Source organism: Streptomyces flavochromogenes (assembly GCF_000717595.1).
GTDB classification, from domain to species: Bacteria; Actinomycetota; Actinomycetes; order Streptomycetales; family Streptomycetaceae; genus Streptomyces; species Streptomyces flavochromogenes.
Genome location: NZ_JNZO01000018.1, coordinates 395,576 through 444,888, shown reverse-complemented (window position 1 = coordinate 444,888; position 49,313 = coordinate 395,576). Strand labels below are relative to the sequence as shown.

The window sequence follows — 49,313 nt, the reverse complement described above, 5'->3', positions numbered from 1 at the left end:
CGCGGGGCTCCTTCCCCGCCCCGCCCCTACCCGAACCAGGGGCACCCCCCCGACCTCGTACAGCTCGCGGCCGTGCCCTCGCACGCCGGGCGGACCGAAGGTCCCGACCAGGGGGCGGAATGCCGGCCCCGCCGGCGTTCGAGGCGCGGGGGCCCTGGCGCGAGGCCCCGGTTCCGGGAAGGGGCGGGGTGGGGGAGGGCCGCGCGCAGCGGCCACGCCCACCCGGCGGCCCGGTCGTCAGACGCCCGCCCGTGCCTTCTCCTCGCCGTCCTCCGCCCGCTGATCCGGGAACCCGGCGGGAGCCGGCGCGTGGTCGTCCACCAGCGTCTTCTCGTCGAACGGCACGCGCCCGGCGAGCACCTCCGCCACCCGCTCCTTGTCGATCTCCTTCGTCCACGTGCCGACGAGCACCGTCGCGACCGCGTTGCCGGCGAAGTTGGTCAGCGCGCGCGCCTCGCTCATGAAGCGGTCGATGCCGACGATCAGGCCCACCCCGTCGACCAGCTCGGGCCGGTGCGACTGGAGGCCGCCCGCGAGGGTGGCGAGCCCGGCGCCGGTGACGCCCGCCGCACCCTTCGAGGCGATGATCATGAAGACGAGCAGGGAGATCTGCTCACCGACGGAGAGCGGGTCGCCCATCGCCTCGGCGACGAAGAGCGAGGCCATGGTGAGGTAGATCGCGGTGCCGTCGAGGTTGAAGGAGTAGCCGGTCGGCACGGTGATGCCGACGACGGGCTTGCTGACACCCAGGTGCTCCATCTTCGCGATGAGCCGCGGCAGCGCGGACTCGGACGAGGAGGTGGAGAGGATCAGCAGGAACTCGCGGCCCAGGTACCTGAGCAGGGTCCAGATGTTGAGCCCGGCGACCAGCCGGAGGAGCGTCCCGAGGACCACGAACACGAAGATCGCGCAGGTCAGATAGAAGCCGATCATGATGACGGCGAGGGACTTCAGCGCGTCGACACCGGTCGCGCCGACGACGGCGGCGATCGCGCCGAACGCGCCGACCGGGGCGGCCCACATGATCATGCCGAGGATGCGGAAGACGAGCCGCTGGATGTGGCCGATTCCACGCAGAACCGGTTCGCCCGCCGCGCCCATGGCCTGGAGCGCGAAGCCGGCGAGCAGCGCGACGAGGAGGGTCTGGAGGACCTCGCCCTCGGTGAAGGCGGAGACGATGGTCGTGGGGATGATCCCGAGGAGGAATTCCGGCGTGGACTCGCTCGCGCCCTCGGCCTGCTTGGCGCCGGCCTCGGCCAGCTCCTTGGTCAGATGCAGACCGGATCCGGGCTCCAGGATGTTGCCGACGACGAGGCCGATCGCGAGTGCGACGGTCGACATGACGAGGAAGTAGCCGAGGGCGAGGCCGCCGACGGCTCCGACCTTCGCGGCCTTCCGGACCGATCCGACGCCGAGCACGATCGTGCAGAAGATGATCGGCGAGATCATCATCTTGATCAGATTGACGAAGCCGGTCCCCAGCGGCTTCAGCTCGACGGCGACGCCGGGCGCCAGGAATCCGACCGCGATGCCGAGCACCACGGCTCCGATCACGGCCAGGTACAGATAGTGCGTACGGTCCCGTCTTGCGGCCACGGGGTCCTCCTCGTGCTGATGGGGGTGTCCACGTCCCGGTGGACTCCGAGAGCATCCATCAGCCTGTGACCGGGGTCACGGTTACGTACGTTTCGTTCACGACCGAACCGTGCGGCGGGAACGGAGGGGGAGGCCGGCGAGGGAACGATTCGGGAACGCAATGCGTCGGCGCACGGTCCCACGTGCACACTTACCCGCATGCGTTTCCCCCTCCCCCACCCCCGCAGCCTGGCCGGCCAGCTCTTCGCGATGCAGGTCGTGCTCGTGGCCGTCGTCGTGGCCGGGTGTGCGGTCTTCGCATACGTCACGGACCGGACGCAGGCCGAGGAGACCGCGCGACGCCAGGCCACGGCGACCGCCGCGGCCGTCGCCGACTCCCCGTCCGTGCTCGCCGCGGCGCGGTCCGCCGACCCGACGGCGGTGCTCCAGCCGTACGCCGAGGCGCTGCGCCGCCACGCGGGCGTGGCCTTCGTGGTGATCATGGCGCCGGACGGCACGCGCTGGACCCACCCCGAGCCGGAGCAGATCGGCCGGACGTACCTCGGACACATCGAGGAGGCGGCGGCGGGCCGGACGCACTCCGAGACCCACCTGGGGGTGCTCGGCCCTTCCGTACGGACGGTGGCGCCGGTCTTCGACCGCGGCGGCCGGGTCGTGGCGCTGGTCAGCGCGGGCATCACGATCGACAAGATCAGCGAGCAGGTACGGGAGCAGGTCACCGCGCTGCTCGGCATGGCGGGCGCGGCGCTCGCGCTCGGCGGGGCGGGGACGTACGTGATCAACGCGCGACTGCGGCGCCACACGCACGGCATGAACGCGACGGAGCTGAGCCGGATGCACGACTACCACGAGGCCGCACTGCACGCGGTCCGCGAGGGGCTCGTGATGCTCGACGGGCGGCGGCGGATCGCGCTCATCAACGACGGGGCGCGGGAGCTGCTGGGCCTGGACGAGGGGGTCGTCGGCCGTCCGGCGGCGGAACTCGGCCTTCCCGCGACGCTGACCGGCGCGCTGCTGTCCTCGGAGCCGCGGGTCGACGAGACGCATCTGACGGCGGACCGGGTACTGGTGGTCAACACCCGGCCGGTGGTGGGCGGGGAGCGGCGCGGCACGGTCGCCACGCTCCGGGACCGCACGGAACTCCAGGCGCTGTCGGGCGAGCTGGACTCGGAGCGGGGGTTCACGGAGGCGCTCCGCTCGCAGGCCCACGAGGCGGCGAACCGGCTGCACACGGTCGTGTCGCTCATCGAACTGGGCCGGGTGGCGGAGGCGGTGGAGTTCGCGACGGCGGAGCTGGAACTGGCCCAGGCGCTCACGGACCGTGTCGTGGACGCCGTCGGGGAGCCGGTGCTCGCGGCGCTGCTGCTCGGCAAGGCGGCGCAGGCGAACGAGCGGGGCGTGGAGCTGGTCCTCACGGAGGACAGCCGTATCGACGACGGTCTGGTGCCGGCGGCGCTGCCGTCCCGGGACCTGGTGACGATCCTCGGCAACCTCATCGACAACGCGGTGGAGGCGGCGGGCGGCACCCCGCACGCGCGTGTGACGGTCACGGTCGCGGCGCGCACGGGAGACGGCGAACTGCTCCTCCGGGTCGCCGACACCGGTCCCGGCGTCCGCCCGGCCGACCGCGACGCGGTCCTGGGCCGCGGCTGGACCACCCGGGGCCCGGGCCGGGGACTGGGCCTGGCACTGGTGGGCCAGGCGGTGTCCCGCGCGGCGGGCACGCTGGACGTGACGGACGCGGAGGGGGGCGGGGCTCGGTTCACGGTGCGCCTGCCGTTGCCGACGCCGGTGCCGCTGCCCCGGGCGGGCACGCCGGGCACGCCCCCCGACCCCGCCACCACCCCGGGACCGGACGCGGCCTCCGGGCCCGCCACCACCCCGGGGCCAGGCACAGCCGCCGGGTCCGGCGTTGCCTCGGGGCCCGACGCAGCCTCCGGGTCCGGCGCGGTCACCCGCCCCCGCGCCGCCCTCCAGTCCGGCCCCACCCCCACGCTGGGCCCCGCCTCACCCGGCGACCCGTCCCCCGGGTCCCGTGGGGGTACCCCGCCTCCCATCGGCTCTTCCGAGGTGGTCTCGTGAGCGCGCTTCCCCTGCGGGTGCTCGTCGTCGAGGACGATCCCGTCGCCGCCGACGCCCATGCCCTCTACGCCGGGCGCGTCGACGGGTTCACCGTCGTCGGCGTCGCACACTCCCGGGCCGCCGCCGTGCGCCTGCTCGAACGGACGCCCGTCGACCTGATCCTGCTCGACCTCTACCTGCCGGACGGCCACGGCCTCCAGCTGTTGCGCGCGCTGCGCGCCGCCGGGCACTCCGCCGACGTCATCGCCGTGACCTCCGCCCGCGACCTGGCCATCGTCCGCGAGGGCGTCTCGCTCGGCGTCGTCCAGTACGTCCTCAAGCCCTTCGCCTTCGCGACCCTGCGGGACCGGCTCGCCCGGTACGCCGAGTTCCGGGCGACCGCGGGCGAGGCCTCCGGGCAGGACGAGGTCGACCGGGCGCTCGCCACCCTCCGGGCCCCGCACCCCACCACCCTTCCCAAGGGCCTGAGCGCGCCCACCCTGGAGTCCGTCACCCGGACCCTCCGGTCCACCCCGGCCGGGCTCACCGCCGCCGAGGCCGGTGCGGCCGTCGGGATCTCACGGATCACCGCACGCCGCTATCTTGAACACCTGGTGACCGAGGGCCGGGCGGTGCGCGCCCCGCAGTACGGTCAGATCGGACGGCCGGAGCTCCAGTACCGCTGGCTCGACGGGCCCGCCCGCGGTCACTGATCGTCTTCTCCGCCGCCACCCGCGGTTACCGATCGGTTCCCACGTTCCTACGACTTCGCATGTTGGGGGAACGCACCGTAGCCAGCCGTCACCCTCCGCACCTACGGTGACCGGGTGCACCAACCCTCCCCACCCTTCAACGCCCTGGCCGCGCGGCGCTTCCGTGAGGGTCTCGGCATGACCCCCGGTCACGTCGCCTACGGCCTGCGCGCGCAGTACGGCCTCTTCGTCACGCCCGACGCCGTCGTCGCATGGGAACGCGGCCGGGCCCTCCCGAGCGAGCAGGAACTCACCGCCCTCGCGGGCGTCCTGTGGTGTGCTCCCGCCGAGCTCATCGCCGCCGCCACCACGCTCCGCGAGCACCGGATGACGCGCGGCCTGGCCCCCGAGGAGCTGGCCCGGCGGGTCGGCGTCTCGGCCCACGCGTACCAGCGCATGGAGGACGAGGGCCGCTGGCGCGGCACCGAACGCCAGACGGCCGCACTCGCCGAGGTCCTCGGTCTCGGCCCGCGCGCCCTGATCACCGCCACCGGCGGCGACGAGTCCCTCGCGGAGCTGCTGCGGGACGCCGCCACCACCCACCGCTGGCAGGCCTACGTGAAGCCGGCCGTGAAGATGCTGCCGCTGCCCCGGCAGACCCTGGAGTACGCCCTCCAGCGGCTGCACACCGACTACCACGCCAAGATGGCGGCGACCAGCAGCTGGGGCGCCTCGGCCGGCACCGGCGACGAGGGCCGCGCCTATCTCGACGACATCACCGGGCACTTCTGGGCCGCCGTCGGCGCCTAGCGGGCGCCTGACCGGATCCCGGTCCGCTCCCGTCCCCCGGTCGACCCACGACTCCCGATCGGCTCCCGACGGGCTGCCGGAGCACCGAACTCCGCACTCCGGCCCTTACATTGGCGCCGTGAGACGACACATACCCTTCGAACGACTCCACAACTTCCGTGACCTGGGCGGCTACCGGACCGCCGACGGCGGGACCGTGCGGTGGGAGACCCTCTACCGCTCCGACTCCCTCGCCAAGCTCGCGGACGCCGACCCCACCGATCTGGAGCGCTTCCGCGCGCTCGACGTGACCACGGTGATCGACCTGCGCTACCCGTGGGAGATCGCCGCCAAGGGCCGCCTCCCGGAGACCGAGGACGTCTCCTGGCACAACCTCTCCATCGAGCACCGCCCCTACGACCAGGCGGAGATCGACCCGGACCTCGACCCCTGGCGCTACCTCGCCGACCGGTTCGCCGAGGTCGCAGAGGACGGCGCGGTGGAACTCCGTACGGCCCTGGAGGTCATCGCCTCCGCCGACGGCCCGCTCGTCTTCCACTGCGCGTCCGGGAAGGACCGTACGGGGCTGCTCGCCGCCGTCCTCCTCGCCCTCCTGGGCGTTCCGGACGAGGAGATCCTCGCGGACTTCGCCCTCACCGAGCTGGCCACGGAGCGGCTGATCGCCGACTGGCGGGCCTCCCACCCCGGCCGCGCACTGCGCTGGCCGGGCTACGGCCGGGCGCCCGCCGACATCATCCGGCTCTTCCTCGCGGACCTGCGCGCCCGGTACGGCTCCGTGGACGCGTACGTCACCGGCCACGTCGGGCTCGACCCGGCGGTGGTGACGGCGCTCAGGGCCCGTCTGGTCGAGACGCCCTGACGCGCGTCCTCCACCGGGCCCGTTCCCGTGCCGACGGCGTCCTTCCCCGGCCGCCGGGATCAGTAGGATCGCGGCGGACGGACGGCGCTGCGGCGCCATGGGGGCTTGTGCCGTGGGGGGCCTGTGATGAAACCGCTCGACGACTCCGAGCCGACCGAGGTCGGTCCGTACCGGCTGCTCGCCGAGCTCGGCCACGGCGGCATGGGCCGCGTGCTCCTGGGCGCGGCCCACGACGGCCGGCTCGCCGCCGTCAAGCAGGTGCATGCCCGGTTCGCGTCCGACGACGACTTCCGGGCCCGCTTCCGCCGCGAGGTGGCCGCCTCCCGCAGGGTCTCCGGCGCCTACACGGCGGCCGTGATGGACGCCGACGCGGACGCCGCCCTCCCCTGGCTCGCCTCGGTGTTCGTGACCGGGCCCTCGCTGGGGGCGGCGGTGCGGGAGGCCGGTCCACTGCCCGAGACCGCCGTACGCCGGCTCGCCCTGGGCCTGGCGACGGCACTGACCGAGATCCACCGGGTGGGGCTGATCCACCGCGACCTCAAGCCCGAGAACGTCCTGCTCGCGGAGGACGGGGTCCGGGTCATCGACTTCGGCATCGCGCGGGCGGCGGACCCGGGCGCCGCCGAGCCGACGCAGCTGACCCAGACCGGCTGGGTCATCGGCTCGCCCCCGTTCATGTCGCCCGAGCAGGCGGAGAGCCGGGAACTCACCCCCGCGAGCGATGTGTTCTCGCTCGGCGCCGTCCTCGTCCTCGCGCTGACGGGCGCCTCCCCGTTCGCCGGCACCTCGACCTTCCAGACGCTCGCCAACGTGGTGCAGGGCGTCCCCGACCTGAGCGGGGTGCCGGCGGGGCTGCGCGGGATCGTCGAGGAGTGCCTCGCCAAAGACCCGGCCGCCCGGCCCACGCCGGCCCGGCTGATCGGACTCCTCGGCCCGGTCCCGCCCGCCGCCCGGGTCTGGCCCCCCGCGGTGCACGCCCTGGTGGCCGACCAGCAGGCCCGTATCGGCGCGTTGCTGGGCGAGGGGCCGGCCCCGACCCCGACGGTCGTCGTCGGGCCCCGCCCGGACGTACCCGTGACGCCGGGTCCGCCGACGCCGTACCCGACGGCCCACACCGGCGCCCGGCCGACGGTCACGGCGCCCGCGCGGATCCCCGCGCCCGCCACCGCGCCCCCGCCCATTCCCCGTCCCAGTCCCGCTCCCGCTCCCGCTCCTCAGGAGCCGCCGCGGCGGCGGGGTCGCGGGCGAACCGTCGCGCTCCTCGCCGCGGGACTGCTCGTCGTGGCGGGGACGGGCGTCGGCGGGTACTTCCTGCTGAGGAAGGACCCGGGCACGGACAAGTACCGCACGCTGCCCGCCTGCCAGGACGTGAAGCTCGCCCTGCCCTCGTACGAGCGGAACCCCGAGCGGGACTTCTCCGTCGCCCACGCCGACGGCCCGGAGATCCGCTGCTCCTGGACCACCGGGGAGTCCGACGGGGCGAAGGCCGAGAGTGCCGAGGTCTGGTGGAACCTCAAGACCCCCACCGCCGAGCGGGGTGAGGCGACGGACCGTCAGAAGACGGAGCACGCCGCTCAGTCGGACGGCGGCACCATGAACGCGGACGTCGGCGACGAGGCGTACTGGGCGGTCCCCGCGCCGGGCGAGGGGGACTGCGTCCTGCGCCTGCGCGACAGCAATCTGACGCTGCGCGTCTCGGTCACGCTCAAGGCCGAGGGCGACCCCGGGACGAACTGCCGGCCGGAGGCCGTGAGCATCGCCAGACACGCTCTCGACGTCCCGGTCCTGAGCCCCTGAGGCCCTGGCTCCTTGCCCGCTCCCCACTCCCCCTTCCCGCTCAGTCCCGCCGGTCGAAGGAGAAGAGCTGACCGGCGGCGTCCGGAGTACAGGGCGCCTGGGCCAGCCGTGCCCAGGCTGCCTGGCGGTCGCCGACGACGGTGACACAGGTACCGGGCGTCGCGGAGCCGACCGGAACGATCCGGTAGCCGCGGACCGGACCCTCGGGAGTGCCGTACGGCTCCAGGGTGAAGGCCTCGACCCGGCTGGGGTCCCCGCACTCGGAGTCCTCGTACGCGGAGTCGGGTATCCGGCCGCCGGAGGGTATGCCGGAGCATCCGGGGCCGAAGTCCGGGTGGTCGGAGACGATCCTCCACCGGCCGGAGCCCACCGTGGCGAGGGAGTAGAGCGGGAAGTCCGACGCGGCGCACGGCACCTGATGGACCTGTCCGGTGCGGGTGCCGCGCCGCTCGGCGAGGCAGAAGTCGGTGCCGGCCAGGCGGATGCGTACGTCTCCCACGGCGGGGGCCACGGCGGCGGGGGTACGGGGCGGCTGACCCGCACGGGGATGCTGGCCCGCGGGGCCGGTGCCGCCGTCGCGGAGGAAGGCGACGACGCTGACCCCGGCGAGGACGAGCCCGGTCAGGGCGACGGTCGCGACGAGCGCGCGCCGTATGCGGGACGGGGTGCCGGGACGGGTTCCGGACGGGATGCCGGACGCGCCGCCCTGCGACGCGGCCGCGGTATCGGGCCCGGGCCAGGTGGGCGGCGGGCCGACCGTCCCGGGCGTATCGGGCGCCACCTGCCCCGCCGCTCCGGGATCGGCAGGCGCACCCGCGTCCGTGTCCGTGTCTGTAGCCGCGTCCGTGGCCGTACTCGCGTCAGCCTCTGCCTCGGCGGCCCCGTACGCCCCCCGGCCCGCCAGCTCCGCCCGTACCGTCCGCCAGTCCTCCAGTTCGGCCGACGTCGCTCCGCAGGCGCGGACGAAGGCGGTCAGCAGTTCCTCGCGGGGCAGGGTCGCGCGGGCCAGCATGTTCGCCACGGTGGACCGGGGCAGGACGTCCCCGCGTGCCTCCGCCCGGGCCGAGAGCTCGCGGTAGGTCAGGCCCGACCAGTCCTTGAGGGCCTGGAGGCGCGCGAGGAACTCGGCCGGGGTGCGTGCCTCCCGTGGGTCAGGGGTGTGCCGCCCCGGTGTCATCCGTGCCTCTTCCCTTCGACCGAACCCACCGAACTCCGCCGGACAGGGGTTGGGACATGTCCGGGACAGGCCCCAAGCCTTGTTGATCGCAGGCTCCGGCTCAAGAGTGGAACCCGGCATTTCCAGGGGTGATGCCGCGCACGGCGGAGTGGCCCCGACCGTCCACGGGGGGACGGTCGGGGCCACTCGGGTGCGTCCGGGTCCCGGCGGGAATCGGGACAGGTCGGGACGGAGGTCCCGACGACAGGGCCTTGGGGACAGAGCCGTCGGCAGAGCCGTGAGGACGGCCCGTGAGGGCGGCCCGCGAAGGCCGGGCACCGCTGACGGGCGGACGGGCGCCGGCCGAACCTGTCCTCGGAAGGCGCCCTAGAAGACGGACTCCGCCTCGCGGATGCGGTCCTCCGGGACCGTCTTGAGGCGGGTGACCGCCTCGGCCAGCGGCACCATCTCGACGCCCGTGCCCCGCAGCGCCGTCATCCTGCCGAACTCGCCGCGGTGCGCGGCCTCCACCGCGTGCCAGCCGAAGCGGGTCGCGAGCACCCGGTCGTACGCGGTCGGCGTGCCGCCGCGCTGGACGTGGCCGAGGATGACCGGGCGGGCCTCCTTGCCGAGGCGCCGCTCCAGCTCGACGGCGAGCTGGTTGCCGATGCCCTGGAAGCGCTCGTGGCCGAACTGGTCGATCTCGCCCTTCTTGTACTCCATCGAGCCCTCGACCGGGTGGGCGCCTTCGGCGACGCAGATGACGGCGAACTTCTTGCCGCGGGCGAAGCGCTCCTCGACCATCTTGACCAGGTCGTCGACCTCGAAGGGCCGCTCGGGGAGGCAGATGCCGTGGGCGCCGCCGGCCATGCCGGACTCCAGGGCGATCCAGCCGGCGTGGCGGCCCATCACCTCGACGACCATCACCCGCTGGTGGGACTCGGCGGTGGTCTTGAGGCGGTCCATGGCCTCGGTGGCGACGCCGACGGCGGTGTCGAAGCCGAAGGTGCGGTCCGTGGACGAGATGTCGTTGTCGATCGTCTTCGGGACGCCGACGACGGGCATGCCGGCGTCGGAGAGCATCCGGGCGGCGGTCAGGGTGCCTTCGCCGCCGATCGGGATGAGGACGTCGATGCCGTACTCGCGGGCCAGGTCGGGGGCGGATTCGGCGGCTTCGGCCAGCCGGTTCCGCTCCAGGCGGGCGGAGCCGAGGATCGTGCCGCCGCGGGCCAGGATGCCGCTGACGGCGTTGAGGTCGAGGGGTCGGTAGTGGCCGTCGAGGAGGCCCTTGAAGCCGTCCTCGAAGCCGATGACTTCGTCGTCGTGGCCGGTGAGCGCCCGGTGCACGACCGACCGGATCACTGCGTTCAGGCCGGGGCAGTCTCCGCCTGCGGTGAGGACTCCGATGCGCATCGTGCTGTGTCTCCTGCTCGGTCGCGTTCCTTGGTGAGCCAGAGCGATTCTGGCACGCCCGGCCTGAGGGGCGCGCTCGCGGCCGTTCCGCGCGTCCCTCCCGGGCCTCGCGGAGAGGCCTTTCGTCCCGGGGTTCAGGGCCCTTCGTCCGGCGGGCGACCTAACCATCGGCGGGGGTATTGTCAAGGGGGTAATGCCGCCCTATCGGGGCTTTCTGAGCACAGTCGGTTGACGCGAGGGACCACGGCGTCGGTCGGCGCACGGGCCGCGAGCGTGCCGCGAGGGCACCGCTCGCCCCGGCTCCGTGAGTCCCGTTTTCCGCAGGACTGGACAGGAGACCACGGCGTGACGCGCAGCGTGTACGTGACCGGGATCGACCGCGGTGACGGCCGCCAGGTCGTCGAGCTGGGAGTCATGGAGCTCCTCACCCGCCAGGTGGACCGGGTGGGGGTGTTCCGGCCGCTGGTGCACGACGGTCCCGACCGGCTCTTCGACCTGCTGCGCACCCGCTACCGGCTCTCGCAGGACGCCTCGACGGTCTACGGCATGGACTACCACGAGGCCTCCGCGCTGCAGGCCGAGCGCGGCACCGACGAGCTGGTGTCGCAGCTGGTCGACCGCTTCCACGCGGTCGCCCGCGACTACGAGGTCGTCCTGGTCCTCGGCACCGACTTCGCCGCCACCCAGCTCCCCGACGAGCTGGCGCTCAACGCGCGGCTCGCCAACGAGTTCGGCGCCTCCGTCATCCCGGTCGTCGGCGGCAAGGGCCAGTCGGCGGAGTCCGTGCGGTCCGAGGCGCGCAACGCCTTCCGGGCGTACGACGGACTCGGCTGCGACGTGCTCGCGATGATCGTCAACCGGGTGGCGGGCGAGGACCGGGAGGTCATCGCCGAGCGGCTCACGGCCCGGCTGCCCGTACCCTGCTACGTCCTGCCGGACGAGCCGGCGCTCGCCGCGCCCACCGTCGCCCAGATCAAGCACGCGCTCGGCGCCTCCGTGGTCCTCGGCGACGACGCGGGCCTCGCGCGCGACGCGCTGGACTTCGTCTTCGGCGGCGCGATGCTGCCGAACTTCCTCAACGCGCTGACCCCGGGCTGTCTCGTCGTCACCCCCGGGGACCGGGCCGACCTGGTCGTCGGGGCGCTGGCCGCGCACTCGGCCGGCACCCCGCCGATCGCCGGTGTGCTGCTCACCCTGAACGAGCGGCCCAGCGACGAGATCCTGACCCTGGCGGCCCGTCTCGCGCCGGGCACCCCGGTCATCTCCGTGGCGGGCAACAGCTTCCCGACCGCCACCGAACTCTTCGCGCTGGAGGGCAAGCTGAACGCGGCCACCCCGCGCAAGGCGGAGACGGCGCTCGGCCTGTTCGAACGGCACGTGGACACGGCCGACCTGCTCAAGCGGGTCTCGGTGGCCCGCAGCGGCCGGGTCACCCCGATGATGTTCGAGCACGAGCTCATCGAGCAGGCGCGCGCCGACCGGCGCCGGGTGGTGCTCCCGGAGGGCACCGAGGAGCGGGTGCTGCGCGCCGCCGACGTGCTGCTGCGCCGTGACGTGTGCGACCTGACGCTGCTCGGCGACGTCGAGGTCATCCGGAAGAAGGCCGCCGATCTGGGCATCGCGCTCGCCGACACACAGCTGATCGACCCGGCGACGTCGGAGCTGCGGGACGCGTTCGCCGAGAAGTACGCGGCGCTGCGGGCCCACAAGGGCGTCACCGTGGAACTGGCGTACGACGTGGTCTCGGACGTCAACTACTTCGGCACGCTGATGGTCCAGGAGGGTCTGGCCGACGGCATGGTCTCCGGCTCGGTGCACTCCACGGCTGCGACGATCCGCCCGGCCTTCGAGATCATCAAGACCAAGCCGGACGCCTCGATCGTCTCGTCGGTCTTCTTCATGTGCCTCGCCGACAAGGTCCTCGTGTACGGCGACTGCGCGGTCAATCCGGACCCGGACGCCGAGCAGCTCGCGGACATCGCCGTCCAGTCGGCGGCCACCGCGGCCCGCTTCGGCGTCGAGCCGCGGATAGCGATGCTCTCGTACTCGACCGGCACGTCGGGCTCCGGCGCCGACGTCGACAAGGTGCGGGAGGCGACGAAGCTGGTCCGCGAGGCGCACCCGGAGCTGCGGATCGAGGGGCCCATCCAGTACGACGCCGCCGTCGAGCCCTCGGTCGCGGCGACGAAGCTGCCGGGCTCGGAGGTGGCGGGGCAGGCGACCGTGCTGATCTTCCCGGACCTCAACACCGGCAACAACACCTACAAGGCCGTGCAGCGTTCGGCCGGCGCCGTGGCCGTCGGGCCGGTGCTCCAGGGTCTGCGCAAGCCGGTGAACGACCTCTCGCGCGGCGCGCTCGTCAGCGACATCGTCAACACGGTCGCCATCACGGCGATCCAGTCCCAGGTCCCCGCCCAGGGTCAGGAGTTCCCCGCATGACCGCCCCCACCCCCGTTCCCACCCGTGTGCTGGTCCTCAACTCCGGCTCGTCGTCGGTGAAGTACCAGCTGCTCGACATGCGCGACGACAGCCGGCTCGCCCAGGGGCTCGTGGAGCGGATCGGCGAGGAGACCTCGCGGCTCGTGCACACCCCGCTGCAGGGCGGTGGAGGCGAGAAGCGCGAGAAGAACGGCCCGATCGCCGACCACGCGGCCGCGCTGAAGGCGGTCGCCGAGGAGCTGGCGGCGGACGGCCTGGGGCTCGACTCCCCCGAGCTGGCGGCGATCGGCCACCGGGTGGTGCACGGCGGGCTGCGGTTCACCGAGCCGACGGTCATCGACGACGAGGTGCTGGCGGAGATCGAGCGGCTCGTGCCGGTGGCGCCGCTGCACAACCCGGCGAACCTGACGGGCATCCGTACGGCGACGGCGCTCCGCCCCGACCTGCCGCAGGTCGCGGTCTTCGACACGGCTTTCCACACGACGATGCCGGAGTCGGCGGCGCGGTACGCGATCGACGTGGAGACGGCCGACGCGTACCGGATCCGGCGGTACGGGTTCCACGGCACCTCGCACGCGTATGTGTCGCGGGAGACGGCGAAGCTGCTCGGCAAGGAGCCGGAGGAGGTGAACGTGATCGTGCTGCACCTGGGCAACGGCGCGTCCGCCTCCGCGGTGAGGGGCGGCCGGTGCGTGGACACCTCGATGGGCCTGACGCCGCTGGAGGGCCTGGTCATGGGTACCCGCTCGGGCGACATCGACCCGGCGGTCACCTTCCACCTCAAGCGGGTGGCGGGCATGTCGGCCGACGACATCGACGTCCTGCTGAACAAGAAGTCCGGCCTGGTGGGACTCTGCGGGGACAACGACATGCGGGAGATCCGCCGCCGGATCGACGAGGGCGACGAGCGTGCGGCGCTCGCCTTCGAGATCTACATCCACCGGCTGAAGAAGTACATCGGGGCGTACTACGCGGTGCTGGGCCGGGTGGACGCGGTGGCGTTCACGGCGGGGGTCGGGGAGAACGCGGCCCCCGTGCGGGAGGCCGCGATCACGGGACTGGAGGAGCTGGGGCTCGCGGTGGACGCGGACCTCAACGCGGTGCGGTCGGACGAGGCACGGCTGATCTCGCCGAACTACGCGCGGGTGGCGGTCGCCGTGGTGCCGACGGACGAGGAGCTGGAGATCGCGCGCCAGACCTTCGCTCTGGTGGGCGGGGAAGCACCCGCGGAAAGGCCCGGAGAAACCCTCGGAGAAACGCTCGGAGAAGTGAACGCCTGAGCGACCTCGCGCCCATTTGTACTTTCCGCCAGCCGGAATATTCCGCAGCGAAACAAACCGATAGGATCCGCCTCATGCGCCGTTCCAAAATCGTCTGCACGCTGGGCCCCGCCGTCGACTCGTATGAGCAGCTGAAGGCTCTCATCGAGGCCGGCATGAACGTGGCCCGATTCAACTTCAGCCACGGATCCCAGGCGGAACACCAGGAGCGGTACGACCGCGTCCGGCAGGTCTCCGCGGACACCGGTCGCGCCGTCGGCGTGCTCGCCGACCTCCAGGGCCCCAAGATCCGTCTCGAGACCTTCGCCGAGGGCCCGGTCGAGCTGGTGCGCGGTGACGAGTTCACCATCACCACCGACGACGTCCCCGGCGACAAGTCCATCTGCGGCACCACCTACAAGGGCCTGCCCGGCGATGTCTCCAAGGGCGACCAGGTCCTGATCAACGACGGCAACGTCGAACTGCGGGTCGTCGAGGTCGAGGGCCCCCGGGTCAAGACCATCGTCGTCGAGGGCGGTGTCATCTCCGACCACAAGGGCATCAACCTGCCCGGCGCGGCGGTCAACGTCCCCGCCCTGTCGGAGAAGGACGTGGACGACCTCCGGTTCGCGCTCCGCATGGGCTGCGACATGGTCGCGCTCTCCTTCGTCCGTGACGCCGACGACGTCAAGGACGTCCACAAGGTGATGGACGAGGAGGGCCGCCGGGTCCCCGTCATCGCCAAGGTGGAGAAGCCGCAGGCCGTCGAGAACATGGAGGCCGTCGTCGCGGCCTTCGACGCGGTCATGGTGGCCCGCGGCGACCTCGCCGTCGAGTACCCGCTCGAAAAGGTCCCGATGGTGCAGAAGCGCCTCGTGGAGATGTGCCGCCGCAACGCCAAGCCGGTCATCGTCGCGACCCAGATGATGGAGTCGATGATCACCAACTCCCGTCCGACCCGCGCCGAGGCGAGCGACGTCGCCAACGCGATCCTGGACGGCGCGGACGCGGTCATGCTGTCGGCCGAGTCCTCGGTCGGCGCGTACCCGATCGAGACCGTGAAGACGATGTCGAAGATCGTCGCCGCGGCCGAGGAGGAGCTGCTCTCCAAGGGCCTCCAGCCCCTGGTCCCGGGCAAGAAGCCGCGCACCCAGGGCGGTTCCGTCGCCCGCGCGGCCTGCGAGATCGCCGACTTCCTGGGCGGCAAGGCCCTGGTCGCCTTCACCCAGTCCGGCGACACGGCCCGCCGTCTCTCGCGCTACCGCGTCCAGCAGCCGATCCTCGCCTTCACGACGGACGAGAACACCCGTAACCAGCTCACCCTGAGCTGGGGCGTCGAGTCCTTCGTCGTCCCGCACGTGGACAACACGGACGCGATGGTCGACCTGGTGGACGCCGAGCTCCTGAAGCTCCAGCGCTACAACGCGGGTGACACCATGGTCATCACCGCCGGCTCGCCCCCCGGCGTCCCCGGCACGACGAACATGGTCCGCGTCCACCACCTCGGTGGCGGCGAGCGCGCCTGACGTCACGACGAAGCCCCCGTCCGCACGGTGCGGACGGGGGCTTCGTCGTACGGGCCGTGTGTCGTACCGGGTCAGTCGGGCTCGACCGTGTTGCGGAGGCCCGGGACCTTGAGGGTGCCGCCGAACTGTCCCGCCTGCTTGAGCTTCACCTGGGTGAAGAAGGCGAAGGGGACGTCCAGCGGGGGCGGGCTCTCCGGGCTGAAGGTGATCGGGATGATGCCGAAGAGGTTGCCCTTCAGCTCCTCCGTGTACATGGTCACCGTGCCGTCGGTGATGGTCGACGTCGAGCCCTTGTCGGAGCGGACGTGGCCCGTGCGGCCCTCGGAGTGGACCGTCAGCTGGTGGAGGTCCTTGATGTCGATGCCGGTCGCGGTGAACTTCAGGACCTTCTTGAGCTTGCCGCTGCCCGTCTTGACCTCGACGATGCCGTGGTACTTGAGGCCCTTCAGCGTGAGCAGCGAGCTCTCCAGCCGCCACGGCTCGTCCGGGAGCAGCGGGATGCCCGGCTCCAGGTCGGCCGCCGCGAGCGCCTCGGGGTCCGGCTCGGGGCACGGGAACCGGGGCTTGGCGCCGTCGGGTATGGACTCGTCCTTCTTGGCCTCCAGGCCCTTGGCGCTCTCCGGCAGCTCCTGGACCTTCGCGCCGGCCTGCGCGGCGGCCTTCTCGATCTGCCTCTTCGCCGTCTCCGCGCCCGGGTCGGCGGTCGCCTTCGGAGCCGCGGTCGACTTCGGCGGAGTGGTCGTGGCCGGCTTGTCGGCGGGAGCCGTCGCGGAGGCGCTCGGGGCGGGTGCCTGGGTCGTCGGAGCCGCCGTGGTGGGCGTTTCCGTCGGCTTCGGGTCCGGGCCGTCGAACAGGTCCTTGAGCGCGTCGCCGAGGCCCAGCGGGTCGAGCGGGTTCTTCGACTGCGTCGGCGTGGGTGTGGCCGTCGGTGTCGGCGTCGCCGTCGGGGAGGCGGTGGTCTTGGCCTGGCCCTGCGTCTGCCGCGTGGCCGCCTGCCCGGTCTCCGTCGCGGTCGGCGTCGGGCTTCCGGTGGGGGTCGCGGTGGCGGTGGGGGTGGCGGTCGCGGTCGCGGAAGGCGTCGCGGTGGGGGTGGAGGCGGGCGTCGTCTTCGCCGTCTCGGCCGGCTTCGTCGTCTCCTCCTGCGTCGGCTCGTCCGAGCGCGTCACACAGGGGCCGGGCGCGAAGGGGATGTCCTTCTCATCGGCGAGGGCGAGCCTGGGCGTGAGGCCCATGCCCACGAACACCGCGGTCGGCATGGCGGCCAGCGCCATCGCCTTGCCCGCGGGGCCCTGGATCCTGTTCAGCAGCGACTTGCGCGGGGCCGCGTGCCGCGGGCCCTCCTTCGCGAGCGCCGACTGAGTCTCGTCACCCCGCACTGTTCCTCCCGCCCTTGGCGTCGATCGTCGTGTCGGTCAGCGGCTGCGCGCCCTCGCGCTGCTCCGGGAATACGGCCGCCACCATGGCCTCGGTCTCGGGGTCGAGGGCGGGGGCGGCCTCGTCGGAGGCCTCCGGCTGACCGTCGTGCTCTGCGTCGGCCTCTGCCTCGTCGGTCTCCTCGACCGGCGGGGCGGGCGCCCACGCGGCGGACATACCGCCGCCGATGACCGCGAACAGATAGCCGATGATCAGGCCACCGAAGTTCGAGACCGGGATGGAGACGAGCGCCAGGACGATCGTCGCGACACCCGCGAACACCCGGACGATGGGCTGGAACCACATCGTCAGACCGAGCGTGATGAGCAGGACGCCGATGATCAGCGCGCCGGCACCGGCGGTGGTCTGCATGGCGAGGGTGACATTGCCGAGCCGCATGTCCCCGTACGGAAGGTAGGCGATCGGTACGCCGCCGATCATGGTGAACAGTCCCGCCCAGAAGGGCCGGGTCTGCCGCCAGACCTTGAACCGGTTCTCCTTCTTGGGGACTTCGCGGGAGGCGGGGATCTCGGCGCTCATGGAACAGCTCCCTGGAAGCGGTGTTGCTGAGAAGTTGAAGGGAAGGGGCCTCGCGGGTGGGACCGCACGGGGCGGCCCCACCCTCAGGACGACCTGGTCCTCGCGGACCGGTCAGTCCTAGTAGCACTCCTTCGAGGTGCCCCGGTGCAGGGACAGGTGAAGGTCGGGGAGCTTGAAGGTGCCGGCCGTGGTGGCCCACGCCTTCTGCTCCACGTTGTTCAGCGTCGCCTGCTCGGCACGCTGGCCGAAGCCGTACGGGTTGGCCTTGGTGTTGGGCTGGATGCCCGGCTTGCCCGGAACCGGCTGGCCGTTGACCTTGTGCAGGTCGCCGGCGGCGATGCCGATGTCGATGTTGGTGAACTCGGCGTCGGCCTTGAGCTCGGAGACATCGAGGTAGATGCCCTTCGCGTAGACCTTGTCCTCGGCCTTTCCGGTCTTGGCGGCCTCGGTGCCGGCCTCCAGACGGAGGGTGACGTCACCGATGAACGGCACCTTCGGCGTCACGACCGACTGGCACATGTTCGTGATCCAGGCCTCGGAGAAGCCGGACACCGCCACCGGGGCGGCGAAGTCCTTGCCCTCGAGGTCCTTGCCGGCGTCGACGCTGCCGTACTGGACGAAGTCCGTACCGACGAGGCTGTTGGCCTTAACCTTGAATTCCTGGCCGGAGATGCTGAAGGACGCGGCGAGCGCGCCCTGGGCCAGGCCGACACCGATCGCGGCCGTCGCGGCCACACTCGGGACCATGACGACGGCGAACCGCTTCCATCTGGTCCCGCCACGAACCTGGGACTTCATGAGAATTCCTCCTTCTCGGACGTACATCTCCGGAAGGGCCCGGGGCCCGTCCTGGGATGGGAGAAGAGCTACGTCCTCGGGAAGGAGAGCGCCGAGGCATCAGGCGGCGCGTTGCGCGTCCGAATCACCGGCGATCACCCCCGAGCGACAACCATGGGCCACGCCTTGGAGCGCGACCTGATTGGACAGGCCCCGTTCGGTGAGAGCGGGAACCCCCCTGTCCACGACCGGTGCCGGAACACCGGTCCACCCGGTGGGGACCCTCGCCGCGTCCCGGTTGGTTGCCGGGGTGGTGCGGTTTTGGACCGAGCGTCGCCGATCGTGGTCCATTCCGGGCCCCCGCACAAGGGGGTTCGTTACTGGCTAGTAACGGGTGGATAACCACGTCATGGCGGGGTGGGGCCGAACGGGCACGGAGGGTACGTTCGCGTGGCGAGGAATGTCGGCAGATTGCCGGAAGAATACGGACAGAATCGCAGGTTCGATTTACTGCAAGTAACAGCGGCCGCGATTACCAAGTTTTGGTAAAGCGCGGCCGCCTTTTGTCACCCTGCTGCCAAATCGTCGGACGATCCGGCGCACCGGACGGGACTAGAACAGGACCCGCGCCAGGGCCTGCCGGGCCGCCGTGACCCGCGGGTCGTCGGCGCCGATCACCTCGAAGAGCTCCAGGAGCCGCAGCCGCGCCGCGTCCCGGTCCTCGCCGACCGTGCGGCGCACGGTCTCGACGAGACGCCCGAAGGCGTCCTGTACATGACCGCCCACCAGATCGAGGTCGGCGGCGGCGATCTGCGCGGTCACGTCGGCCGGACCGTCGGCGGCGGCCTTGCGCACCGCGGCCGGGTCGAGGTCCTGCACCCGGGCGAGGAGTTCGGCCTGGGCCAGACCGAGCTTGGCCTCCGGGTTGGCCGGGTCGTCGGCGAGCACGTTCTTGTACGCCTGGACGGCTCCGGCCAGATCACCGACGTCGAGCGCGGACATGGCCGCTTCGAGGAGCACGTCGTAGGGGCCGACGGGCTGCGCGGCCGCGGCCGCTCCGCCGTCGGGGCCCTCGCCGTCGGCGTCGACGACGATGCCGGTCAGACCGAAGCGCTCCTCGCCGACCTGGATCAGCTGGTCGAGGGTCTCGCGGATCTGGGCCTCGGGCACGGCGCCCTGGAAGAGCGGCAGCGCCTGACCGGCGACCACCGCGAAAACGGCCGGAATTCCCTGGATGCCGAACTGCTGCATCAGCATCTGGTTGGCGTCGACGTCGATCTTCGCGAGCAGGAAGCGGCCGTTGTACTCGACGGCGAGCCGCTCCAGGAGCGGGCTCAGCTGCTTGCAGGGCTCGCACCACTCGGCCCAGAAGTCGAGGACGACCGGGACCTCGGCGGAGCGCTGGAGCACATCGCGCTCGAATCCCGCCTCGTCGACGTCGATCACCAGGGCGGACGGGGGCACGGCGGCGGGGCCACCCTGCCGGGCGGCTGCGGCGCGCGTCTGCTCCGCCTTCGCCTTGGCCTCTCCGGCCGCCTTCACCGCGGCGAGGTCGACGACGCCGCTCATGGACATGTTTCGGGGCTGCATACGTACATCCTCCCCCTTCCGCGCGCGTAACCGGTAAGCCATGGCTGAACCGTGCCGTCCGCACGTCTCCCGCCGGTGTGCGAGACGTGGGGCGACACGGTTCCTCGTCTTCGGTTCGCACCGGGTCCCCACCCGGTGCGGTGCACCGGGTCCCCACCCGGTGCCGTGGTTGTCGCTCAGGCCGCTCAATGCCTTTCGCTACAGGTCGTAGCGTAACTCTCCCGGGTGAGCCGAGGGGAGGGCGCGGGCCGGATCCGCACGGTGAACTGCCTCACACGCCGCCCCTCTGGCGCACTACCTACCGGCGGGTATGGTCGACGTCCATGTGTAGCCGCACCAACCGCAGCAGCCGTACCGGACGCCCCCGCTCCACCGAGGCCGACACGGCCATCCTTGAGGCGACCCGCGCGGCCCTGGTAGAGCTGGGTTGGTCCAAGCTCACGATGGGGGACGTGGCCGGCAGGGCCGGGGTGGCCAAGACGACCCTGTACCGCCGCTGGGCCAACAAGAGCGAGCTCGTGGTCGACGCCGTCGCCGTCCTCTTCGATGAACTCGAACTGCCCGACCTGGGTTCCCTCCAGGCCGACATCGAGAACGTCGTCCTCCAGTTCGCCGCCCTCCTCGAACGCCCCGAGACCAAGACCGCCCTGATGGCGGTGGTGGCCGAGTCGACCCGCGACGAGCCGCTGCGCGAACGCATACGGGCCTCGATCGTCGACCGGCAGAAGCGGCTCGTCCTGGAGGGCCGGATGCGGGCACAGCGGCGCGGTGAACTCCCGGCGGACCGGGACCCGGTCGCGGTGGACGCCACCGACGACCTGATCTTCGACGTGATCGCGGGCGCCGTGGTGCACCGCGCGCTGGTGAGCGCGGAGCCGGTCGACGAACCGTGGGTGGCGCGGCTCTCGGCGCTCCTGGTGGGCGGTCTGGGAGCGGCGTCGGCCGCCGGCGGCTGAGACACGCACGGGTCAGGGGCGGTACGGGAGTTCCCGTGCCGCCCCTGACGCGTGACGCGCGACATGGCCGGCGCGCGAGGCGGGGAGACGGGTCAGAAGCCCGGGGGCTCCGTGTAGACGCCCCACTCGTCCCGCAGCGCGTTGCAGATCTCGCCGAGGGTGGCCTCGGCGCGGACGGCGTCCAGCATCGGGGCGATCATGTTCGAGCCGTCGCGGGCGGCCGCCAGCATGGCGTCGATCGAGGCGCGGACCTCGGCGTCGTCGCGGCGCTCCTTGCGCTCGCCGAGGACCCGGACCTGCTCCCACTCGACCTCGTGGCTGACCCGGAGGATCTCCAGGTCGCCGGTGACGGAGCCGTGGTGGACGTTGACGCCGACGACCCGCTTGTCGCCCTTCTCCAGGGACCGCTGGTACTGGAAGGCGGACTCGGCGATCTCGCCGGTGAACCAGCCGTCCTCGATGCCGCGCAGGATGCCGGAGGTGATCGGCCCGATCGGGTGCCGACCGTCCGGGTGGGCACGGCGGCCGCGCTCCTTGATCTGGTCGAAGATCTTCTCGGCGTCGGCCTCGATGCGGTCGGTGAGCTGCTCGACGTACCAGGAGCCGCCCAGCGGGTCGGCGACGTTGGCGACGCCGGTCTCCTCCATCAGCACCTGCTGGGTGCGGAGCGCGATCTCGGCGGCCTGCTCGCTGGGGAGCGCGAGGGTCTCGTCGAGGGCGTTGGTGTGGAGGGAGTTGGTGCCGCCGAGGACGGCGGAGAGGGCCTCCACGGCGGTCCGCACGACGTTGTTGTACGGCTGCTGGGCGGTGAGGGAGACACCGGCGGTCTGGGTGTGGAAGCGGAGCCACTGGGCCTTGTCGGTCGTGGCGCCGTACACCTCCTTCATCCAGCGCGCCCAGATCCGGCGGGCGGCGCGGAACTTGGCGATCTCCTCGAAGAAGTCGAGGTGGGCGTCGAAGAAGAAGGACAGACCGGGGGCGAAGACGTCCACGTCGAGGCCGCGGCTGAGGCCGAGCTCCACGTAGCCGAAGCCGTCGGCGAGGGTGTACGCGAGCTCCTGCGCGGCCGTCGCCCCGGCCTCGCGGATGTGGTAGCCGGAGACGGAGAGCGGCTTGTACGCGGGGATGCCCTGCGCGCAGTGCTCCATCAGGTCGCCGATGAGACGCAGATGGGGCTCGGGCTCGAAGAGCCACTCCTTCTGCGCGATGTACTCCTTGAAGATGTCGGTCTGGAGCGTGCCGTTGAGCACGGCCGGGTCGGCTCCCTGTCGCTCGGCGGCGACCAGGTACATGCAGAAGACGGGCACGGCGGGGCCGGAGATCGTCATCGAGGTGGTGACGTCGCCGAGCGGGATGTCCTTGAAGAGGACCTCCATGTCGGCGGCGGAGTCGATGGCGACACCGCAGTGGCCGACCTCACCGAGGGCGCGGGGGTCGTCGGAGTCGCGGCCCATGAGGGTGGGCATGTCGAAGGCGACGGAGAGGCCGCCGCCGCCGGCGGCCAGGATCATCTTGTAGCGCTCGTTGGTCTGCTCGGCGTTGCCGAAGCCGGCGAACTGGCGGATGGTCCACGTCCGGCCCCGGTAGCCGGTCGCGTGGAGCCCCCGGGTGTACGGGTACTCGCCGGGCCAGCCGATGCGTTCGAAGCCCTCGTAGGTGTCTCCGGGGCGGGGCCCGTAGACGGGCTCGACTGCGTCGCCGGAGAGCGTGGTGAAGTCGGCCTCCCGCTTGCGGGCCTTGTCGTAACGGGCCTGCCAGCGACGGCGGCCTTCCTCGATGGCGTCAGCGTCCATGCCTTCAAATTTACTAGGACGTCCTAGTAAGTGTCGACGGGAAACCCCCGCACATCAGTGCGGGGGTCCGTGTCAGGCCTTGACCGGCTCCGGTCGCGCGCCGCCGATCAGCGGCAGCGTCTCGGCGACGACCTTGCGCTCGACGAAGAACGCGGCGAAGGGGATGGTGCCCGAGACCAGGACCCAGAGCAGCTTCCCGAACGGCCAGCGGGCCTTGGAGCCCAGGTCGAAGGCGAAGACGAGGTAGATGATGTAGAGGACACCGTGGGCCTGGGAGACCGCGAAGGTCACGTCCTCGCCCATGTCGAACCCGTACTTGAAGACCATGCAGGTGCACAGCACGAGCAGCATGACGGCGGTGATGTACGCCATGACGCGGTAACGGGTCAGCACGCTGGATTTCATGCCGTCGAGCGTAACGGCACGTTCCGGGCGATCTTCGCGCGGGTCGGCCCTCGCCGTGCGGGCGCCTATTTCTCCTCGAAGTCGTCCGCCGCGACCCGCAGCGGACGCAGCATCGCGAAGATCTCGGCGCACTCCTCCGCGTCGTACGCGCCGAGCCCGAACTCCATCTCCATCAGGTCGCGGGTGGCCGCCTCGACCACCTCGCGGCCCTTCTCGGTGATGGAGGCGAGGGTTCCGCGGCCGTCGTTCGGGTTCGGCCGCTTGTCGACGAGACCGGACCTCACGAGCCGGTCCACCGTGTTCGTCACGGACGTGGGGTGGACCATCAGCCGCTCGCCGATCTTGGACATCGGCAGCTCGCCGGCCTTCGAGAAGGTGAGCAGCACCAGGGCCTCGTACCGCGCGAAGGTCAGCCCGTACGGCTTCACGACGGCGTCGACCTCCGCGAGGAGGATCTGGTGGGCGCGCATGATCGAGGTGATCGCGGCCATCGAGGGGACCGGGCCCCAGCGCTTCTGCCAGAGTTCGTCGGCGCGGGCGATGGGGTCGAAGGGGAGACTGAGCGGCTTCGGCACGCCTCGACCCTACCGACTGGTCATATGCCGGTCAGCCCCGTCTCGCCTTTCGGTCCCCGACCGCTCCGGGCCGCCCCTGTCGCCCCGGCCGCCCGCAGCTCGGCGGCGGCCACGAGGAGGCAGACCGTACCGAGGACGCCCGTACCCGCGACGACCGCGTGCACGGGGGCGAACTCGGCGGCGATCCCGGCCCCCGCCATGCCGACGCCCTGGACGGTCATCATGCCCGCGGTCATCAGGGTCATGGCCCTCCCCCGCTGCTCCTCGGGGACGGCGGCGACGAACCAGGCGTCGAGACCGAGGGTGTACGCCCCGGTGGCGCCCGCCAGGAAGAGGGCGGCGGCCGCGAGGGGCACGCCGGGCTCGGGGGCGTACAGCAGATAGGGCAGGACGCCGGTCACGGCAAGCGGCAGCACGATGCGGGAGCGGGTGGCCGGGCCGAGGAAGGACCCGGCGAACAGCTCGCCCGCGATGGTGCCGACGGGCAGCGCGCACATGAGGAGGCCGAGCGCGGCGGTGGAGACGCCGATCTGATCGGCGTACGGGGCGGCGAGCGCCTCGGGGACGACGGCGAAGAGCGGCGGCACCCAGAACATCAGCATCAGGGCCCGCACCCGCCGGTTCCGCAGCACCGCCCAGGTACCGGACAGCCCGCTGTCCGCGGATCCGGACGCCCGGGCGGGGCGGCGGACGGTGCCGAGCCTGAGCAGCAGCGCCGAGACGAGGAAGGTGATGGCGGTGACGGCGAGCGCACCGCGCGGCGGGACGACGGTGAGCAGCACGCCGCCGACGGCGAAGCCGGTGAGGAGGGCGCTCTGGGAGACGATCCGCAGCAGGGAGCGGCCGAGGACGAAGAGGTCGCCCTCGCCGAGGATGTCGGCGAGGGTCGCCATGCGGGTGCCGTTGAAGACGGGCGAGACGACGGCGATGGCGCACCGCAGCGCGAGCAGGAAGGCGACGGGGGTGGCGGGGACGACCATGAGCGCGACGCAGCCGGCGCAGAAGAGGTCGCAGACGACGAGGATGCGGCGGGGCGGGAACCGGTCGGTGAGCCCGGCCAGCAGGGTGCCGCCGACGAGGTACGGGAGGAAACCGAGGGCGAAGGTGAGGGAGGAGAGGAGCGGGGAGCGGGTGAGGTCGTAGACGAGCACGGTGAGCGCGAGCTCGCTGACGACGACTCCGAGCAGCGAGAACAGATGCGCCACGAAGACGACCCGGAACTCCCGCACCCGGAAGACGGCCCGGTATCCGTGGCCGGCGAGGGAGGGGGCGGGGCCGGGCAGGGGCGGGGGCGCGGGGGTGGTCGGCTCCGGTCCGGTCCCGGGCAGCGCGGTGGTGGGGTCGTCGTGCTTCGGCATGGCACGCAGCGTGCCGTCGGCGGCGGGATGAGCCCTAGACTTTCGGGCTCAGACGAATCTTCCCTTCCGGCCAGGAGGGCCTGTGCCGTACCACCTGCGTTTCGGCGAGGCCGACCCGCTGCGGATCCGGTTCGCGATCTCCCCTCTCTGGGAGACCCACTCCGCCGTGCGGGTCCTCGCCCGGCCCGGCAAACAGGGCTACCACCTGCCGTGGATGCGGCGGATCGCGTCCGCCGCGCGGGAGCTCGACCTCGGGCCGCTGCATCTGCTGATGCCGCTGCACGGGCACAGTCCGGACTTCCTCTATCCGCCGCCGCTGGGGCCCGCCGCCGCGTTCGAGGACGAGATCGCCGCGGTCCGGGAGACCGATCCGGCGCTGGTCCTGGACGACTTCGAGCGGGCGCTCGCGGACACCCCGGGGGCGGCCGGGACGGCCGAGGGGCGGCGGCTGCTCGCGGATCCCGCCGGGGCGGTGCTGCGGCTCGCGGAGCTGCTCCGGGCCGCGTGGGAGGCGCTGATCGCCCCGGACTGGCCACGACTGCGGGCGCTCCTGGAGGCGGACGTGGCGTACCACTCGCGGCGGCTCGCGGAGGGAGGGCTCGAACGGCTCCTGGACGAACTGCATCCGGCCTTCGCGTGGGACGCGGGGACGGCCACGCTCGAGGTCGCGTACCACGGTGAGCACATCCGTCCGCTGGACGGGCAGGGGCTCGTCCTGATGCCGTCGGTGTTCACCTGGCCGGACGTGGTGAGCGGTTTCGATCCGCCGTGGCAGCCGACGGTGGTCTATCCGGCCCGCGGGATCGGCGGGCTGTGGTCCGAGTCCGGGGACCGTACGCCGGAGGCCCTCGGGCGACTCCTCGGCCCGGTGCGGGCGGACGTCCTGTGCGCGCTCGCCGAGCCGATGGGGACGACGGCGCTCTCCCATCTCCTCGGCCGGGCCCCCTCCACCGTCTCCGCGCACCTCGCGGTGCTGCGGGACGCGGGGCTGCTGACCTCGCGGCGGTACGGCCACCAGGTGCTGTACGAGCGGACCCCGCTGGGGATCGCGGTGTCACAGCCCGGAACCGGCTGACCGACATGCCACGATGGCCCGGATTGTCCCGTCGTCCGTACGAAGCGCCGTGCTCGCCGTACCCGACCCTGGGGGCCGGATGTCCCGCCGCACCGTCACCGCCGTCGCCCTGGCCCTCGTCTCCGCGCTGCTCCTGACCGGGTGCGGCGAGGACGAGCCCCACGAGGGCCCCGTCGGTCCGCCGTCCACGCGCGGGGAGACCGTGGCCCCCGCGAGCGGCTCGCCGTTCTGGGTCGACCCGGACAGCGATGCGGCCCGGCAGGTGCGTCAGTACGAGGCGCAGGGCAGGACCGAGGACGCGAGGATCCTGAAGCGGATCGCGGACCGCCCGGTCGCGGACTGGCCGGCCGGGGACGATCCGGTGCCGGAGATCAGCCGCGCGGTACGGGGAGCCGCGGCGGAGAACCGTACGGCCGTGTTCGTCGCGTACAACATCCCGCACCGCGACTGCGGTATGTACTCGGCGGGCGGTTCCCACGACGCGCAGGCCTACCGGACCTGGATCGACTCCTTCGCGTCCGCGCTCGGGGACTCCTCGGCGATCGTCGTCCTGGAGCCGGACGCGGTGCCGCACATCGTGGACGGCTGCACCCCGGCCCAGTACCACGACGAGCGGTACCGGCTGCTCGCCGAGGCGATCGACCGGTTCAAGCGGCAGCCCCGTACGCGGGTCTACCTGGACGCGGGCAACCCGGCCTGGATCGACGACCCGCGCAAGCTGGCGGAGCCGATGCGCCGGGCGGGCGTGGCCCGCGCGGACGGCTTCGCGCTGAACGTGTCCAACTTCGAGACCAACGACACGGTGAGGGCCTTCGGCGCGAGGCTGTCGGAGCTGCTCGGCGGCACCCACTTCGCCGTGGACACCAGCCGCAACGGCGACGGCCCCCTCCCGGGCGACCGGGCCGAGGCCTGGTGCAATCCGCCCGGCCGGGCCCTCGGCGTACCGCCGACGGACCGGACCGGGGACGAGCTGGTCGACGCGTATCTGTGGATCAAGCGCCCCGGCGACTCGGACGGCCAGTGCCGGGGCGGCCCGGCCGCCGGTACGTGGTGGCCGGACTACGCCCTGGGCCTGGCGCGCAGGGCGAAGGGCTAGCCCGGCCGGGGGCCGCTCACCGGGGGTCGGTCGCCGACCTGGATCCACTTCGCCTCGGACGGGATGCCGTTCTCGTCGGTGACGAAGAGCATGTACCAGCCGGGCGGTACGAGGGTCCGGTCCTCCGGTACGTCCACGGTGACCGTCGTCCCGTTCTGGCTCCTCGTCAGGCCGACTTCCACCGAGCGCTGTTCGACGTCGGTGGTGTGGGTGACGGCGCTGGGCCGCATGAGCCGGGCCCTGACGATCCGGCCGGCGTCCTTCGTCTTGAAGGTGGCGCGGCCGTTCTGGTCGAGCTCCTGCGGGCCCTCTCCCAGGACGGGCCGGTCGGCACCGGCTTTGTGGAGGTAGGGCGGGGTGAAGACCTCGACGCGCTGCTCGAAGGTGCCGAGCCTGGTGTTGTCCTTGTCGCCGAAGAGCGGGTCGGATCCGAAGGTGGCGACCCGGCCGTCGGGCAGCAGCAGCGCCTCGGAGTGGTAGTTGCGGCCGACGGTGGGTGCGGCTGCGGCGGTGAAGGCGTTGCTCCTCGGGTCGTAGAACTGCGCCTTGAGGATGTCGCTGCCGCCGCGGCCCCGGTAGTCCTCGGAGCCGCCGGTGGTGAAGACGGTGTCGTCGGGCAGCAGGACGCTGCTGAGGTAGCGGGTGCCCTGCGGGAGCGCCGGCCCGTCGGTGAAGACGGGGCTGTCCTCGGACACGTCGATGATCGAGGTGCGGGCGGTCGACCTGGACGACTCGCCGACCCCGCCGCCGCCGAGGACCATGACCTTCTGGTTCTGCGCGGGGGGCAGGATCAGGGAGGCGGAGGTCTCCAGCTGGTCGGGGTCGGTGAGCCCGCCGAGCTTGGTGAAGGAGTTCTTCCTCAGGTCCCACAGGCCCGGTGCGCGGCCCTTCTCGGCGGGGCCGTATCCGGCGTTGGAACCGGTGTAGAGGAGCTTGCCGCCCTGGGTGAGGAAGAGGGAGGGGTAGGTGGGGAAGTAGCGGAAGGGCCCCTTGGACCACGTCTTGGTCTCGGGGTCGTAGATCTCGTTGTCGCCGGGTACGACGTCTCCGACGTCGTTGAGTCCGGAGACGGCGAGGACCTTGCCGTCTCCGAGGGTGACGAGCGTGGGGTACCAGCGGGCGTCCTTCATGGGGGCGACCGGGATGTACTTCTCGGCCTTCGGGTCGAACTCGTAGGCGCCCTTGATGCCCTGGAAGTCCTGCTTCTCGGTGGTGAGCTTCTGCGCGAGGCCGTAGACGTCGTCGGCGGCGTCGCCCTTGAGGCCGACGACCTCGTACTGCGCGGCCTCGGTGGTGAGCGCCTGCGGGCCCTCCTTGCGGGCCTCGACGAAGACCCGGACCTCCGCGGCGGTGACCTTGGTCTTCCACGGCTTCATCCGGCCGCTCTCGGAGTACGAGATCTCGAATTCGCGCTTGGCCTTGGGGACGGTGACGTCGGACTTGGAGACGTACTCGACCCCGGACGGCGACCGGAAGACGGTGCCCTTCTTGAGGGTGATCGCCCTGTCGGGACTCTCGTTCTTGACCCGCATACCGCCGCCGGCCTTCTTGACCTCGCCGTCGAGGATCTCGTACCGCGCGGTGCCGCCGGCGACGAGGAGACGGCCGTCCGGAAGCTGGGTGTGGCCGGAGCAGAAGAAGTCCACGGGGGTGGGGATCTTCTTGAAGGTGTTCCTGACGGGGTCCCAGAGGATGGTCTCGAAGGTCCCCGCGTCGAAGTTCTTCTGGCTGTTGCCCGAGCCGGCGATCAGCAGCACCTTGCCGGTGTGCAGCAGGGCGGCGTGGATGGCGTTGATCCGGTACTGGCCGGGGACCGCGACCTCGGCCCAGGAGCCGAACCGCCGCTGGTAGCCGGGCTGGGCGATCTTGTACGCGTGGTACTTCTCCTCGGCGAAGGAGACGGCGGCGGGGGCGTTGAGCGCCGCGAGGACCAGGACCGCCGCGCTGCCGAGCAGGGTCTTCTTGAACTTCTTCGACGGTCGGTGGGCCATGGCTCAGTTCCCTCCCGTCGTCGTGGGGGCGGGGGTGACGGGCGCGGTCGGCGGCGGGGCGGCGGCCGCCGTGACGACCTCGCCCCCTTCGCGGGCGCCGGCGGGACCGCGGGCCCGGACGCGGGCACGGGCGAGCGCGCGGACGCGCCGCGCGCGCCGTCTCCCGAGGGCCGTGCACGCCCAGAGGGTGATCGGGGCGAGCGCGATGACCAGGGCGAGGAGTGCCCAGGTGCGCATGGCCACGTGGGTGTGTCCGAAGTGGACGGAGGCGGCGAGCGAGACGATGAGGACCACCGCCCAGAAGAGGTGGATACGGAAGGTCAGGATCCGGTCGGGGCTGGCCTCGCCGCCCTTGGGCGTGACGACGAAACGGCCGCGGGTGCGGAGGATCGCCGAGCCGAGGGACGTGAGGTAGATCGGGGCGGAGACCGCGGACATCGCCATGCCGGCGAGTCCGCCGGAGCCCTCGGGTTCGTGGGGCGAGACGTTGTGCCGCCGGTTCCAGAGGTAGAGGCCGATCTGGAGGGCGACGGCGTCGCTGTAGATCATCAGCCACACCGAGGTGGAGACCTGGGTGCCGGAGGCGCCGAACCAGAGGTACAGGACGCCGCTGAGGATGCCGAGGAGCCAGTTGACCGCGGTCATCGGGTAGTAGACGAGCATCAGGGTGTAGTTGAGGAAGCGGCCCGGAGGGGTGCGGAAGGGTGCTTTCCAGTACTGCTTGACGATCGTCTCGTACGTGCCCCGGGACCAGCGGAGCTGCTGGGCGAAGAAGTCCGTCCAGGAGGCCGGGCCCTCGCCGACGGCGAGGACGTCGGGGGTGTAGACGGAGCGCCAGTAGCGGCCGGTGCGCGGGTTCTTCCTGCGGTGCAGTTCGAAGCCGGTGGCCATGTCCTCGGTGATCGAGTCGTACAGGCCGCCGATCTGCTGGAGGGCGGAGATCCGGACGACGTTGTTCGTGCCGACGAACATGGGCGCGTGGTAGCGGTTCCCGGCGCGCTGGATGAGGGCGTGGAAGAGGAACTGCTGGGACTCGGCGGCCTTGGTGACGATGTCGGTGTAGTTGCCGTACACCTGCGGTCCGACGACGAAGGCGATGTCGGGGTCCCGGAAGTAGCCGAGCATCCGCTCCAGGAAGTCGGGGAGCGGGACGTGGTCGGTGTCGACGGAGGCGAAGTAGTCGTACGCGTCGCCGTGCACGGCGAGCCAGGCGTTGTAGTTGCCGTGCTTGGTCCTCGCCTTGTGGACCCCCTTCCTGCGGTTCCACTCGGGGACGCCGGCCCGGGTGAAGTGGTGTACGCCCAGTTCGGCGCAGAGCGCCCTGGCCTCTGCGGAGTCGCCCTCGTCGAGGAGCCAGACGTCGAGGAGGCCGTCGTGCCGCAGCCGGGTGGCGCCCTCCAGGGTGCCGCGGACCATGGCGAGCGGCTCCTTGCCCGGGACGTGGGTGGTGAGGAAGGCGACGCGGGTGCCCTTCTCGGCGTACACGGGTATCGGGTCGCGGGCGACCATGGTGGCGTGGGCGATCGCCGTGACGTTCACCAGCATGAAGAGGCAGATGAGCCCGATCGACACGAGCATCACGGTGTCGAGGTGGACGAGGAGGCGGTCGCCGCCTTCTCGGACGGTCCGGTGGCCGGGCCAGACGAGGTAGGCGAGGAGCAGCGCCGAGAGGACCGGCGCGAGGCTCATCAGGAGGACGGCCCGTATTCGGTGCGGCTCCTTCGAGAGGAGACTGCGGTACTGCACCGTGTAGGTCTCGGGGTCCGGTTCCGTGAGCGGGCCGGCGAGTCGGCTGTAGGTGTCGTAGTCGTAGGCTCCCGGCCGCACGGTGCCTCCAGCTGTCGTCGAACAGGTCGATACCCCAACGAAAGGGGCAAACGTTCGGTGTGTCGACTGGAGTAGTCCGAGTGGGTTGGTCTAGCGCGTACGGCCGCTCTGCCGCCGGAGCGTGTACGTGACGGCCTTTCGGGCGACCGGGTTCAGCTCCTCCACAGCGGCCATCAGGGCACCCAGCTGCTCCAGGGCCGCGAAGGCCGCCTCCGCGCCCGCCGGGTCGACGCCCTCGTACAGTTCGAGGCCGACGAAGGAGGCGCCGACCGCGCGGGCGAGCCCGGCGGGGTCGGTGAACTCGGCGAGCGGGGTCCCCGCCAGGACCCGGACGAGCACCTGCTCGATTTCGGTGATCCACAGGTCGAGACCGGCTGCCGTGGCCGGCACCAGCCGGGGGTGGGCCTGCGCGCCGGCGAGCAGCTGCCCGAGGAAGGCGACATGACCGGCCTCCCGCTCCTCCTCGTGCAGCTCGCGCCCGAAGGCGAGCAGCTCGGTGAGGCTGCCGACCTGGGCGAGCCGCTCGCGGTGCCGGGCGACCCGCTGCTCGGCGCCGTGCCGGCAGGCCTCGGCGAGCAGTTCGTCGACGGACCCGAAGTGATAGAAGACGAGGGCCTGGTTCACACCCGCGGTGGCCGCGATGGCGCGGGCGGAGGCCTTGGTGATGCCCTGCTCGACGAGGGTCCGCAGGGCGCCCGCGAGCAGCTTCTCCCGGGTCTCCTGGCTGCGCGCGTCCTGCGCCCGGGACTCCCCCGTCCTCCGGTCCTTCACTTCCCCGCTCATGCCCGTACCTCCTCGCGCACCGGGCGCAGCCCCGCGCGCACCCCCCGGGATCGTAGGTCCATGTACTCGGCCGCGAACGAACCCTCGTAGCCGAAGACGGGACCGACGTACCTGTTGTCCACCCGGACCTTGATGCGGAAGCGGCCGGTGCGCTCGTCGAAGGACTCGCGCACCTCGGCCCGGCCGCCGATCAGTTCGGGGACGCGCACGTCCAACGGACCCTCGCGGAAGCGGTGTTCGCCGGAGCGGATGAGGAGCGAGCCGTCCGGCTCGGCGGACATGTGCAGATCGCTGGCGAGGTGCTGGTGGGTGCCGAGGTAATCGAGGACGCAGTCCCGCTCGGGGCTGTGGACCATGGTGGCGTCGAAGCGCCGGGGCCCGCCGGGCAGGGCGAAGGTCCGGACGAAGGTGACGGTCTCACGCCCGTACGAGTCCGTGTACGGCACGTTCTCGATGGTGAAGGGCACGTCGCGGCCGGTGCGGGGCAGCAGGATGTTCCGCAGCCCGCCGATCGCGAGGAACGGCTTCACCAGGGCCCGGCCGTGCCAGATCCGGTCCATGACACCCCGGCCGACGCACAGCTCTCCGCTCGCGAGCCCGACGGAGAAGCGCCGCTGGAGCTCGGGGTGCAGGCGCTCGAAGGCCGCGTCTCCCATGGCCGTACGGAAGATCGAGGTCACGACTGCTCCAGGGCGGGCTCGGGTGCGGGCTTCGGGGCGGGCTCCCCGGTCGCCTCCAGGGTCGCGAGGAGACGGGGCTCCCGCGTGCGGGCGGGCGGGGTGCGCAGACAGCGCCGGGCGGCGGGCGTACGCGGCGAGGGCGGTACGAGCGTGGCGAGGGCGAGCCCGAGGACGGTGAGCGGCACGGCGCCGGGCGAGAGCGGCCCGAGCGGCAGCGAGGCGAGCGTCGGGGGCACGGCCACGAGGAGGACGCGGGCGGCGAGTTCGAGGAGCCAGTGGACGAGCGCGCGCTCGGGGGTGACGCCCCGCTCGCACCAGAGCCGCAGCCGGTCGAAGGACCAGGCGGTGGCCCAGCCCATGAGGGGCCGGAAGACGAGCCGGTCGGCGAGGCGGCCGAGACGGCCCCAGCGCGGCCGGTAGTCGTAGCCGGTGAGGAAGCGGACGCCGTCCGGGGTGGGGATGTAGCGCCAGTAGCCGCTGCCCTCGGCGAGGAGCGAGAGCGGGTGCGGCGAGGCGAACCGGAGTGCGGAGACCCGGTCGCCGCCGGCCCGGTGGCGCTCCCCCGCGGAGACACCGGTGCCGGCGACGACCAGGAAGGGCAGGACGCGTGTCGCGTACCGGAAGTGCCGGGGTTCGCCCTCGGCACGCGGGAGGTACGCGATCTCCGTGAACCGCAGGTCCCACCGCTGATGGCGGCCGGGTTCCTGCGTGCGCTCCCAGAGCGTCTCCAGGTCCGCGCGGACCTGTGTCTCGATGTAGAGGCCCATGGGGTTGCTCTCCCGGCTCGTACGGCGTTTTGAGCGACTGCTCAAAACTGCCCCCGGGCTGAAGGTAGCCGATTTTGAGCAGTCGCTCAAGACGGATCCTCCGGCACGACGAAGCCCCCGGTCCCGAACCGGGACCAGGGGCTTTCTCGCATACGGAGGAGGGCGGGGCCTCAGCCCTCCAGGTACCGCTCCACCGTGGCGACCTTGCTGTGCAGACCGTCCGTGACACCGGGACGGATGTCGACCTTCATGACCACCGAGACGCGCGGGGCCCGCGCCTCCACGGCGGCGACCGCGCGCTTCACGACGTCCATGACCTGGTCCCAGTCGTCGCCCTCGACGGAGGTGAACATCGCGTCGGTGCGATGGGGGAGGCCGGACTCGCGGACGACCCGGACGGCGTCGGCGACGTACTCGCCGACCTCCTCCCCCACGCCCAGCGGGGTGACCGAGAACGCGACGATCACGCCTTCACCGCGCCTTCGGCGGCCGCGGCGCGGGCGCGGGAGGCGATGACCGCGTTCTCGGCCTCGCGCTTGAGCCTGCGCTCGGCGTAGAAGCCGCCCAGGGGCAGCACGGAGAGGACGAAGTAGAGGGCGGCGGTCCCGAAGCTCCACTTGGTCCGGTTCCAGGCGTCCAGCCAGAACAGGACGTAGAGGACGAACAGCACGCCGTGGATCGCGCCCATGACCGGCACCGCGTTGAAGTCCGTCGTCCGCTTCAGCACCGAGCAGACCAGCAGGAGCAGGAACGAGACGGCCTCCGGCGCGGAGACGAGCCGGAGTCGGTGGAGGGAGGAAGCGGTCTTGATGTCCACGGAGGGGGTCACCTTCGTTCGATCTTGTGAACGGATGCACAAGGGCCCGTCCATTGTGCACGCCGACTTTGCTGTCTCTTTATCCGGGTCCCCAGTACCTTCAGCGGGTGGCAACGTTCCGACTCCAAGGCAGCAAGGTGCTCGCCGTCTCCATGACCGGCGACGCCGTCAAGGCGAAGAACGGCTCGATGGTCGCCTACGACGGCCAGATGGCGTTCAAGAAGATGAGCGGCGGCGGTGAGGGCCTGCGCGGCATGGTCACCCGTCGGCTCACGGGTGAGCAGATGGAGGTGATGGAGGTACGCGGCCAGGGGACCTGCTGGTTCGCCGACCGGGCCTCCGAGATCAACCTCGTCTCGCTCCACGGCGACAAGCTCTGGGTCGAGGCGAGCAATCTGCTCTGCACCGACGCGGGGCTGCGCACGGGCACCACCTTCACGGGCCTGCGCGGCGGGGCCACCGGCAACGGCCTCTTCACCACGACCGTCGAGGGCACCGGCCAGGCCGCGATCATGTCCGACGGTCCCGCGGTGGTGCTGCGGGTGACCCCGCAGTACCCGCTCCAGGTCGACCCCGGCGCGTACATCGCGCACCAGGGCAACCTCCAGCAGCACTTCCAGTCCGGTGTGACCTTCCGCACCTTCATGGGCGAGGGCGGCGGCGAGGCCTTCCAGATCCGCTTCGAGGGGGACGGCCTCGTGTACGTCCAGCCGAGCGAGCGGAACACGATCGGGGGCGACGTCTGATGCCGTTCCGCGAGATCAACTCGAAGATGGTCGAGGCGACCGTCATCCCCGGACAGCGGATGTTCAGCCAGCGCGGCGCGATGCTCGCGTACCGCGGCGACGTCACTTTCACGCCGAACACGGCGGGCGGTCAGGGCGGCGTGATGTCGATGATCGGCCGCCGGGTGGCCGGCGAGGCGACGCCGCTGATGACCGTCGAGGGCAACGGCACGGTGATGTTCGGGCACGGCGGTCACCACATCCAGGTGATCGGACTGACCGGCGACACCCTGTACGTGGAGGCCGACCGGCTCCTCGCCTTCGACGGCACCCTGGAGCAGGGCACCATGTTCATGGGCTCGCAGGGCGGGGTGATGGGCATGGTCCGCGGCCAGGTGACCGGCCAGGGCCTCTTCACCACCACCCTGAAGGGCCACGGCGCGGTGGCCGTCATGGCGCACGGCGGCGTCATCGAGCTGCCGATCACCCCGGGCCGCCCGGTCCATGTGGACCCGCAGGCGTACGTGGCCCACCACGGCGACGTACGGAACAAGCTCTCCACCGCGCTCGGCTGGCGCGACATGGTGGGGCGCGGCTCGGGCGAGGCGTTCCAGCTGGAGCTGAGCGGCAGTGGTGCGGTGTACGTGCAGGCCTCGGAGGAAAAGCTGTGACCGGTCCCGTGATCCACGACCCGATGACCCTGCCGTCGGACGACAACGTGAACGCGTACACCTTCTGCGTGGAGCTCAAGGGCTCCCAGTGGTTCCTGCAGAAGGGCAAGATGATCGCCTACTACGGGCGGATCGAGTTCAACGGCATCGGGCACGGGCGGCTGGACCGTCTGGTCCGGACGTCGTTCCACTCGCCGCTGCACGCGAGCGACTGGGTGGTGGCCGAGGGCAGCGGGAAGATGCTGCTGGCGGACCGGGCCTTCGACGTGAACTCGTTCGACCTGGACGAGGGCAATCTGACGATCCGTTCCGGCAATCTGCTCGCCTACCAGCCGACGCTCGCGCTGAAGCAGTCGATCGTGCCGGGCTTCGTGACGCTGATCGGCACGGGCAAGTTCGTGGCCGCCTCGAACGGCCCGGTGGTCTTCATGGAGCCGCCGATGCGGGTGGACCCGCAGGCTCTGGTCGGCTGGGCGGACTGCCCGTCGCCGTGCCACCACTACGACCACGGCTACATGACGGGTGTGATGGGCGGCGTCCGCGCGCTGACGGGCATCGGCGGCACCTCGGGCGAGGAGCACCAGTTCGAGTTCGTGGGGGCGGGCACGGTCCTCCTGCAGTCGACGGAGATCCTGATGGCGGACCGCGCGATCGGCGGCCCACCGGCCCAGCCGGGTGTACCCGGCGGTCACGGATCGCCCGGTTCCGGCCAGTCTGTGCAAGGCTCGGTACCGCGCCTTCCCGGCCAGCTCGGCGACCTCCAGCGTCGCTTCGGTCTGTGAGCGGTAGTCTGCGGAGGGTGACGTCTTCGAACGCACGCTCCCAGACTTCGTCAAGTATTCAACTTCTTAGGTAGAATCCATATATGGAGACCGAGACCGCCACCCCGTGGCTCACCGACGCCGAGCAGTGTGCGTGGCGCACATTCCTGGACGTCCAGAGGATGCTGACGTACCAGCTGGAGCGGGACCTCCAGCCCTTCGGACTGACGATGAACGACTACGAGATCCTCGTGAACCTCTCGGAGTCGGCCGAACGGCGGCTGCGCATGAGCGATCTGGCCGCGGCCACGCTCCAGTCGAAGAGCCGGCTCTCGCACCAGATCACCCGCATGGAGAACGCCGGACTCGTCCGGCGCGAGAACTGCGAGTCCGACCGCCGCGGACTGTACGCCGTACTGACCGACGCGGGCATGGAGACCATGCACAAGGTCGCCCCGCACCACGTCGAGTCGGTGCGCAAGCACTTCATCGACCAGATCGGCCCGGGCGCGCTCGGCGACCTGCGCGAGTCCCTGAAGCCGGTCGCGGACCAGTTGCGCGGCCGGCGCGGCAAGCCGTAGCGGCGGCCGCGGCCCGCCGACCTGACGGATTCGGCGGACCTGACGGAGAAGGGCCCCACCGGTCGTCCCGGTGGGGCCCTTCTCCGTACCCGCGGAGCCGTACGCCGCTCAGTTGCCCGTCAGGCTCGCGACCAGCTCGTCCGAGGCCGCGTACGGGTCGAGGTCGCCCGCCACGATCCGCTCCGCGAGCGCGTCCAGGCGCCGGTCGCCGTGCAGATCGCCGATCCGCTCCCGCAGGGCCGTGACCGCGATGGTCTCGACCTCGCGCGCGGCACGGGCCCTGCGGCGCTCCGCCAGGACCCCGTGCTCCTCCATCCATGCGCGGTGCTTCTCCAGGGCCTCCACGACCTCGTCGATGCCCTCGCCGCGCGCCGCGACCGTCTTGACGATCGGCGGCCGCCAGTCGCCGGGGCCGCGTGCCTCGCCCAGGCCCAGCATGTGGTTGAGCTCGCGGGCCGTGGCGTCCGCGCCGTCCCGGTCCGCCTTGTTCACCACGTACACGTCGCCGATCTCCAGGATGCCCGCCTTCGCGGCCTGGATCCCGTCGCCCATGCCCGGCGCGAGCAGCACGACCGAGGTGTCGGCCTGGGAGGCGATCTCGACCTCCGACTGCCCGACGCCCACGGTCTCCACGAGGATCACCTCGCAGCCGGCCGCGTCCAGGACGCGGATGGCCTGCGGGGCGGACCAGGCGAGACCGCCCAGGTGACCGCGGGTCGCCATCGAGCGGATGTAGACGCCCGGGTCGGAGGCGTGCTCCGACATCCGGACCCGGTCGCCGAGGAGCGCCCCGCCGCTGAACGGCGAGGACGGGTCGACGGCCAGGACGCCGACCCGCCTGCCCGCCCGCCGGTAGGCGGAGACCAGGGCGGACGTCGACGTGGACTTGCCGACGCCGGGCGAGCCGGTCAGGCCCACCACGTACGCGCCGCCGGTGAGCGGCGCCAGCGTCGCCATGACCTCGCGCAGCTGCGGGGACGCCCCCTCCACGAGCGAGATCAGCCGGGCCACGGCGCGCGGCCTGCCCTCCCGTGCCTGGGTGACCAGAGCGGGGACGTCCAGCATGTGCAGAGCTCCTTGCCCGACCTTGCCGAGGTGACTTACTTGCCGGCGACGCGGACGATCAGCGCGTCTCCCTGACCGCCGCCGCCGCACAGGGCGGCCGCGCCGATGCCGCCGCCGCGCCGCTTGAGCTCCAGGGCCAGGTGCAGCACCACGCGGGCGCCGGACATGCCGATCGGGTGGCCCAGCGCGATGGCGCCACCGTTGACGTTCACCTTCTCGGGGGTAACGCCGAGGTCCTTCATTGACTGCACGGCGACCGCGGCGAAGGCCTCGTTGATCTCGATCAGGTCGAGGTCGTCGACGGTCAGGCCGTCCTTCTTGAGGGCGTGCAGGATCGCGTTGGACGGCTGCGACTGCAGCGAGTTGTCCGGGCCCGCCACATTGCCGTGGGCGCCGATCTCGGCGATCCACTCGAGGCCCAGCTCCTCGGCCTTGGCCTTGCTCATCACCACGACGGCGGCGGCGCCGTCGGAGATCTGCGAGGAGGTGCCGGCGGTGATGGTGCCGTCCTTGGCGAAGGCGGGGCGGAGCTTGCCGAGGGACTCGACGGTGGTCTCCGCGCGGATGCCCTCGTCCTTGGAGAAGACGACCGGCTCGCCCTTGCGCTGCGGGATCTCGACCGGGGTGATCTCGGCCTCGAAGATGCCGTTCTTCTGGGCGGCGGCGGCGCGCTGGTGCGAGAGGGCGGCGATCTCGTCCTGCTCGGGGCGCTGGATGCCCAGGCGGCTGTTGTGCTTCTCGGTGGACTCGCCCATGGCGATGTTCTCGAAGGCGTCGGTGAGACCGTCGTACGCCATGGCGTCGAGCATCTCGATGGCGCCGTACTTGAAGCCCTCGCGGGACTTCGGCAGCAGGTGCGGCGCGTTGGTCATCGACTCCTGGCCGCCGGCGACGACCACGTCGAACTCACCCGCGCGGATCAGCTGGTCGGCGAGCGCGATGGCGTCGAGACCCGACAGACACACCTTGTTGATGGTGAGCGCGGGGACGTTCATGGGGATGCCGGCCTTGACCGCGGCCTGGCGGGCGGGGATCTGGCCGGCGCCCGCCTGGAGCACCTGGCCCATGATCACGTACTGGACCTGGTCGCCGCCGATGCCGGCCCGGTCGAGCGCGGCCTTGATGGCGAAGCCGCCGAGCTCGGCGCCCGAGAAGGACTTGAGCGAGCCGAGCAGGCGACCCATGGGCGTGCGGGCGCCCGCGACGATCACTGAGGTGGTACCGGTCGTTCCAGACATGAGGCACGGCCCCTAGGGATGAGAAGTGAACGAGGGTTTACCGCCAATGTACTGAGCGGCGGACCGCCGGGTCACCGGCCGGTCGGTGTGACGGCGCGCACGTTGCGTAACCACCGCGACGGCGCTGCACTGGAGGCATGCTGACGCGAATCGACCACATCGGGATCGCCTGTTTCGACCTGGACAAGACTGTCGAGTTCTACCGTGCCACGTACGGTTTCGAGGTCTTCCACTCCGAGGTCAACGAGGAGCAGGGCGTCCGCGAGGCCATGCTCAAGATCAACGAAACCTCGGACGGCGGGGCCTCGTACCTCCAGCTCCTGGAGCCGACCCGGGAGGACTCGGCGGTGGGCAAGTGGCTCGCCAAGAACGGCGAGGGCGTGCACCACATCGCCTTCGGCACGGCGGACGTCGACGGAGACGCCGAGGACATCCGTTCCAAGGGCGTCCGGGTCCTCTACGACCAGCCGCGGATCGGCTCCATGGGCTCCCGGATCACCTTCCTGCACCCCAAGGACTGCCACGGCGTACTCACGGAACTGGTCACCTCGGCAGAGCCGTCGGCTGACCACTCCTCAGCGGAGCACTGACCACCGGATTCCTGGCCCGGTAGAGTGGGCGACTCCGGGCCGGGGCCGGTCGGGGCCGCTCCGTGCGGCACCGTAGTCGGGATGTCGGGGTCGTCCGATCTGCCACGATTCCCCGGGGGTCCGTCCTCGGTCGAGAGGACGTGCTCGCTGGAGTTGCGACCAGGGTTGGGGTCTCCCCTGCTCGAAGAGCTCGGGGAAGGATGGACCGCGCAGTGCGGGGCTACGAACGCCAGGAGAGCCACCGAGCTGAAGACGACCATCTCGCCAGGTTCGAAGCCGAGATGGACCGGCTGAAGACCGAGCGCGAGAAGGCCGTTCAGCACGCCGAGGACCTCGGATACCAGGTCGAGGTCTTGCGCGCCAAGCTCCACGAGGCGCGGCGCACCATCGCGTCCCGGCCCGCCTACGACAGCGCGGACATCGGCTACCAGGCCGAGCAGCTGCTCCGGAACGCGCAGGCGCAGGCCGAGCAGCTCCGCCAGGACGCCGAGCGCGAGCTCCGCGACGCACGTGCCCAGACGCAGCGCATCCTCCAGGAGCACGCCGAGCACCAGTCCCGGCTCCAGGCCGAACTGCACAACGAGGCAGTCCAGCGCCGTCAGCAGCTGGACCAGGAACTCAGCGAGCGCCGGCAGACCGTCGAGGCGCACGTCAACGAGAACGTCGCCTGGGCCGAGCAGCTCCGCGCCCGTACGGAGTCCCAGGCCCGCCGCCTGATGGAGGAGTCCCGCGCGGAGGCCGAGCAGGCGCTCGCCACCGCCCGCGCCGAGGCCACCCGGCTCGCCGAGGAGACCAGCCGGCGCGTCGGCTCCGAGGCCGAGGCCGCCCGTGCCGAGGCCGAAGCGATTCTGCTGCGCGCCCGCAAGGACGCCGAGCGGCTCCTCGGCGCCGCCTCCAGCCAGGCGCAGGAGGCCACCAGCCACGCCGAGCAGCTCCGCTCGACCACCACCGCCGAGACCGACCAGGCCCGCCGTCAGGCCACCGAGCTCTCCCGCGCCGCCGAGCAGCGCATGCAGGAGGCCGAGGAGACGCTGCGCGTCGCGCGCGCGGAGGCCGAGAAGGCCCTCACCGAGGCCAAGGAAACCGCCGCCAAGCAGCTCGCCACCGCCGAGTCGGTCAACGAGCAGCGCACCCGCACCGCGAAGACGGAGATCGCCCGGCTGGTCGGCGAGGCCACCAAGGACGCCGAGGCGCTCAAGGCCGAGGCCGCGGAGAAGCTGCGCGAGGCGACCGCCGAGGCGGAGAAGCTCGTCGCCGAGGCCTCGGAGAAGGCCCGTACGGTCGCCGCCGAGGACTCCGCCGCCGCGCTCGCCAAGGCCGCGCGCAACGCCGAGGAGATCCTCACCAAGGCGTCCGACGACGCCCGCGAGACCACCCGGAAGGCCTCCGAGGAGGCCGAGCGGATCCGCCGCGAGACCGAGGCGGAGATCGACCGCCTGCGCTCCCAGGCCGAGGAGCAGGCGGACGAGCTGCTCGGTTCGGCGAAGGACGACACCAAGGAGTACCGCGCCAAGACGGTCGAGCTGCAGGAGGAGGCCCGCCGGCTGCGCGGCGAGGCCGAGCAGCTGCGCGCCGAGGCCATCGCGGAGGGCGAGCGGATCCGCGGCGAGGCCCGCCGCGAGGCCGTCCAGCAGATCGAGGAGGCGGCCAGCAGCGCCGAGGAGCTCCTCACCAAGGCCCGTACCGACGCCGACGAGATGCGGACGAAGGCCGGCGCCGAGAGCGAGCGGGCCAAGTCGGAGGCCATGGAGCGCGCCCAGACGCTCCGGACGCAGGCCGAGGAGACCCTGGAGCGGACCCGCGCCGAGGCCGAGCGGCTGCGCGCCGAGGCCGAGGAGCAGGCCGAGGCGGTCAAGGCGGCGGCCGAGAAGGCCGCGGCCGGGCTGCGCGCCGACGCCGAGCGGGCCGCCGAGGCCCGCCGCGCCGAGGCCGCCGAGGAGCTGACCCGGCTGCACACCGAAGCCGAGGCGAAGGTCGCGGCGGCCGGGCAGGAGCTCACCGACGCGCGCGCCGAGGGCGAGCTGATCCGGCGCGAGGCCGCCGAGGAGACGGAGCGGCTGCGGACCGAGGCCGCGGAGCGCGTCCGTACGCTCCAGGAGCAGGCCGAGCAGGAGGCCGAGCGGCTGCGCGCCGAGGCCGCGTCGGACGCGTCCGCCACGCGTACCGAGGCGGAGAGCGCCGCCGGACGGCTCCGCAAGGAGGCGACCGAGGAGGCCGAGCGGCTGCGGTCGGAGGCCCAGGAGACCGCCGACCGGGTACGGGCCGAGGCCGCCGCCGCTGCCGAGCGGGTGGCCACCGAGGCCGCCGAGGCGCTGGCCGCCGCGCAGGAGGAGGCCGTCCGGCGTCGCCGGGAGGCCGAGGAGACGCTCGAGTCGGCCCGTTCCGAGGCCGGCCGGGAGCGCGAGCACGCCCGCGAGCGGTCCGAGGAGCTTCTCGCCGCGGCCCGCAAGCGCGTCGAGGACGCGCAGGTCGAGGCGCAGCGCCTGGTCGAGGAGGCGGACGCGCGGGCGACCGAGATGGTCACCGCGGCCACGCGAGCCGCCCAGGAGGTACGGGACTCGGTGGCGGGTCTGCGCGAGCAGGCCGAGGAGGAGGTCGCCGGGCTGCGCAGCGCCGCCGAGCACGCGGCCGAGCGGACGCGTTCCGAGGCGCAGGAGGAGGCGGACCGGGTCCGCGCCGACGCGTACGAGGAGCGGGAGCGGGCGTCCGAGGACGCCGCCCGCACGCGGACGCGCGCGCAGGAGGAGACGGACGCCGCCAAGGCCCTGGCCGAGCGGACGGTCGCCGACGCGATCGCCGAGTCGGAGAAGCTGCGCGCGGACACCGCCGAGTACGCGCAGCGGGTACGGACCGAGGTGACGGATTCGCTCGCCGCGTCCGAGCAGGACGCGGCCCGCACCCGGGCCGACGCCCGCGACGACGCGAACCGGATCCGTTCGGAGGCCGCCGAGCGCGCCGAGTCGGTCGTCGGCGAGGCCCGTACCGAGGCGGACCGGATCGGCCGCCGAGGCCGAACGGCTCACCGCCGAGGCGGTCGAGCTCATGGAGACCACCGAGCAGGACGCCCGACGCCTCCGCACCGAGGCCGAACAGGTCAAGGCCGACGGGGAGGCGCACGCGGAGGCGCTGCGGGCGGCCGCGGTCGCCGCCGAGGCCGAACGGCTCACCGCCGAGGCGGTCGAGCTCATGGAGACCACCGAGCAGGACGCCCGACGCCTCCGCACCGAGGCCGGCCCGCAAGGCCGCCGACAAGCGCCGCAGCGACGCCGCCGAACAGGCCGACGCCCTGCTCGCGGAGGCCACGAGCGAAGCCGAACGGCTCACCCGCGAGGCGACCGCCGAGGCCGAACGGCTCACCCGTGAGGCCGGCGAACTCGTCGATTCCGTCACGGAGGAGGCGCGCGCCGCGGCAGAGGCGACCGTGAGCTCCGCCCGGCAGGACGCCGAGCGGATCCGTGCCGAGTCGGAGCGGCTCAAGGCCGACGCCGAGGCGGCGGCCGAGCAGATGCGCGCGGAGGCCCGCGAGGAGGCGGACCGGACGCTCGACGAGGCGCGGGAGGCCGGCGCCCGGAAGCGTTCGGACGCGGCCGAGCAGGCGGACCAGCTCATCGGCAAGGCGCAGGAGGAGGCGCTGCGCGCCACCACCGAGGCCGAGTCGCAGGCGGACATGATGGTCGGCGCGGCCCGCAAGGAGGCCGAGCGGATCGTCGCCGAGGCGACCGTCGAGGGCAACTCGCTGGTGGAGAAGGCCCGTACGGACGCGGACGAACTCCTGGTCGGGGCACGCGGCGACGCGACGGCCATAAGGGAGCGGGCCGAGGAGCTGCGGGGCCGCGTCGAGGGCGAGATCGAGGAACTGCACGAGCGGGCGCGCCGCGAGAGCGCCGAGCAGATGAAGACGGCGGGCGAGCGGGTCGACAACCTGATGAAGGCCGCGACGGAACAGCGGGCCGAGGCCGACGCGAAGGCCAAGGAGCTGGTCTCCGAGGCGAGTTCGGAGGCGAGCAAGGTCCGGATCGCGGCGGTCCGCAAGGCCGAGGCGCTCCTGAAGGAGGCCGAGCAGAAGAAGGCCTCGCTCGTCGCGGAGGCCGAGGGCATCAAGGCCGAGGCCGAGCGGACGCTGGCGGAGGCCCGGACCGAGGCGGAGAAGACGATCGAGGAAGGTCAGCGCGAACTGGAAGTGCTCGTGCGGCGCCGCAAGGACATCAATGCCGAGATCTCCCGTGTCCAGGACGTGCTGGAGGCGTTGGAGTCTTTCGAGACTCCGTCCGCCGGTACGAAGGATGGTGTCAAGGCGGGCGCATCAGCGGGGTCCACTCGTTCGAGTGGCAAGTCCCAGGACGGCTAGCCACTCAAAAGGCTGGACATTCTCCAGATCAAACGGGCATACGCTCGATGACACGCCGCTTCGGCCCCTAGGATTCCCTCTAACACCTCACCGGTCTCATTCGACAGGAAACCCATGAGCGACACATCCTCCCCCTTCGGCTTCGAGCTCGTGCGGCGCGGTTACGACCGCGGTCAGGTGGACGACCGCATTACCAAGCTCGTGTCCGACCGCGACAGTGCGCTGTCCCGCATCACCTCCCTGGAGAAGCGCATCGAGGAGCTCCACCTCGAGACGCAGAACGCCCAGGCGCAGGTCACCGACGCCGAGCCGTCGTACGCGGGGCTCGGCGCCCGAGTCGAGAAGATCCTCCGGCTCGCCGAGGAGGAGGCGAAGGACCTGCGTGAGGAGGCCCGTCGCGCCGCCGAGCAGCACCGCGAGCTGGCCGAGTCGGCCGCCCAGCAGGTGCGCAACGACGCGGAGTCCTTCGCGGCCGAGCGCAAGTCGAAGGCCGAGGACGAGGGCGTCCGCATCGTCGAGAAGGCGCAGGGCGAGGCCAACACGCTGCGCGCCGAGGCGCAGAAGGACGCGCAGTCGAAGCGCGAGGAGGCGGACGCCCTCTTCGAGGAGACCCGCGCCAAGGCCGCCCAGGCCGCCGCGGACTTCGAGACCAACCTGGCCAAGCGTCGCGAGCAGTCGGAGCGCGACCTGGCCTCGCGTCAGGCCAAGGCCGAGAAGCGCCTCGCCGAGATCGAGCACCGCGCCGAGCAGCTCCGCCTGGAGGCCGAGAAGCTGCGTACGGACGCGGAGCGCCGGGCCCGTCAGACGGTGGAGACCGCGCAGCGCCAGGCCGAGGACATCGTGGCCGACGCGAACGCCAAGGCCGACCGGATCCGCAGCGAATCGGAGCGCGAGCTCGCGGCGCTGACGAACCGCCGGGACTCGATCAACGCGCAGCTGACCAACGTCCGCGAGATGCTGGCGACGCTGACCGGTGCCGCGGTGGCGGCGGCCGGCTCCCCGATCGACGACGAGCGCCCGGCCGGCGTCCCGGCCCAGCAGTCCCGCTGACGCCCGTCCCCTGTACGGCCGCCCCCCGTACGGCCGTCCGGGTCGGGACCGTCGACCTGACGCACTGCCGGTAACGAGTTCGTAGCGTTCCCCAGAACCCCCTGTCATTCCGGTGGCGGGGGGTTTTGCGCACCCGTAGGTTGGGACGCATGATCGAGCTTGAGGGCCTGACCAAGCGATACGGGGCGAAGACCGCGGTCGACCATCTCTCCTTCCAGGTGCGTCCTGGGGTGATCACGGGCTTCCTCGGGCCCAATGGGGCGGGCAAGTCCACGACGATGCGGATGATGCTGGACCTGGACAACCCGACGAGCGGGACGGTCCGGATCGACGGCAAGCACTACCGGGAGCTCCAGGAGCCGCTGAAGTACATCGGCGCGCTGCTCGACGCCAAGGCCATGAACGGCGGCCGCTCCGCGTACAACAACCTGCTGTGCCTCGCGCAGTCGAACCGCATCCCCGAACGCCGGGTGAGCGAGGTGCTGGACCTGGTGGGTCTGACGCCGGTCGCGCGGAAGAAGTCGAAAGGTTTCTCCCTCGGTATGGGGCAGCGGCTCGGCATCGCGTCGGCGCTGCTCGGCGATCCCGAGATCCTGATGTTCGACGAACCCGTCAATGGTCTGGACCCCGAGGGAATTCACTGGATCCGCAATCTGATGAAGGCGTTGGCGGCCGAGGGCCGGACGATCTTCGTTTCCAGCCATCTGATGAGTGAAATGGCCCTGACAGCCGATCATCTGATCGTGATCGGACAGGGAAAGCTGCTGGCCGACACGTCGATGGCGGATTTCATCCAGGAGAATTCCCGGAGTTATGTACGGCTGCGCTCTCCGCAACAGGAGCGCCTCCGGGACCTGTTGCACGCGCACGGGTTCATCGCGGTCGAGGCGGGCAACGGCACCCTCGAGGTGGACGGGGCGACGACCGAGAAGCTGGGTGAACTCGCCGCCGAGAACGGGCTCGTGCTGCACGAGCTGAGCTCCCAGCGCGCCTCGCTCGAAGAGGCCTTCATGCAGATGACGGCAAGTGCGGTGGAGTACCACGCGCACGGCACCGATGTACACGGTGGCGCCCCGGCGCCCGGCCCCCAGTGGGGCACGACCTCCCAGGGAGCCTGAACGATGGCAGCGGTATCCGCGGTCCTGCAGTCCGAGTGGACCAAGATCCGGACGGTGTCGTCGACCGTCTGGACGCTGGCGAGCGCCCTGATCGTCACGGTGGCGATCGGCGCGGCGCTGTCCGCCGTGTTCAACTCCACCTTCGACGACCTCAGTGAGGTCGAGCGGGCCACCTTCGACCCGACGCTGGTCAGCTTCTTCGGGATGACCCTGGGGCAGCTGGCGATGGTGGTCTTCGGCGTCCTGGTGGTGGGGACCGAGTACTCCTCGGGCATGATCCGCACCTCCCTGGCGGCCGTGCCGCAGCGCGCGACCTTCCTCTTCTCGAAGGTCACGGTGGCGGGCGGGCTCGCGTTCGCCGTGGGGCTCGCGACGAGCTTCCTCTCCTTCTTCCTGGGGCAGGCGCTGCTCGGTGAGCACCGGGCCTCGATCGGTGACGACAACGTGCTGCGGGCGGTGATCGGCGGCGGGCTCTACATGGGCCTGATCGCGCTGTTCTCCATGGGCGTCGCGGCGATGCTGCGCTCGTCGATGCTCTCGCTCGGCATCCTGATGCCGTTCTTCTTCCTGGTGTCGCAGATCCTGGCGGCCGTGCCGAAGGTCAAGGAGGTGGCCCGCTACTTCCCCGACCAGGCCGGCTCGAAGATCATGCAGGTCGTCCCGGACGCCATGAACACGGAGGAGGCTCCGTACGGCCCGTGGGCCGGTCTGGGGATCATGGTGCTCTGGGTGGTGGCCGCGCTGGCCGGCGGCTATCTGGTGATGAAGAAGCGGGACGCCTGAGAGGCCGCCGGATCCGGAGACCGCCCGGAGGCCGTCTCCACTTCGCCGGAACCGTCAACGGCTGGATAAGCTCCTAGCTCATACGGGGGGCTCCGGCCGACGGCCGCCACGCCCCGACCATGGTGCGACCGACCTGTCGATGGGGCTGGAGAATGATCGAGGCAGTCGGCCTGACGAAGCGCTACGGCGCCAAGACGGCCGTGTACAACCTTTCCTTCCAGGTGAGGCCCGGTGTCGTCACCGGGTTCCTGGGGCCCAACGGGTCCGGCAAGTCGACCACGATGCGCATGATCCTCGGCCTCGACCGGCCGTCCGCGGGACATGTCACGATCGGCGGCCACCCCTTCCGGCAGCTGCCGAACGCGCCCCGTCAGGTCGGCGCGCTCCTCGACGCGAAGGCCGTGCACGGCGGGCGGAGCGCGCGCAGCCATCTGCTGTCGCTCGCGCAGCTCGCCGGCATCCCGGCGCAGCGCGTCGACGAGGTCCTCGGAGTCGTCGGCCTCCAGGACGTGGCCAAGCGGCGTTCCAAGGGCTTCTCGCTCGGCATGGGCCAGCGGCTCGGCATCGCGGCGGCGCTCCTGGGCGACCCGCAGGTGCTGCTCTTCGACGAGCCGGTCAACGGCCTGGACCCGGAGGGCATCCTCTGGGTCCGCAACCTGATGAAGAAGCTGGCCGCCGAGGGGCGGACGGTCTTCGTCTCCAGCCACCTCATGAGCGAGATGGCCCTCACCGCCGACCATCTGATCGTGATCGGCCGCGGGCAGCTGCTCGCGGACATGAGCGTCACGGACTTCATCTCGGCGAACTCCGCCGACTTCGCCCGGGTGCGGACGCCGCACACGGAGCCGGGGCAGCGGGAGAAGCTGACGGCGGCCCTCATGGAGGCCGGCGGCCAGGTGATGTCGGAGCCGGACGGCGCGCTGCGGGTGACGGGCCTGCCGCTGCCGCGGATCAGCGACCTGGCGCACGACGCGGACGTACGCGTCTGGGAGCTGTCCCCGCACCAGGCCTCGCTGGAGGAGGCGTACATGCGCCTGACACAGGGCGCCGTGGACTACCGCTCCACCGACGACCGGCTCGCGCACCTCCAGCCGCCGCAGCAGCCCGGCCACCCGGGGTACGGCATGCCGCCGCAGCCGGTGGTGCAGGACGTGCCGCAGCAGGGCTGGTACGCCCCGCCGCCGCCCGGGCAGAACCCGTACGCGGGGGCTCCCGGCCAGCAGCCCGTGCCGGGTCCGTACGCCCCTCCGGCCGCTCAGCAGCCGGCCGCCCCCCAGCCGAGCGACACCACCAAGGACGCCCGATGACCGCCCCCGCCCAGCACCACGCTCCGGCGCCGCACTCCTACGTCTCCCCCATCCCGGTCCGCAGGGCACACCTCGGTGACGCGCTCGCCTCCGAGTGGACGAAGATCCGCTCGGTGCGTTCGACGCTGTGGACGCTCGGGGTGATGGTCCTGCTGATGGTGGCCATCGGCCTGGGGGTGGCGGCGATCGCCGCCAACGCCGGCGAGCAGGGGATGGGCGACGAGTCGGCACTCGGCTTCGGCTTCTTCGGCATGCTTCCGGCCTCGATCTGTGTGATCACGCTCGGCGTGCTGACGATCGCCTCCGAGTACGGCACCGGCATGATCCGTACGACCCTGACGGCCTGCCCGAGCCGGGCCCGGGTGCTGACGGCGAAGGCGATCGTGTTCTTCCTGCTCGTCTTCACGGTGACCACCGTGGTGGCCGCGCTCGTGGGTGCGGTGCAGGTCGCCCTGGTGGATGCGGCGGACACGCCGACGACGGGCGAGTGGCTGCGGGCGACGGTCGGCGCGGGCGGCTACCTGGCCATGCTGGGGCTGCTGTCGCTGGCGCTCGGCACGCTGATCCGGCACTCGGCCGGTGCGATCACGGTGATGATCGGTGTGCTGCTGCTGCCGCTGGTGGCGGCCATGTTCATGTTCTCCGAGGCCTTGAAGTCGGTACAGGAGTGGCTCTTCACCTACGCGATCCCCTCGCAGATGATCGCGCTGTACGCCGCGCGGCCGCCGTTCGGGGACGACGGCCCGTCGGGCTGGGAGCCACTGCTGATCATGACCGGGGTCGCCGGGGTCGCACTCGCGGGCGCGTTCTCGCTGCTGAACAGCCGGGACGTCTGAGCGCCCCTGCCCCTTGCTTCTCCGAAGTGCCTCGGCTCGGCACTTCGGCTCAGTACTTCGGCGCGTTCCGGGACCGCTGCACCCTGCTGGTGCGGCGGTCCTTCGCGCTCCAGCAGGCCTTGTGCCAGTGCCGTCGGTCGTCCACTCCCCCGTACTCCGGCCAGGCGACCACGTGCGGGGCGCCGCCGG

Annotated in this window: 42 protein-coding genes and 1 pseudogene (1 of these 43 cut by a window edge); 22 read left to right on the top strand and 21 right to left on the bottom strand. The window is 71.8% G+C overall.

Features of this window, described 5'->3' with window-relative positions:
- Positions 1–237: 237 nt before the first annotated feature.
- Positions 238–1,596 carry a cation:dicarboxylate symporter family transporter gene (locus IF00_RS0123795; protein WP_030321206.1) on the bottom strand — a complete coding sequence of 453 codons (1,359 nt, stop codon included), beginning with the start codon at positions 1,594–1,596 and terminating at the stop codon, positions 238–240.
- 198 nt (positions 1,597–1,794) lie between these two features.
- Here IF00_RS0123795 and IF00_RS0123790 point away from each other — a divergent pair, with 198 nt between their 5' ends.
- From IF00_RS0123790 to IF00_RS0123770, 5 genes are all read left to right on the top strand, one after another.
- Positions 1,795–3,678 carry a sensor histidine kinase gene (locus IF00_RS0123790; RefSeq protein WP_245234612.1) on the top strand — a complete coding sequence of 628 codons (1,884 nt, stop codon included), beginning with the start codon at positions 1,795–1,797 and terminating at the stop codon, positions 3,676–3,678.
- Positions 3,675–4,370, top strand: coding sequence for a response regulator (locus IF00_RS0123785; protein WP_030321204.1), 696 nt, complete (start codon positions 3,675–3,677; stop codon positions 4,368–4,370). Before IF00_RS0123790 ends, IF00_RS0123785 begins: the two co-directional genes overlap by 4 nt.
- A 177-nt stretch (positions 4,371–4,547) precedes the next feature.
- Complete coding sequence (locus IF00_RS0123780; RefSeq protein ID WP_245234617.1) at positions 4,548–5,159, top strand: helix-turn-helix domain-containing protein; 612 nt, start codon at positions 4,548–4,550, stop codon at positions 5,157–5,159.
- A gap of 118 nt (positions 5,160–5,277) precedes the next feature.
- Complete coding sequence (locus IF00_RS0123775) at positions 5,278–6,018, top strand: tyrosine-protein phosphatase (RefSeq protein ID WP_030321199.1); 741 nt, start codon at positions 5,278–5,280, stop codon at positions 6,016–6,018.
- A gap of 126 nt (positions 6,019–6,144) precedes the next feature.
- The gene (locus IF00_RS0123770) at positions 6,145–7,815 is read left to right on the top strand and encodes a serine/threonine-protein kinase (protein WP_030321197.1); all 1,671 of its coding nucleotides are present in this window, start codon (positions 6,145–6,147) and stop codon (positions 7,813–7,815) included.
- Positions 7,816–7,855: 40 nt separating this feature from the next.
- On the opposite strand, the gene IF00_RS0123765 is transcribed toward IF00_RS0123770, so the two are convergent.
- Together IF00_RS0123765 and IF00_RS0123760 are read right to left on the bottom strand one after the other, a co-directional pair.
- Positions 7,856–8,992 (bottom strand): helix-turn-helix domain-containing protein, encoded by a 1,137-nt coding sequence (locus IF00_RS0123765; protein WP_030321195.1) that lies wholly within the window; start codon positions 8,990–8,992, stop codon positions 7,856–7,858.
- Between the two features lie 366 nt (positions 8,993–9,358).
- Positions 9,359–10,384 (bottom strand): ATP-dependent 6-phosphofructokinase, encoded by a 1,026-nt coding sequence (locus IF00_RS0123760; protein ID WP_030321192.1) that lies wholly within the window; start codon positions 10,382–10,384, stop codon positions 9,359–9,361.
- Positions 10,385–10,729: 345 nt separating this feature from the next.
- On the opposite strand from IF00_RS0123760, the gene pta reads away from it, so the two are divergent.
- The 3 genes from pta to pyk all read left to right on the top strand — a co-directional run bounded on the left by pta (position 10,730) and on the right by pyk (position 15,608).
- Positions 10,730–12,823 (top strand): phosphate acetyltransferase, encoded by a 2,094-nt coding sequence (gene pta, locus IF00_RS0123755; RefSeq protein ID WP_030321190.1) that lies wholly within the window; start codon positions 10,730–10,732, stop codon positions 12,821–12,823.
- Positions 12,820–14,103, top strand: coding sequence for an acetate kinase (locus IF00_RS0123750; RefSeq protein WP_051820567.1), 1,284 nt, complete (start codon positions 12,820–12,822; stop codon positions 14,101–14,103). Before pta ends, IF00_RS0123750 begins: the two co-directional genes overlap by 4 nt.
- Before the next feature lie 74 nt (positions 14,104–14,177).
- Positions 14,178–15,608, top strand: a complete 1,431-nt coding sequence (gene pyk, locus IF00_RS0123745; protein WP_030321188.1) for a pyruvate kinase — start codon at positions 14,178–14,180, stop codon at positions 15,606–15,608.
- 71 nt (positions 15,609–15,679) lie between these two features.
- Here pyk and IF00_RS0123740 read toward each other — a convergent pair whose 3' ends face one another.
- The 4 genes from IF00_RS0123740 to IF00_RS0123725 form a co-directional block, all read right to left on the bottom strand.
- Positions 15,680–16,984, bottom strand: a complete 1,305-nt coding sequence (locus IF00_RS0123740) for a hypothetical protein (protein WP_030321186.1) — start codon at positions 16,982–16,984, stop codon at positions 15,680–15,682.
- Entirely contained in the window at positions 16,974–17,561 is a 588-nt protein-coding gene (locus IF00_RS0123735; protein WP_030321184.1) for a DUF6114 domain-containing protein, read from the bottom strand. The genes IF00_RS0123740 and IF00_RS0123735 overlap by 11 nt, the downstream gene beginning before the upstream one ends.
- Before the next feature lie 117 nt (positions 17,562–17,678).
- A complete protein-coding gene (locus tag IF00_RS0123730) occupies positions 17,679–18,359 on the bottom strand; it encodes a DUF6230 family protein (RefSeq protein ID WP_030321181.1) in 681 nt (226 codons plus the stop codon).
- Between the two features lie 591 nt (positions 18,360–18,950).
- Positions 18,951–19,928 (bottom strand): tetratricopeptide repeat protein, encoded by a 978-nt coding sequence (locus IF00_RS0123725; protein ID WP_030321180.1) that lies wholly within the window; start codon positions 19,926–19,928, stop codon positions 18,951–18,953.
- Between the two features lie 323 nt (positions 19,929–20,251).
- Here IF00_RS0123725 and IF00_RS0123720 point away from each other — a divergent pair, with 323 nt between their 5' ends.
- Positions 20,252–20,884 carry a TetR/AcrR family transcriptional regulator gene (locus tag IF00_RS0123720; RefSeq protein ID WP_030321178.1) on the top strand — a complete coding sequence of 211 codons (633 nt, stop codon included), beginning with the start codon at positions 20,252–20,254 and terminating at the stop codon, positions 20,882–20,884.
- Positions 20,885–20,976: 92 nt separating this feature from the next.
- On the opposite strand, the gene icmA is transcribed toward IF00_RS0123720, so the two are convergent.
- The 4 genes from icmA to IF00_RS0123700 form a co-directional block, all read right to left on the bottom strand.
- On the bottom strand, positions 20,977–22,677 hold the full coding sequence (icmA, locus tag IF00_RS0123715) for a coenzyme B12-dependent isobutyryl-CoA mutase large subunit (protein ID WP_030321176.1): 1,701 nt from the start codon (positions 22,675–22,677) through the stop codon (positions 20,977–20,979).
- Between the two features lie 72 nt (positions 22,678–22,749).
- The gene (locus IF00_RS0123710) at positions 22,750–23,082 is read right to left on the bottom strand and encodes a DUF3817 domain-containing protein (RefSeq protein ID WP_030321174.1); all 333 of its coding nucleotides are present in this window, start codon (positions 23,080–23,082) and stop codon (positions 22,750–22,752) included.
- Positions 23,083–23,147: 65 nt separating this feature from the next.
- On the bottom strand, positions 23,148–23,657 hold the full coding sequence (locus IF00_RS0123705; protein ID WP_030321172.1) for a MarR family winged helix-turn-helix transcriptional regulator: 510 nt from the start codon (positions 23,655–23,657) through the stop codon (positions 23,148–23,150).
- Positions 23,658–23,677: 20 nt separating this feature from the next.
- The gene (locus IF00_RS0123700; RefSeq protein WP_078944821.1) at positions 23,678–25,015 is read right to left on the bottom strand and encodes an MFS transporter; all 1,338 of its coding nucleotides are present in this window, start codon (positions 25,013–25,015) and stop codon (positions 23,678–23,680) included.
- Between the two features lie 82 nt (positions 25,016–25,097).
- On the opposite strand from IF00_RS0123700, the gene IF00_RS0123695 reads away from it, so the two are divergent.
- Positions 25,098–26,090 (top strand): ArsR/SmtB family transcription factor, encoded by a 993-nt coding sequence (locus IF00_RS0123695; RefSeq protein WP_030321169.1) that lies wholly within the window; start codon positions 25,098–25,100, stop codon positions 26,088–26,090.
- Between the two features lie 79 nt (positions 26,091–26,169).
- Positions 26,170–27,186 (top strand): glycoside hydrolase family 6 protein, encoded by a 1,017-nt coding sequence (locus IF00_RS0123690; RefSeq protein ID WP_030321166.1) that lies wholly within the window; start codon positions 26,170–26,172, stop codon positions 27,184–27,186.
- On the opposite strand, the gene glxA is transcribed toward IF00_RS0123690, so the two are convergent.
- The 7 genes from glxA to IF00_RS0123655 all read right to left on the bottom strand — a co-directional run bounded on the left by glxA (position 27,183) and on the right by IF00_RS0123655 (position 34,051).
- Positions 27,183–29,177: a radical copper oxidase GlxA gene (gene glxA / locus IF00_RS0123685; protein WP_030321164.1), complete on the bottom strand. Its 1,995-nt coding sequence runs from the start codon at positions 29,175–29,177 to the stop codon at positions 27,183–27,185. The genes IF00_RS0123690 and glxA overlap by 4 nt on opposite strands.
- 3 nt (positions 29,178–29,180) lie before the next feature.
- Complete coding sequence (locus IF00_RS0123680) at positions 29,181–31,004, bottom strand: glycosyltransferase family 2 protein (protein ID WP_030321162.1); 1,824 nt, start codon at positions 31,002–31,004, stop codon at positions 29,181–29,183.
- A gap of 90 nt (positions 31,005–31,094) precedes the next feature.
- Positions 31,095–31,787, bottom strand: coding sequence for a TetR/AcrR family transcriptional regulator (locus tag IF00_RS0123675; RefSeq protein ID WP_030321160.1), 693 nt, complete (start codon positions 31,785–31,787; stop codon positions 31,095–31,097).
- Positions 31,784–32,467 (bottom strand): DUF4166 domain-containing protein, encoded by a 684-nt coding sequence (locus IF00_RS0123670; RefSeq protein WP_030321158.1) that lies wholly within the window; start codon positions 32,465–32,467, stop codon positions 31,784–31,786. Before IF00_RS0123670 ends, IF00_RS0123675 begins: the two co-directional genes overlap by 4 nt.
- On the bottom strand, positions 32,464–33,234 hold the full coding sequence (locus IF00_RS0123665; RefSeq protein ID WP_030321152.1) for a hypothetical protein: 771 nt from the start codon (positions 33,232–33,234) through the stop codon (positions 32,464–32,466). Before IF00_RS0123665 ends, IF00_RS0123670 begins: the two co-directional genes overlap by 4 nt.
- Before the next feature lie 170 nt (positions 33,235–33,404).
- Positions 33,405–33,701: an MTH1187 family thiamine-binding protein gene (locus tag IF00_RS0123660; protein WP_030321151.1), complete on the bottom strand. Its 297-nt coding sequence runs from the start codon at positions 33,699–33,701 to the stop codon at positions 33,405–33,407.
- Positions 33,698–34,051 (bottom strand): DUF3817 domain-containing protein, encoded by a 354-nt coding sequence (locus IF00_RS0123655; protein WP_030321150.1) that lies wholly within the window; start codon positions 34,049–34,051, stop codon positions 33,698–33,700. The genes IF00_RS0123660 and IF00_RS0123655 overlap by 4 nt, the downstream gene beginning before the upstream one ends.
- Positions 34,052–34,158: 107 nt before the next feature.
- Here IF00_RS0123655 and IF00_RS0123650 point away from each other — a divergent pair, with 107 nt between their 5' ends.
- The 4 genes from IF00_RS0123650 to IF00_RS0123635 all read left to right on the top strand — a co-directional run bounded on the left by IF00_RS0123650 (position 34,159) and on the right by IF00_RS0123635 (position 36,789).
- A complete protein-coding gene (locus tag IF00_RS0123650) occupies positions 34,159–34,797 on the top strand; it encodes an AIM24 family protein (protein WP_030321149.1) in 639 nt (212 codons plus the stop codon).
- Positions 34,797–35,447, top strand: coding sequence for an AIM24 family protein (locus IF00_RS0123645; protein ID WP_030321147.1), 651 nt, complete (start codon positions 34,797–34,799; stop codon positions 35,445–35,447). Before IF00_RS0123650 ends, IF00_RS0123645 begins: the two co-directional genes overlap by 1 nt.
- Before the next feature lie 23 nt (positions 35,448–35,470).
- Complete coding sequence (locus IF00_RS0123640; RefSeq protein ID WP_388306623.1) at positions 35,471–36,229, top strand: AIM24 family protein; 759 nt, start codon at positions 35,471–35,473, stop codon at positions 36,227–36,229.
- Positions 36,230–36,312: 83 nt separating this feature from the next.
- Entirely contained in the window at positions 36,313–36,789 is a 477-nt protein-coding gene (locus IF00_RS0123635; RefSeq protein WP_030321138.1) for a MarR family winged helix-turn-helix transcriptional regulator, read from the top strand.
- A 108-nt stretch (positions 36,790–36,897) separates the two neighbouring features.
- Here the strand turns inward: IF00_RS0123635 and meaB are convergent, their stop codons facing one another.
- Positions 36,898–37,854 carry a methylmalonyl Co-A mutase-associated GTPase MeaB gene (gene meaB, locus IF00_RS0123630; RefSeq protein ID WP_030321136.1) on the bottom strand — a complete coding sequence of 319 codons (957 nt, stop codon included), beginning with the start codon at positions 37,852–37,854 and terminating at the stop codon, positions 36,898–36,900.
- A gap of 35 nt (positions 37,855–37,889) precedes the next feature.
- Positions 37,890–39,092: an acetyl-CoA C-acetyltransferase gene (locus IF00_RS0123625; protein WP_030321135.1), complete on the bottom strand. Its 1,203-nt coding sequence runs from the start codon at positions 39,090–39,092 to the stop codon at positions 37,890–37,892.
- A gap of 137 nt (positions 39,093–39,229) precedes the next feature.
- On the opposite strand from IF00_RS0123625, the gene mce reads away from it, so the two are divergent.
- The 7 genes and pseudogenes from mce (at position 39,230) to IF00_RS0123590 (ending at position 49,124) form a co-directional block, all read left to right on the top strand.
- A complete protein-coding gene (gene mce, locus IF00_RS0123620; RefSeq protein WP_030321133.1) occupies positions 39,230–39,682 on the top strand; it encodes a methylmalonyl-CoA epimerase in 453 nt (150 codons plus the stop codon).
- Positions 39,683–39,894: 212 nt separating this feature from the next.
- Positions 39,895–44,030: pseudogene (gene scy, locus IF00_RS41530) on the top strand (polarized growth protein Scy).
- Positions 44,031–44,144: 114 nt separating this feature from the next.
- Positions 44,145–45,080 carry a coiled-coil domain-containing protein gene (locus IF00_RS0123610; protein WP_030321132.1) on the top strand — a complete coding sequence of 312 codons (936 nt, stop codon included), beginning with the start codon at positions 44,145–44,147 and terminating at the stop codon, positions 45,078–45,080.
- Between the two features lie 149 nt (positions 45,081–45,229).
- Positions 45,230–46,198 carry an ABC transporter ATP-binding protein gene (locus IF00_RS0123605; protein ID WP_030321130.1) on the top strand — a complete coding sequence of 323 codons (969 nt, stop codon included), beginning with the start codon at positions 45,230–45,232 and terminating at the stop codon, positions 46,196–46,198.
- Between the two features lie 3 nt (positions 46,199–46,201).
- Positions 46,202–46,981 (top strand): ABC transporter permease, encoded by a 780-nt coding sequence (locus IF00_RS0123600; protein WP_030321129.1) that lies wholly within the window; start codon positions 46,202–46,204, stop codon positions 46,979–46,981.
- A 152-nt stretch (positions 46,982–47,133) separates the two neighbouring features.
- Positions 47,134–48,288 carry an ATP-binding cassette domain-containing protein gene (locus tag IF00_RS0123595; RefSeq protein WP_030321128.1) on the top strand — a complete coding sequence of 385 codons (1,155 nt, stop codon included), beginning with the start codon at positions 47,134–47,136 and terminating at the stop codon, positions 48,286–48,288.
- Positions 48,285–49,124, top strand: coding sequence for an ABC transporter permease (locus IF00_RS0123590; RefSeq protein WP_030321127.1), 840 nt, complete (start codon positions 48,285–48,287; stop codon positions 49,122–49,124). Before IF00_RS0123595 ends, IF00_RS0123590 begins: the two co-directional genes overlap by 4 nt.
- 49 nt (positions 49,125–49,173) lie before the next feature.
- Here IF00_RS0123590 and IF00_RS0123585 read toward each other — a convergent pair whose 3' ends face one another.
- A protein-coding gene (locus tag IF00_RS0123585; RefSeq protein WP_030321126.1) for a hypothetical protein crosses the window boundary here: on the bottom strand, positions 49,174–49,313 show its 3' end. Its footprint extends 190 nt past the window's final position; 140 of the gene's 330 nt are visible here — the last part of the coding sequence; its start codon lies beyond the right edge, outside the window; it ends in the stop codon at positions 49,174–49,176.

What these genes read in the sequence shown, in the direction of transcription:
- IF00_RS0123790 (WP_245234612.1), top strand. Translation starts at nt 1,795, where the DNA reads ATGCGTTTCCCCCTCCCCCACCCCCGCAGCCTGGCCGGCCAGCTCTTC.
- IF00_RS0123780 (WP_245234617.1), top strand. Translation starts at nt 4,548, where the DNA reads ATGACCCCCGGTCACGTCGCCTACGGCCTGCGCGCGCAGTACGGCCTC.
- IF00_RS0123770 (WP_030321197.1), top strand. Translation starts at nt 6,145, where the DNA reads ATGAAACCGCTCGACGACTCCGAGCCGACCGAGGTCGGTCCGTACCGG.
- IF00_RS0123765 (WP_030321195.1), bottom strand. Translation starts at nt 8,992, where the DNA reads ATGACACCGGGGCGGCACACCCCTGACCCACGGGAGGCACGCACCCCG.
- IF00_RS0123760 (WP_030321192.1), bottom strand. Translation starts at nt 10,384, where the DNA reads ATGCGCATCGGAGTCCTCACCGCAGGCGGAGACTGCCCCGGCCTGAAC.
- IF00_RS0123750 (WP_051820567.1), top strand. Translation starts at nt 12,820, where the DNA reads ATGACCGCCCCCACCCCCGTTCCCACCCGTGTGCTGGTCCTCAACTCC.
- pyk (WP_030321188.1), top strand. Translation starts at nt 14,178, where the DNA reads ATGCGCCGTTCCAAAATCGTCTGCACGCTGGGCCCCGCCGTCGACTCG.
- IF00_RS0123735 (WP_030321184.1), bottom strand. Translation starts at nt 17,561, where the DNA reads ATGAGCGCCGAGATCCCCGCCTCCCGCGAAGTCCCCAAGAAGGAGAAC.
- IF00_RS0123730 (WP_030321181.1), bottom strand. Translation starts at nt 18,359, where the DNA reads ATGAAGTCCCAGGTTCGTGGCGGGACCAGATGGAAGCGGTTCGCCGTC.
- IF00_RS0123725 (WP_030321180.1), bottom strand. Translation starts at nt 19,928, where the DNA reads ATGCAGCCCCGAAACATGTCCATGAGCGGCGTCGTCGACCTCGCCGCG.
- IF00_RS0123720 (WP_030321178.1), top strand. Translation starts at nt 20,252, where the DNA reads ATGTGTAGCCGCACCAACCGCAGCAGCCGTACCGGACGCCCCCGCTCC.
- icmA (WP_030321176.1), bottom strand. Translation starts at nt 22,677, where the DNA reads ATGGACGCTGACGCCATCGAGGAAGGCCGCCGTCGCTGGCAGGCCCGT.
- IF00_RS0123710 (WP_030321174.1), bottom strand. Translation starts at nt 23,082, where the DNA reads ATGAAATCCAGCGTGCTGACCCGTTACCGCGTCATGGCGTACATCACC.
- IF00_RS0123700 (WP_078944821.1), bottom strand. Translation starts at nt 25,015, where the DNA reads ATGCCGAAGCACGACGACCCCACCACCGCGCTGCCCGGGACCGGACCG.
- IF00_RS0123690 (WP_030321166.1), top strand. Translation starts at nt 26,170, where the DNA reads ATGTCCCGCCGCACCGTCACCGCCGTCGCCCTGGCCCTCGTCTCCGCG.
- glxA (WP_030321164.1), bottom strand. Translation starts at nt 29,177, where the DNA reads ATGGCCCACCGACCGTCGAAGAAGTTCAAGAAGACCCTGCTCGGCAGC.
- IF00_RS0123675 (WP_030321160.1), bottom strand. Translation starts at nt 31,787, where the DNA reads ATGAGCGGGGAAGTGAAGGACCGGAGGACGGGGGAGTCCCGGGCGCAG.
- IF00_RS0123665 (WP_030321152.1), bottom strand. Translation starts at nt 33,234, where the DNA reads ATGGGCCTCTACATCGAGACACAGGTCCGCGCGGACCTGGAGACGCTC.
- IF00_RS0123645 (WP_030321147.1), top strand. Translation starts at nt 34,797, where the DNA reads ATGCCGTTCCGCGAGATCAACTCGAAGATGGTCGAGGCGACCGTCATC.
- IF00_RS0123640 (WP_388306623.1), top strand. Translation starts at nt 35,471, where the DNA reads ATGACCCTGCCGTCGGACGACAACGTGAACGCGTACACCTTCTGCGTG.
- IF00_RS0123635 (WP_030321138.1), top strand. Translation starts at nt 36,313, where the DNA reads ATGGAGACCGAGACCGCCACCCCGTGGCTCACCGACGCCGAGCAGTGT.
- meaB (WP_030321136.1), bottom strand. Translation starts at nt 37,854, where the DNA reads ATGCTGGACGTCCCCGCTCTGGTCACCCAGGCACGGGAGGGCAGGCCG.
- IF00_RS0123625 (WP_030321135.1), bottom strand. Translation starts at nt 39,092, where the DNA reads ATGTCTGGAACGACCGGTACCACCTCAGTGATCGTCGCGGGCGCCCGC.
- mce (WP_030321133.1), top strand. Translation starts at nt 39,230, where the DNA reads ATGCTGACGCGAATCGACCACATCGGGATCGCCTGTTTCGACCTGGAC.
- IF00_RS0123610 (WP_030321132.1), top strand. Translation starts at nt 44,145, where the DNA reads ATGAGCGACACATCCTCCCCCTTCGGCTTCGAGCTCGTGCGGCGCGGT.
- IF00_RS0123605 (WP_030321130.1), top strand. Translation starts at nt 45,230, where the DNA reads ATGATCGAGCTTGAGGGCCTGACCAAGCGATACGGGGCGAAGACCGCG.
- IF00_RS0123600 (WP_030321129.1), top strand. Translation starts at nt 46,202, where the DNA reads ATGGCAGCGGTATCCGCGGTCCTGCAGTCCGAGTGGACCAAGATCCGG.
- IF00_RS0123595 (WP_030321128.1), top strand. Translation starts at nt 47,134, where the DNA reads ATGATCGAGGCAGTCGGCCTGACGAAGCGCTACGGCGCCAAGACGGCC.
- IF00_RS0123590 (WP_030321127.1), top strand. Translation starts at nt 48,285, where the DNA reads ATGACCGCCCCCGCCCAGCACCACGCTCCGGCGCCGCACTCCTACGTC.